The organism is Butyrivibrio sp. INlla16 (assembly GCF_900104155.1).
Taxonomy (GTDB): Bacteria; Bacillota; Clostridia; order Lachnospirales; family Lachnospiraceae; genus Butyrivibrio.
On record NZ_FMYB01000022.1, the window covers coordinates 1 to 57,671 of the forward strand.

The following is a 57,671-nucleotide window of genomic DNA, read 5'->3' on the forward strand; positions in this document are numbered from 1 at the left end:
TCTTGAAAGTGTTCCTTATGATCTTTTCAATTCCAAGTGCTGAAATGAATTCCTTGATCATCAAAAGACCGCCGTCGGATGAGAGCTCGCCTCCGCTAAAACTGAGCTTAAACTGTTTGTTGCATAAGAGCTGGATTTCCTTTAAACTATGCATAGAGCTTCTCCTTTGTTGCTTTATGTGTGGTTGTCAGCCTACATAAATTGTAGCAAATCAGGAGCTCTATTAATATAGTTTTGCTTCACTTTTTTGGTGAGAAGAATAAGTTTTTTAGTACCAGTAAACATGCGGCATTGGAGCGATTTTAATCTATTGCCGTGAATAATTCAGGATTAACTAAATCAGATATAAAATATCACAGATTAGTTAGCATCTGTTGTCTCATCTGCGGCATCAGTTGAAGTTTCAGTTTCATCTACGGTTTCAGTTCCGTCTGTGGTCTCTGCTGTAGCTTCTGTTCCATCAACTGTCTCTGCTGCAGGTACTACATCCTCTGAAATCTCTGTTGCAGCTGCATCTGCTGCAGGATGTTTAGCAGCATAAACTCTCCATCCTACCAGAGAGCATACTGCAAGCAGAAGTACCAAACTTACACACTTTGCAATCTTTACATTTCTCTTATGCTTTGCGATTCTTGCCTTTCTCCCCTTCTTCTCGATTTTGTAAGCATCAACTTTTTCCTGACTCATTTTTGTTTCCTCCCAATTGATAATTGATGTAGTGTAGGCAAGCCCTGTGTATGATTATAACTTGCCCATATATTCTTGATGCTAGCACACAATTGTGTCTTAATTTTGAACCATGAAGATTTTGTTGTGATTAGCATCTTATATACTTAGCATTTCCGCATTATGTCCATATGATTTATTTATTCATCTTCTGTGAAAACCTCTTTTTTAATTCTTCCACAGATTATTTTTCTGTCCAAATCTGTGTTATGGGCTTCTACTCTTTTTTCACAGATATCTTTCCTTTATCCACCCAGTTTTGTGCCAAATATTTCTGTGTTCCTTACACAATACTAATTTTCACAGATAAATTTAACTATAAAAATTCAAAATCATCTATGATATTACACATATTATTTTTTTCACAGATTTGACCAATTTTTTTATCTGTGTTCTATCACAAAATTTCTATTACGCAGATTAATCCAATTTACGCATCTGTGTTCTTGCAGAAAACTCCCATTCCACAGAAAAGCGCTATGTGATCGTAAGTCTATTTTGTGTTTTTCCGCTAATAGACTTACCAATTCTGCTCTACATAGCTCCGGCCATAATTCAATTCTTAATTTCTTCGCGAATTGACTTACGACAAACCTATACAGCCCTCCCGCGAAAGATGATAGCCCCGTAGCCCGCATAGATAGTCAAAGATAGGAACCTCTCACAACCAAAAATCAGGCGGAGAAAGCCCCCTAATGCTTTCTCCGCCTATAAATAATGCTATATCCATGCAATATCTACTCCATCACACTTCTTCCACATAATTAACATACTCCAGTTCCTGGAGTCTTCTGATGATTTCCCTGTGGGAGCGTCTTCTGGAGCTGTCGATATCGATCAGAAGTGCAACATCAGAGGATTGAAGTGTCTTCTCCTTGCTCTTGGTCATACTGCTGATTGAGAGATCCTCTTCAGACAGATACTTGGAGAGCTTAGTGACTGAGCCTTTATTCACTTCAATATACATGCTCATGTACTTACTATATTCTTCAACAACATTGCTGAGATTCATAAGCACTACGTTTGCGATCATGACCAGCACAAAGCAAGTGATGCCGATAACGATATATCCTGCGCCAATAGCCATTCCCATGCAGGAAGTAACCCACAGAGAAGCAGCTGTGGTAAGTCCCTTTATCTGTTTCTTACCTGTGACGAGGATAGTACCTGCGCCGAGGAAACCGATACCGCTTACTACGCCGGCGGGAATTCGGCTGACATCAGCCCCAAGCCCCGGCAACATTGCAAGATATATATTCAGGGATGTCGCAACCGCTGAGCCAAGACTCACAAGAGCGAACGTCTTGATACCTGCAGTATGGCGCTTTACCACACGCTCCCAGCCGATGAGGCAACCGAAAAGAGTTGCTATCACAAGTCTAAGTGCGACCGCAAGATCGGCACTGCTTTCAAAAAATTCGAGCGTTCCCATTCAGCGCCCTCCTTTTCTTCGTGTTCTTTTTAAAGCGCATATAATGTATTTTCTTCAAAGTTCAGATAAACCTTGTCACCTACGCCGTAAATCTTCTTGTTCTTCGGGTTGTACTCCTGGATTTTAACAAGTTCATCACCAATCTTGATATGATAATCCTGATAAGCACCCATAAAGCATGAATACTCAACTTCGCCCATTATTGAACCGTTGTCGCCAAGGGTTGCTCCCTCGGGACGAAGAACGATGCTGCACTCAGCTCCGTTTCCAAGACTTCCTGTTGAGCACTTAACCTCTTCACCATTTATTTCGACAATATCCTGTGACTTGACAATAGCCTTAAGGAAGTTTGCTTCGCCAATGAAATCTGCGACAAACTTGTTGTTCGGATAGTAGTAAGCTTCCTGAGGTGTGGAAATCTGCTCCACAAGACCACCCTTCATGATGATGACCTTATCGGAGATAGCCATAGCCTCACTCTGATCATGAGTTACATAAATAGCTGTGATTCCTGCTTCCTGCTGGATTCTTCTGATCTCTGTTCTCATGGAAACACGAAGCTTTGCATCAAGGTTTGACAAAGGCTCATCGAAAAGGAGCACGCCGGGCTCAATTACAAGCGCTCTAGCAAGAGCAACTCTCTGCTGCTGTCCACCTGAAAGCTGGTTAGTCATTCTGTTTTCCATGCCCTCAAGTCCTACGAGTCCGAGAATGTCAGTAACCTTTTTCCTGATAGTCTCCTTATCCATCTTACGAAGCTTAAGTCCGTATGCAACATTATCAAAAATGTTGTAGTGAGGAAGAAGCGCATAGCTCTGGAAAACCATAGCCGTATCACGCTTGTTGGGAGTGAGCGCATTTATCGGCTCATTTCCAAGGTAAATCTCTCCCTCGTCCGGGCTCTCAAAGCCGGCGATCATACGAAGAGTTGTTGTTTTTCCGCATCCTGAAGGTCCAAGAAGTGTTACGAAACTTCCGGGTTCGATCTCGATATTTGCATCCTTAACTGCATAGAAATCTTTACCGGTCTTGGGATCCTTGTAAATCTTTGAAATATGTTCAAGGCGTACGCCCTTTTTCTCTTTTGACATAATTTTTCTCCTCCGTCAATCTGTAGTCTTAACCTGGCGACTTGTTCCGAAATGTTTAATCACAAGGTTCATAACAAGAACCGCACTGTAGGTGATAAGGATCAGGATTGATGCAAAAGCGCAGGCAATTCCGTAGGATCCCTTCTCTGCGAACTCGTTGATCTGAACCGTAATAAGAAGATACGAAGGTGTAACCAAAAGGATGATTGCACTGATCGCTGTGATACTTCTTACGAAGGATGTTACAAATCCCGAAAGGAAGCTGTCCTTGATAAGCGGAAGTGTAACTGTCATAAACACTTTGAAGCTGTCGGCACCCATATCATAAGCGGATTCCTCAATGCTCTTATCAATCTGTCTGAGGGCGGAGATACCGCTTCTGGTTCCTGTAGGAAGGCTTCGAACGATAAATACGATTACGAGAATCGCACCTGTTCCGTACAGTCCCTGAAGGATTCCTGTTCCGAAGATACCGCCTGAAAATCCTCTGATATATCCGATACCGAGTACAGTTCCGGGAACTGCCATAGCCAACATTGAAACCGCCTCGATAAAGCCCTTTGCCTTGAACTTTCTCTTAACAACAAGATAAGAGATGATCATGGACAGAAGTGCCGTGATAGGCGCCGATATGAAGGAAAGAATGAAGCTGTCCTTAAATGCTTTTAGTCCCTTGTACTTTGTGAACACCTGGCCGAACCACTTGAAGGTCAGATGAAAATCGTATCCCCAGGTCTTGAACATAGCGCCAAAGGGAACGCAGATATACATGATTATTACGAAAATCGCGAGCGCTGAGCACAGGATTGTAAGAGGGATTGTAACGCTCTTATCTGTGATGAGCATACGCTCTCTGGACGCTTTTCCTGAAAGAGTAGCTGTGCTCTTGGCTTCGAGATAATACTTCTGGATGATAAACATCACGAGTGTGATTGCAAGAAGTACAACCGCCATGGCAGCCGCGCCTTGCTTATCATACGCACCTGTGATCTGAAGGTAAATTGTTGTCGCAAGTGTATCGTAGGAACCACCGATAATCATGGGGTTAGCGAAATCTGCGATAGACTCGATGAAGGTTACAAGGAAGGCATTTCCAAGTCCCGGAAGAATAAGCGGGAAAGTAACCGTCATGAATACCTTGAAACGGGAAGCGCCCATGTCTCTGGCAGCCTCCTCAAGTGAAGGATCGATATTTTTCAAAAGTCCCTTGAGCATCATGTAGCACACAGGGAAAAATGTAAGTGTCTGGACTATGGCGATGCCCCAGAATCCATACACGCTGTTGTCATAGATATGTAAGATAAAACGTGTAATGATACCTGCTTTTCCGAAAAGCATGATCATCGAAAGTGAAAGCACGAACGGCGGTGAAACCACCGGAAGCATGGAAACGACTTTGAAAAGGCCTTCCATGAATTTTGTTCTGAGTTTTACATAAACCTCAACATAAGCAAATAAAAGGCCTATGAGAGCTGACGCGATACCTACCAAAAATCCAACCTTAAGTGTGTTGGTAATCGCGCGTCTGAAATTTGAGAGTCCCATAACTCTCTTAAATGTATCAAGCGTTAACCCCGATTCAGATACAAAGCTGTCAACAAGCAGTATAGCCAGCGGGTAAAGAATAAATACTGTAAGAAAAACCACCAAAAGAATAATGGTAGAAACCATGATGGGATCCGCCATGAGCTTTTTCCTGTCAAGGCTGGCACTTTGACTCTTTGCCATTTTTCAACTCCTCCTCTAAAAATTTAGGGCGGATGAAATACACATCCGCCCATAATAGTTATATTATTCGGTCTGGAAACGATCGTCTGCTGCGCTTCCGAGTGCGGTCATAACTTCCTCAATGTAAGTTTCTGTATTCTCTTTTGCATCTTCGAAGTCATAATCCATAACGTTCTCGGGATCAAGTCCAAACTCTGCTGCTACTTCGGGCTGCTTTGCATTGTCGATAACAAGGAACTGGTAAGAACCGTTCTGTGCTGCAAGCTCAACGCAATCAGGGCTGAGTGCATACTCGATCCAAAGCTTAGCTGCATTGGGATGTGCGCATCCCTTGAAAATAGCTGTTGCACCAATCTCGAAGGATGTTCCTGTTGAAGGAATTACGAGGTCAATATTGCCATAACCGTTGTCAACAATCTGTGTGATACCATCGTGAAGGAAACCGATACCTACGATACACTCACCTGTTCCAACGTTCTTGGAAGGGCCTGAACCTGACTTTGTGTAAACTTCGATGTTCTTATCGAGGTCAACGAGGTACTGGATACCTTCATCATGTCCGTACTTCTGGATCATTGTGTTGATAACAAGCTTAGCTGTTCCTGCTGTGTTGTAGTTTGAAAGCCATACAAGTCCCTTGTACTTCTCATCAAGAAGATCCTGCCAGTCCTTAGGCTCGTCGATGCCCATTCTCTCGAGCTCGTCTCTGTTTACCATGAAACCAAGGATTCCCTTGTAGATTCCATACCAGTAACCATCCTTGTCGCGATACTTATCACCGATAAGATGAGAAGCATTCTGTGCTTCATATGCCTCAAGAAGTCCCTCGCCTGCTGCTACGTTATAGGGATCGGTTGTGCCGCCGAACCAAACGTCACCTGAAGGATTTCCGTTCTCTTCTTCGATCTTACTCTGAACTTCACCGGTAGAAAGGCGCTGATACTGAACTTTTATGCCATACATTTTTTCGAAGTTCTCACAAGCTGCTGCAAGGTACTCTTCCTCGCATGAACCGTAAACGATGAGCTCTCCCTCAGCCTTAGCTGCTTCAATAAGAGCATCCATTCCGCCGGCCTCTGTAGCCTCACCTGCATCCTCAGTTGCCTCTGCAGCTTCTGTTGTCTCCTCTGCTGCGGGCTCTTCTGTAGCTGTCTCAGCCGGTGCAGCCTCCTCAGTCTTTGTCTCAGCAGCGGGTGCCTCTGTAGATCCTCCGTTAGATCCGCCACAGCCAACTACGCTGAGTGTCATAAGTCCTGCTAAAACCAATGCTAACTTTTTTCTCATTTTCCTCTCCTTTCAAAATGTTAAATACATTTGATAAGAAGATGATACCGAAGGAAATCGTTTTTCTATACCTAAAATTCTGTTTAATTATCCAATATTTTGAACTTCACTTCACAAAGTCAGACGGAGAACTTCCGGCATACTTTTTAAAGACGGTGCTGAAGTACTTGTAATCGCTGAAGCCGGTAAGTTCCGAGACTTCATACACTTTGTAGGTGCCGGTTTCGAGGAGCTTTACTGCCTGGCTTACGCGGTAGCGGTTTAGGAAATCAAGATAGGTCTGGCCGGTAGCCTCTTTGAATTTGCGCGAAAGATAGCTTGAAGACACTCCCAGTTCCTCTGAAAACATGTCCAGACTGATCTTCTCAGAATAGCGCTCACGCGTCCTCTCAATTATCTGCTGAATATAGTCATTATCCTTGTCCGACTTGATGAAGGCCACATCGAGGTCATCTCCGGATTTCTTTCTCTCCGAAAGCTGCTTTATCTGCTTATCCTTCTCGATCTCGGAAGTTACCTTCGCAACATTTTTCCTCAGTTCTTCCTCATCCACGGGCTTCATCAGATACGCTGATACTCCAAGGTCAATCGCCTGCTTTGCGTATTCAAAATCGGCATAGCTGGTCATTATGATAGCCTTGAAGTCAGAGATTTCCTGCCCTTTTCTGATCATCTCAATGCCGTCCATAACAGGCATCATTATGTCTGCAAGAACTATATCCGGTGAAAGTTCCTCAATCTTCTCAAGGCCTTCCTTGCCGTTAGCGGCTTCGCCTGCTATGGTGCAGCCCATGCCTGTCCAATCCATGGTGTAGGCTATGCCCTTTCTTATGATATCTTCGTCTTCTACAATAAGTACTCTGTACATTCTTACCCTCATCCGGCGCTGCGCGCCACCTGTCTCCGCTCCGCGCAAAGCCGACGTCCCCCGGACGTCGTGCGCCCCTCGGGAGAAGTCATTAACTATGCTTCGGAATAATCATCCTCACGCACGTGCCTTCGCCCTTCTTACTTGTAACATCCAGGCCGTAGTTGCCCTTATAAAGCAGCCTGATCCTGCGGTGAATATTATACAGCCCATAATGGTTGGTGCGGTTTTCATCTTCTTTAAGATAATTCTGGATCACCCACAGCTGCTCCTCATCAATTCCTGCGCCATCGTCTTCGCAGATAAAGACAAGCTCATCCTGCATCTGATAGCCGCGAATATTCACCGTCAGTTTTTCACGGTCACCGAAGCCATACTTGATAGCATTTTCAAGAAGAGGCTGCAGCATCAGCTTCGGAATGAGGCAGTCCATGATGTCCTCACTGACCTCGATATTATAGGCAAAACGCTTGTTGAAACGTATCTGCAATATATTCAGGTAAAACTGCAGATTATCAAGATCCTCCCTGACCGTAACTTCCTCTCGCATATCACGGATACAATATCGCAAAATTCCCGACAAAGACACAATCATCTTATCAGCTGCCGTGGGATCGATCTTAGCCATGAATCTTATATTATCAAGAGTATTGAATAAAAAGTGCGGATTAAACTGGCTCTCCAGCTGTTTAACCTGCGCGAAAGCCGCATTTTGTGCTAGTTCGTTGTTCCTCTCTATCTGCTCGCGAAGGCCCTTAAGCATGTCGTTGAAGTCGTTACCGATGGTCATGAACTCCTTGCTGCTGCCTATCCTGAGGCTCACATCAAGATTGCCGTTCTGAACCTCTTCAAGGGCGTTCTCAATTTTCCTGATATCCCTGGTGTATTCCTCTGAGCTCTTTGCCGTACTTCTGACTGTAACAAACGCAATTGCCAGAAATACTATCGCCAGAATCACGATAAGGACGATAATCAGTTGAACGCTCCAGCCCATGTCGGTTATGGTATAGACACCAAATCCCTTGTCGGTTACCGACTTATGCACATAGAACAGTCCGCCGTCGGCCATGATAAATCCTGTGTTTTGTGCGATCCTCGAATCTATCTGTCCGTAGCTGTCTCGGAGTTTATTCGTGTTTGCCGCGTAAATCCACCCGTTTTTATCTGTAATGATCACATATCTGCTTTGAATCTCCGACGCCACGCTGAGCACATCCGAGGGCACGATATAGACGATCATGAACCTGAGTTTCTCGCCGCGATACACGCCTTTTCCTATGCACAGCTTCTTATCGTACAGAATCGACGCGGTCTTGCCCCTCGCCTTCTTCAAAGCCTTCAGTATGCCCCAGTTTGAGCTTGTTCCATCTGTCAAAAACTGCGGAACACTGCTCTTACTTTTAAACAGCACCTTCTGATCCTTTGAGAGGATAATCAGATCTCCGATATCCTCAAATTCCGATGTTCTGTCATACAGAATTCCGAAAACATCATTCCTCGAAACGGTCAGATGATTATTCTCAAGAGATTCTCCAACATCATCCATCATCTGATAATAGATGTTGGTCATCCTTGTGAGCTTTTCATTGACAGCCTCATTTTCTCCACGATTTGAGATTGCCATAATCAAGGCAAAGGAAAATACAAAGAGAATCAAAGCCATTACGGAAACAAGCGCTACGGGCACAACCGAAAATCTGATGAAGGTTTTTCTTATGTTTTCCTGAAAAGATGCGGGAGCCTTATTCATCGCTATCCTCCCCGAAAAGTGCAAGGAATTTGGAATTCCATTCATCCTTTTTGCTGATTACTTCATCTCTGTCGACATCGATTGCGGTAATCTCATTATCGGGGATAACAAGCTCCGATGCAGATACATCGCGTCTAACAGAGCGTCTTCCGAGGTTACCCGCCATAAATTCCTGGGTTCCCGCACTTGTCATGAAGTCTACAAACTTCTCCGCTTTCAAAATGTGCGCAGAATCCTTGCTGATATAGATTCCGTCAGGCGTCGAAACGACACCCTCCTCCATGTAGATTATCCTTATATGCTTCCCTTTTCCGAGCATAGTAACCGCAGCTTCCTCAAAAGTGAGCCCCGCTACATATTTTCCTGCCGCAACACCCTCGTAGACTTCAGAAGAACTTCCAAGCAAAATACCATTTAGCTGATCGATGAATTTTTCCACATAATCCCAGCCGGCTTCCGGATTACCATCCCCCATCGCATAGAGAATGTTAACCAGGTGTTCGAAGGCAGAAGATGACTTACCGGGATTCGCATAAGCGATCTTACCCTTGAGATTCTCGGCAAGAAGGTCCTCATAGCCCTCAATCTGCGTGTTTCCTATAATATCTTCGTTCACGATGATCACACTGGGAACGTTGGAAAAACAGGTGATCCTCCCGTCAATATCCTTGAAATCATCCTTGAACATAGCCCTGTTCACGGTTTTGTACGGGTAAAAGAACTCACTGTACGCACCGACGGACAAAAGTGATCCTCCCCACAAAACATCGATATTTTCATCATCCACCATGCTTCGAATAGCCTCGGAAGTACCACAGCTGCGAAGGTCCACCTCTATCCCCGTCTCATTTTCAAACTCCTGAATAAGAGGAATCATGAAATCCGTCGGATGCGGTGAAACAACAACGAGCTTATCGCTGCTTTCTGTATTCTTTTTATTCAGATTAAGCAAAATTCCGCCCAAAAGAGCCACTACGAGCAGAACTGCAATTATCGCCCAAATCGGCAAGCCTTCACGCTGTTTCATACAACCATTATCCTTTGTTCTAAAACAATTAAAACTAATAGTTTTGGAAATATAATACACTGATTATATCATGTGGAAAATTATTTTCGGGAGCGCGCAATTTGATCGCGGCGGGGGTTGCAAAAATGCCTCAGAAGTCATTAAAATATAAAAGTTGTTAAATAATTTAAGGAGAAAAAAACATGACCATAGATGCATATATTAATCCGAATTTTACTTTGATAAAAAAGCTCATATTCTTTCTTTTGGCACTGGTGGGAATAATTATCTGTGACTTCCTGATCCTCGGCGGAACGGAAATAGTCACATCCAGCAGGGACCGCGAGGAGCGAAAAACCCTAATCAGCGAGCGTTTTCACAACTCGGTTCAGCTCCTGTACGAGATGATCATCTCCGCGACCTCAGTCATGTCCTTTGCCTGCGCCTATGTGGTCCTAAACCACGTATACAGCCTGATTCAGGGTACCTCACAGACAGGATTCCTCGGACAGTTCATGTATATCTGGGAAAACTGGAAAGATTTCGTACTTCTGCTTCTTATCTGCTTGTCCTGCGTTTTAAACACAATTTTGGATAAGCTCATCATCCCTTTAAAAAGGATTTCCAGAGATGACATCGCCTGTGTCAGAATGCTCGGCATGTTTTATGTGATAATTATCTTGATGTTTCTTAATGTCATCGGCGACGAAAGTGAGTACAGCCCTGTTATGATGTACTATCTCGGTCTTATGATAGGTCGTTTCGTGTACTTCGACGCTTCCTTCAAGGATTTCCTGCATGCCATGAGAAACATATTCATGAAGCTCCCGCTTCTGATGCTGGGACTTACGCTGTCGGGGCTCCTTTGTTTCTTTGGATTCGAGGCAGGTTACCTGCTTGAGCGCAATTACTACATAGTGGGAGCTTTTTACACCCATCTGTTCCTGCTTGCGGCTGTTTTCGTTTTCCATCACAGCCACATTCTGTATTTAGTTATAAAAAAACGCTAAAAAAATAAAAATCCAAATAAGTATTAGTACTATGCAGATTTTTATATGATAATATATTAAATGGAAAAATGATTTTTTCTGATTATCAGTGTAACTTTTGTGAGGGCATATGATAGCTGGCAAGAAGATAATAGCTCTTTGCACATATAGAATATACGACTCTCAGGTCTTCAGTTTTACAGCAGAACTCAATGAGCTCTTGAAGGCAGCTGACAGCCGTCTGTTTATCTATGCCATGAATGCCGAAATAGGCAATGTCGGCAATACCCATCTCGCAGAAGCATCTGTTTTTGACCTTATTCCTTATGACAAAGTCGATGCCATTATTATCATGGATGAAAAGATCAAATGTCGTGAGCTCGTCGAACGAATCATCGACAAGGCTAACAGTCATGAGATTCCCGCCATCATCGTTGACGGCGAATATGATAATGTTTCCCATGTAAAATTTGATTATGCCAAGGGTTTTGAAGCCATAGTAAGGCACATAATTGAGTTCCACAAGCCTAAACATCCTCATTTTATGGCCGGAAAACCGGACAGCGAATTCTCAAATGAGAGGCTTGAAGTTTTCAAAAAAGTCATTGAGGAAAATGGTTTCACCTTTGATAACAGCATGGTAAGCTACGGGGATTTCTGGTCGATTCCTTCAAGAGCTGCTGCCAAGGAGCTGCTTAAAAGGGATGTCATTCCGGACGCTGTTATCTGTGCCAACGATATCATGGCGATAAATGTCTGTGATGTCTTTAGTTCTCACGGAATTAATACTCCCGATCAGGTTCTGATATCCGGATTTGACGGACTGGATGAGGCCTTTTTATCCTCTCCCGGAATCACGACCGCTATCTGTGACAGTGCAACTCTTGCAAATACCGTCATGAAAGTTATAAACGGCGTTCTTCGCGGCGAAAAAAACATTACCGAGTGGATCACTCCCAGCTTCATGGCAAATGAGTCCTGCGGTTGTCCTCGCTGCCAGATTAACTGGATGTCCACTGTTCAGGGCTTTAACAACAGATTTTACCATCATCAGGATGATGTATATATCATGCAGGATCTCACTTCCAATATCATGGCAAGTGACAAGATGGCCGACTGCATTTGGCACCTTTCCAATTCAGTTGCGAACTCCATCACCAAGAATATGTGTCTTATTGTGGAAGACGCCTGCTTTAACATCGAAAACAATTATTTCCTCGAGGACATGGAAAAGACCACCAGGAGCGTCATATATAACTCCTACAGTGACACTGACGAGATTTTCCCGTACAACGAAGAGGATATCATCCCCAATCTCGAGGATATCATGGAGAGGGGCTATCCCATTATCTTCAATGTTCTTGAGTATATGGGAAAAGATATCGGTTTTGTATGCTATTCTTTCAGCCGGTACGACCTCATAGATTATTCAAGAACTCCGAGCCTTACAAACTGTCTCGGAATGGGCTTTGGTGGTTATGTAACCATCCGCTACCAGAAATATCTGCGCGATAAGATTCAGAGGATGTATCAAAATGATGCCCTCACCGGTCTCTACAACAGACTGGCATTTCTTTCAAAACTTGAAGAGCTCAAGGATGCGCCTCAGAATTCCGGCCAGAAGCTCACAATCATCATGACCGACTTAAACGGCCTGAAAGAGATAAATGACACACTCGGCCATGCAGCCGGCGACCGCGCGATAGCCACAGTTGCGAAGGTGCTTAAATCCGTATGTCCCAAAGGTTCTCTTTGCGTAAGGTTTGGCGGTGATGAGATGCTGGCCCTGGTGCCCGGCGAGTGCAACAGCTGCGACATTATAGCGAAAATGGAAGAAAATCTTACGAAAGAGAGTGAAAAGCTGGGCTACACCGTATCTTCAAGCTACGGAGCATACTCGACTATATTTGATGAGTTCCTCGACCTCGATAAGATCATTGCCATGGCCGATGAACAGATGTACAAGATGAAAAAAAGAAATAAACAGAATAAGAAAAATAACACTCCCGAGAATTGATCCATTCTCGGGAGTGTTTATTTGATGTTAAGTGCTCACAATATTATTTAACATTTATTACTATTGTTGATTTAACTCCATTGTAGGCAGTTACGGTTATTATGGCTCTTCCCTTTTTCCTGGCTTTTACAAGGCCTGTGGAAGTGACCTTTACTATTTTCTTGTTGTCGCTCTTAAACTTGTAGTTATTGCAGGCAGCTCCTGAGTTAACCTTAGGATTTAACTGGTATGTATTACCCTTTTTAATAGTCTTCTTTTTAGGAAGTTTTACCAGTTTTGGTGCTTTCTTGGACTTCACCTTAATTGAAGCTGTGCAGCCATCCTGCGTCGCGGTTACAACCACATTCGCTTTCTTCTTGCTCTTGAGCTTACCGGCCTTGGTTACCTTAACAGCTGATTTCTTACTGCTGGTAAAAGTGACCTCATTCTCTCCGCAATAGAATCTTGGCATTATCGCCTCGCCGATACCGAGAACATATTTGGGATCAAGATAAAATACTGCACTGGCGCCTTCCTGAACACTTATAGGCTCATCTGCATTGGTGATAACTTCATTGCCATCGGTACTGAATATTTTTGAATAATCCCGTACAAGAATACCGGTTTCCGTGGAATTATTAACCTTATTTGCATAAAAGGTGTTTATCTCTGATGCATTGGTTACATCGTAACCGTTCTTGCAGTTGTTGGCTGCATTGTTATTTATCTCTGAACCTCTCGCATAGCGTATGTAGACGCCTGCCTCAAAGCCCTCCAGAGTGTTGCCCGTTATATGATAACCTGATGTATAGTAAGTTCCGTTATCAATCTCTGTGGACCCATTGGTTAACATACCACCTACCCTTATTCCGTAAGGATATCCGGTATTGATAGCAGTGCCCATGGTAATTGTATTTCCTGTTATCTCAAGATTGGCATTGAAGTTTTCGTCTGATGAATTCTTGTCATCGGCCTCTGCAATAGCATAGCCCTCTACAACAGAATCAATTCCGCGGCCCACATTAGTTATCATATTGTTGTAAATCTTCGAATCAACGTAATGAGGACATCCAATAGCATGGTTGGTTATATTACTTATGAGATTGTCGTGTATTGTAATGTTTTTATGATGATGTCCTACGATTGAGTTGTGGCTTCCTATAGCTCTGTAGACATCATTGAAGGTACAATTTGAGACCTCTACATTCATGCAGCAATAATCATCAAAAGGTCCCATAAGTGTAGGATCAGAGTCCGATCCAAGTGATATCCAGTCCTCATGGGCAGCGTCGATGTTGACTGCTTCATCATTGGGACTTCCGGGATATGTATAATGCTCAAAGCTGCACCTATTTACCTTTACATCCTTTGCAGCCGCTATCTCTATGCTATGTCCTCTTGAATTGGGAAATGCTACATTTTCTATGGTAAGGCCTGTGATATGGGCAAATTTTACTGTTACAAAACCCTGGTCACTAAAAGAGAATGCATTCGCATCTATTGTTCCGTTGACAATCGCCATGTTTTTGAAGCCGCCATAGCCGCTCTTATCATCTGCGGCGCCCTTTGCACCAATGATCATACCCCAGCATCTTTCGTTCAGGATATAGCTTCCATTTAAATCAAAGGTGGTATTGCTGCCAAGTCTTAAAGCTTTCTCAGGCTTTACCAGTGTATATTTTCCGTTCTGAGGAAGTCTTACGCGGTACTTCTCATTAGCCGAAGCATTCTTAGCTGCATATGTAAATGCCTGCTGAACATAATCATCAAAATCGTTCATGAGAGCATCCGCATCATTCAATTCAATAATCTGCTCTGTTCCGTAGGCTTCAGGTTCAAATGTATAAGTTGCCGCCAGCACAAGGCTATATACTGAGAAGGAATCAGCATCAAAGCTGACACTCATGGTATGCTCCGCTTTAGAATGCGAGTTTAAAACCATTGGCATATCGACAAGATTCCCATCCTCATCGTGATAAACTTCAGTATCCGGACAATCACCAAAGGGATTATCCGCATTTTCTTCTTCATTCTCTGCCTTAACAGGAGAGCACTCCGAATCATCGTCAAAATGCATTACAGTGATATCTGAAACACCGCAGCCGTCAGCCTCTGCCACCATATCGCGTGACACATCAAAGGATACTTTTACATCACCGTCTTTGGGCTGAACTTCATTATTCTCTTCATCAAAAAAGCTTATATCAAAGGATGATGAATAAAAAAGGGAATCGTTGCACTTATCATTGATAGCCCCGCTTAGTTCTTTTTCCTCATCCTCGGACAGATGCCTGACCGTAACTGTAACTCCATCCGGCAGCACTCCCTTATCGGCATGAATTGTTATACCGAATCCGTCCACCTCATCCTCATAGTCAAATTCAGTGGTGTAGGTATGGGGATCCTCTTCCTTATTCTCTTCGGAAGTATCGGCATTCCCATCGGAAACCTCTAAATTCTCGTCTTCGCCGGCATCATCATTTACGGTTATATCTTCTGTTGTATCCTCTGTGGCATCCTCTGTATCATCCGCCAAGGTCTCCTTAGCTTCTGCGTCATCAGTATTTTCATCAGCATCCTTCTGCTCCGTCTCTAAACCGGAAGTACTCTGCTCTCCCTCCGCTTTATCTTCATTTTCTGATGCTGCGTTCCCATCTGTTACACTCTGAAGACCTTCCTCTGCCCTGACATTTGTTCCGGTAACTCCGAACTGTCCCATGGCCAAAGCAGCCGCCAGAATCAAGCTGATAAACCTTTTTTTCTTAATCACTCCTTATACCCCGCTCTTTTCATAATAAATTTATGGCCCCAGCCTTCCTCATCCGTGATGAACCCAGGCATAAACCTCTCATATGCGCGCTTGTAAGCGCTGTCCCTGTGGAGTCCGTTTATGTACTTCTCCTGTGCAGGGAAAAACTCGTTGCATCTTTTGATGATCTCTTCCATATCGCATGCAGAATACGGAATTACAGGATCATTGAATTCAATCTCCTTTATCCTCTTATCAAAAGGCGTATTCTCCGCATGATCAGCGTCATCATAGATACTCGCAACCCGGTTTTCTTTAAGAAAATCCACAAAATTCCTGAAATTCGCCTCATGGACGCTATTTATGGAATTAAAATCAGACTTATGAACGATATCAATAAGATCCGTGTCCGGCTTAAGATCATTCATCGAAATATGGGTAAGGTTATGGAAATCCACAAGTTCCTGCATCCTGCCATCTTTCATCAAAATCAGTGAAGGCGTCCCTCCCAGCATTGAAGCGATATTTCCGTGAAGACGGGGACCTACACTAAGGTCAGCCTTGCTATTGTGTTCAATCCATGTGGGAACATTAAGGAAGAATCTTGCTTTCCCGGCTCTGAATATCTTATCGCTGATGTTTATGGGATAAGGATAGCCCTTAGCTCTGTAGGGCATTCCATAGTAAAGCTCATTAAGCTCTCTTCTAAGCTGCGGAACAAATACGTAGTTGTCGAATGAATCCGTAATCTTACGCATAAATTCATGTATCTCAGCACTTGTAATCATGCTGTTAGTAACTATCAGCTTCGACTGCTTGCCAAAATCCTGCGGTACACTTCTTAATGGCAGCTGGGATCCGTGAAAATAGAGTGAAGGACAGCCTATTGCCCTTACTTCACTACCTGAAAAGCCAAGGTTCTTTAAGTATTTTTCAGTATTTTCTCCGCGCACACCAAAAATGGCAGATCTTTTCAGAACCGCCTTAGCAAATCTTTTAACCTCTTTGTCATAGGAATGAGCCTCGGTGACATCCTCTCCCATTGGAATCTTCATACCGGAACCGATTACGACAACCCTTATTTTCAGCTTTTCAACAAAATTAGTCAGTCGCTTTAGGCTGGGTACAAAGCTGCTTCTGAATGCATCAGCAAGAGGAATGATGTAAAGATCGTACTTTTCATTGATCTCATCAATCTCTCTGCTGCTTGTCTGCCCTCTCTCAGGTCTGTAATAGTCCAGATCTATCTCGGTGCCTTCAGTCATGAGGATTCGGAAAATACTGTACAGATACACCATGTTCCCGGCATTACCGCCGAAAGTATCCTCAAGTATCTCCTTAGTAGCGCTAAAATTATCAAATGGGGACATACCCCCTCTTATCAGAATTCTCACTATAATAATGTCCTCAACAATTTTTCTATACCAAACCATTGTACCAAAGTTTATAAGTAATAAAAAGTTCTCCTTAATCATCAGAAAAAATCGATGACCGGGGGCCATCGATTTTTCCAAAAATAAGCACATTAGGATTTATTGTGAATGTTTGCAGCTATTATTTATTCCCCTTAACTTTCTGAGACTTGCAGCCTACTACTGCAACTACTGCATTCTTACTGTGGTTGGTCACAGTGTTGTTTGTTACTGTAGCCTTCTTTATCTTAGCTCCGTTTGAGCCTACGAAAATCGCCTGCTTTCCGCCTTCAACAGTGTTGTTCTGGATAGTAACCGTCATCTTGTTACCACTTCCCTGGTTGAGAGCATGGATACCTGATGAATAGTTAGCCTTCTTAGCGGAAGCCTTACTTATGATAGTATTACCTGTAACCTTCAGTCCGATGATATTGTAAGCCATGAGGCCTTCTGCCTTGTTACCTGTAATTATGCAGTCTGATATTGTAATATTCTTGTGGTACTTGTTCTGATACTTACCTCTGTCCTTCTTGCCTGCACCCTTAGCATTCTTAACGTCTGCATTGATACCGATGCCTCTGTTTCCGGTTACTTCACATTTGATTATCTGTACATTCTGGCAGGTTGAGCCATCAAGGCCTTTTCCTTCAAGAACATCACCTGCGGTAGCGGGAGAAGCGAGGTCAATCTGAAGCTGTTCTTCCTTGCCGTTGCTGCTTCCAAGAGGAGTAATCTTGCAGTTTTCTATAAGAACATCTTTGCAGGCAACAATTTCCACGGAATGGCTTCCGGCATTTGCACACTCAATAGTCATATTCTTTAACGTGATGTTCTTTCCCTGGGCAATCTTAAATGCACTTGTGATTCCGCCCTTACTATCCACAGATTTCCAGGTTCCGCCATTAATAGTAAGTCCTGCAATAGCACCATAACCGCCCGTTTTTTTATTGTCATCGGCATTAGATATAGCGCCTTTTGTGATGTAAATGGTAGCACCTTCAGCATTGATTGTAATATTTCTTCCTTTAGGAATCTTTATTGAATAAGGCAATGTATACTCTTTGCCTGATTGGAAAGTGAGCTCATCATTAGTTTCAAGCAAAGCAGCTATATAGTTTCCAAAGTTTTCGTATTCATACTGCTTACCGTCTGCGCCTGTCCTGGAGGGCTTTTCATTATTGGGTATTACATCAACAGCCTTAGCAGACACTCCACCTGTTACAAAAAGCATAAATCCCATAGCCGCAGCAGCCATCATAAGCTTCATGCCATCTTTTGCAAATGTACCTCTCATATAGTATGACCTCCTTCATAATCTCATGATACTTTCTGAGTAGATTCTCATTAGTATTTTTTACTGTTCACAGTAATTCTCACACTGTTGCCAATCATATTTTAAGTATGTGTTTGCAATAATTATCAGCTATACTATTTACATTCTCACAGACAAAATGACATCCGTCAATCACTCTATACCCTATTTAATGCTCTTTTAATATTCTGTTTAAACTTAAATCATTTTTTGCTACAGATATGAAAAAGCTTTCCCAAAATCACTTTCAGGAAAGCTTTTTTATTTCACCCTTTTTCATCAATAAGAGTATTATTTATTCAATTCAATTTTTCAAATTTCTTGGTTACAAAACCGGGAAGATATTTCTTGTAGCGGTTCAGAACTCTGTTCTGAGTCCTTATCCTCTCCTTGAGCTCCTCAATATAGCCTTCTTCATAATCAAGGTATTCCTCGATTCTGCGGATTCGCTCAGCCTCATCACAGGTGAGAATCGGAGTAATGGGCTCATCCCAGGTAATCTGACTGATCTTTTCATCAAAAATGGTCTTCTCCGGAGAGTTATATCCCTTAAATACAGAATCAATGTTATTCTGCTCAAGGAAGTCCACATAATGTCTGAAGTTTGCTTCATGAACATCCTCAATGCTGTATAGATTGGTTCTGCCGACTATCTCCTCGAGGGTTGTATTATCATCGATAACATCCGGTGTTGCATGAGGAAGCTTATGGTAATCGATAAGCTCCTTCATTCTGCCGTCTTTAACAAGAAGCACCGAAGGAATTCCGCAGTTGATGGACGCTATGTTGCCATGCATTCTGGCTCCGACACTAAGGTCTCTGTCCTTAACATAATCGAACCAGCTGGGGACATTTACAAAGAATCTTGCCTTATCACTTGTGAAAACTTCATCCGTTGTGCGAATCGGATATGCCGTATCCTCCTTGCGGTAAATTGCTCCAAGATACATCTCACGAAGCTCTCTGACAAGCTGCGGAATGAACGTGGCATTGGGATACTCAGTCAGAATTCTTCTGAGGAATCTGTTAATGTTCTCCGTGCTGAGCATGCTGGCATTAACAATGATGCCGGAATCCTTATTAATCTCCTTGGTAAGTCTCTTGAGCTTTAAATTAGCACCATGCAGATAAAGTGAGGGACATCCGATTGGTGTAAACTGGGTGCCCTCCTTAAAGCCGAGTCTCTTTAAGTAAGAGCCTGTAATCTCTCCTCTGACACCAACCATGGATGAATGATCAAGAACAGCAGAAACAAAATCCTTAACAGCCTGATCGCAGGGATGTTCATCGTTAATGCTGTCACTTATTCCGATCTTCATACCAACGCCCACGATTACTACCGGGATCGTCATCTTGCGAATAGCTCTTGTAAGCGCATTAAGGCAATTGATAAACGAATCTCTGAAGGCATCTGCAAGAGGAATGATGTACATGGAATATTCTTCATTGATACGCTTAATATCCTCTTCCGTGCTGTGGCCGCGTTCTATTATATATCTGTCCACATCGATCTCAACATCTTCGCCTGTCATGATGGATCTGTAAACACCATAGAGATACACCATATTGCCCGCGTTGGTTCCAAAGCGGTTATTCAGAATGATGTCACTGACATCATATTTATCGAAGGGAGACATACCTCCCCTGACTAAGATTTTTTTCATAAAGTATTGCACCTCATCTATAAACCGGTGTTTTAATCTGACTCAGACCGGTCTGTTTAATAGTGATTATTTCTTTATCAAATTTTCCAGAATTTCTTTAACTCTTATGGATGTATTACCATCACAATTTGATATGTATCTCTCACAGAAACGCTCAAGGGCAGAATAATCGTAGTTATCAATATCATTGACCTTCTGCAAAAGTTCCGCGTTACTGCTGCAGGTTATTTCAGGTAAAAGATTGTCATAATCGAAATAGAACTCCTGCTCCCTGCCAAAAGTAATTCTGTCGGGAGTCCATATAAACAATGGCTTCTTGATGATTGCAGCTTCAAACATCTGACTGCAGTAATCACCAACCACTATGTCGGCAATGGCGATAGCCTCTGTATGGGTAATAGGTGCCACATTTTTCCAGTCAATCTTATCCATCCTGACTCCGCCTGCGGAATCGGGCATAGCATCGCCGTCAAGGCTGTCGGCCTCCTGCTGAGCTACGCGCTGTGCAAGAACGAATCTGGGATCAAAAGCGAATCCTTCCAAATACTCGGATATCTCAAGTCTTCTTCCGGGTTTACCGTCGCAGACCATTCCGACGCATACATACTCTCTGGCATAGGCCTCATGCATCATTGTCATGACTCTATTAAGATACCCGGCAGCGGATTCTCTGTCCTTACAAAGGAACAGCACTATTTTCTTGCCGGTAGAATAGGGGCAGATTGTCTCAAGACGCTTTCTGGCATTTGCCTTGAACTCCTCATCGAAGAGCATATCTGTTGTTATATTACCGATATTAACAACCTTTCCGTCCTCGGCAAGCTTATAATTCTTAGCGAAAAGCTCATTGTCTTTCTCTGCGCTTCCCATAACCGCATTATACTTTGAACGTATAGGGAAATACTTATTCTCCTCAACGTTGTATCCACTGATTATTTCCTTAGAGCTTATCCACTTGGGATATAAAGGAATAAGTTCAGGGCTGATCTGAATAAGCTTTGTCTCTTCACGAAGCTCGATCATTCTTAGGATATAAGGCTCTCCGGAGCAGAATATTACTTTTGCTCCGGCGAGCTTGCTTACAAAGCTCTCGATGTTTTTAGCGTTATACGTAACATCCTTTATGATTTCGTATTGACCTTCATTCTCCTTTAATACCTTTTCAAGAGAATAGAAAACATCCCAGTCGGAGGCCTCATCAGGCAGAAATGCTACGCGATTTTCAATAACAGGTTGCTTTGCAGCCTTCCTGTATGCCGAAGCTGCTTTATTCATGAGCTTTTTCATTCGATCAATGCGCTTTTTCTCATCCCTGAACAGAATTTTTGCATCCGGCAGATCACAGAAGTCTCCTTCAACAGGGGCAGGTCTTCTGAACTGCTCTATATCATCCCCAAAGAATTCCTTCATGATTCTCTCAGTAGCATGTCCGTCACAGGCACTCATGAATTTTTCCCTGAATGCATGAACTTTTTCCCTGTCAAAGCGCTCATCTATATGCTCAATATAATCAACCATCTCTGAATTGGTGTAGCAAATCGGTCCGGGTGTCAGCTCATCATAATTGTAGTAAAAGCCTCTCCAGTCAAAATAGTTGGCCAGATCATATGCAAAGAAGATCATGGGCTTCTCAAATATTGAGAACTCAAATATCAGAGAGGAATAGTCCGTAATACAGATGTCCGTTACGCATAAAAGCTCTGAAATGCTCATATCATCCGTAAGATCCACCGCAAATTTCCTGTAGTCCGTAGGAATTGTGGGACGGATTTTTACAAGAGGATGATGCTTATAAACAAGAACATACTCGTCCTTGAACTTCTCATAGAATTTACCGATTTCAAGCATATCCGGAGTTATAGCACTTCTGGGCATACCTCTGAAGGTAGGTGCATACAAAATCACCTTCTTGCCCTTTGCCTGAGGCAGAATATCATAGAAATGATCCCTTGCGGCGTTTATAAAGGATTCCTTATAAAATACGTCCGTTCTGCTTATTCCTATACCCTTTACGCACTGAGAGTTATATTCCATACCCATTGCTTCGATATAGGCCCATTCAACCTCCGGGCTGCTGACTGTAACAGTGTGATACTTCGGATGAAGCTTGTATGTAGCTCTGTCTTTCTCAGTACCTCCGAATATCTTCTTTATGGTACTGTTGCCAAACTTTTTGAAGGCGCCTGCTCCATGCCAGGTATTAAGGACTTTCGTGCCCTTTCTTACTTTGAAACTTCCCTGTGTATTGCTGCTATCATTGTAGATCAGATATTTTGCGGTTGCGGCATCCTTAACGAAATCAATCTGTCTCTTAAGCTCAGCCGGCTTAAGAACAAATCCTTCTCTAAAGAAATGGCAATGTATATCCATGTTGTAGTTGCAGACAAGCTCATTGAATATCTCCTGATATGTATCGGTGAGATTACCAAATCTGATTTCCATGAATATTACTTTGTTTTCCTGTATCGGCTTTAATGCATAGAGATGATATAAAAACGGAAACAGCCATTTTCTGGTAAGCCAAAGCTTTACAGCACCTGCTTTACTTCTGTTCTCCAGCATGGTGCTTCTGACAACATTCTTACCGCTAACCTTTTTATTATTAAAGAAACTCATATATATCCTCTTCCAATTATAATTCCCTGACTAATTCGAGCGTGATATCGCCGGTATCGGAAATATTGACTTTATAAAGACCGTTAGCCTCTATGTCACTATTAAACATCTCCCAGAAGGATTCATCCAAAAACTGATCATGGGAATGAATCCAAATGTAAGTATACCCACCCGTCTTTATCATATCCGGGAATTCTTCTATGGTAGTATCTGTTTTGCAATTGAAAGTATAACTTCCCTTTTTATTGAACTCCCAGGGCGAATTCAGATAATTGCTCACCTGCTTGTCCATATAATAAAGTGCAACACACAGCGGATATTCATTCATATTTTCAAGAGAATATGCATTACTGAGCATATAGACTCTGTCATCTTCACCTATTATAGTTTTTATTTCTTCAACCTGCTCTTTTGTCCTATTGATTTTTTCATAGGTAGGATTCTCCCAATAGTGCAGTGAAGATCCCTTGAATATGATGTCTTCATTAAAATTAGATATCATAAGGACTAAAACCGCAAGTCCCAGCAAAGAAGTATTAGAAAGACGCTTTGCTCTGCCCTCCGACTGATCTGCAAAACTTTTCTCACTGACAATCCTTCTAAGCAGGAATGCAGACATGATAACGTACTCAAAAACAACCACAATCGACAGATATCTATATCCCGTAGCGTTTCTTATGCTCTCTTCGTATGAAAAGACGGAAACATAGCTCACATATAATCCGGCAATATATAACAGCATATAAATCGGGAAAGCAATGGTCTGAGCAAGCAATCTTCTTTTTTCTGCTTCCTCTTTGCACCATGAAACCATCACTGCCATAATAATTGTTATCATTATGGTAGCCTGTGCTGCCCTGAATGGCATATTGGGATTACTGGTCAGCGACTTTTCAAATATTGTATAAGGCAGACACAATGCGGTAAGTCTTGCCTTTTTTGATGAAAACGTAAGCGCCTCCAGAACTCCGTGCAAGTTGGCAGGAATAAAGGATTCTCCCAAGAGAAACCAAACAGCAGCTACAAGCACAATACCAATTGCAATAATAGCAACACCCTGTTTCCATCTGCGCTTTAGTATCGCTCCGATGGAACTGCCGTTTTTCCTCTCAATACTGTCAATAACAATGAAGGCCAGAGTGAACAACCACATTAAAAGTCCGACTCCCCACTTGATTCTGGCCACAAACACAAGGAGCGGTATCATCAATAATCCGTTCCTGAATCTGATGATAAGCCCCAAAAGCTTATTACCGGATGCAGCGATTTTGTCTGTATCAGTTTTATCACCGCCTATTATATACCAAACCATGCAGGTTCCTGCAGCCCACATCGCGCAGGGAACATCCACATACAGACTTTTATAGGGCTGAACATAAAGACTAAAAAGTCCTGCATATACCAGCAAAACATATAATAATCCCTTATACCAGTCCTTCCATTTCAATCTAAGGAGGGGAAGCACTGCCGCTATAGCTGACAGCATGAATCCCGAAGAATACATATATCCTTCATTGTATCCTCCAAGGATCTGGAAAAATGCCGAAAACAAGCTTGTTTCCGGCGGAACAAGTGCTGAGCCGATGAAGTCTCCATCCACCGGAATAAAATTGTTCTCATACATGTACTTAACTTCTGCAGCCCACTGATGAAAATCATCATATGTCTGTATGAAATCTCCATGAAAAGCGACAATACCAGCCAGTGACAAACCTATAAAAGCAACAACTCCTACGGAAAAGAAACCTTTTCTGTCTCTGCCCTTCAATATAAATAACAATAATCCTATCAGTGACAGAGCAAAGTATATCTTAGCTCCGGCACTAATTCCGGCGGTCAGTCCAAAGACCTGCAAAACAACTATAAGCGTAATTGCCGAGTACGCAACACTTAGTTCTCCCTCTATGCGCAGGAGAGCATAGTATCCCATACCGCAGCAAAGCAGCATACATATCCCCGCTACCATCATAACCGTAGACAAATCAGTTCTCCTCCATAATTACCGTACTGCCCGTCTTACTTTCTATATGCTTCTATGCGATCACCAAAAAACATATCTATAATTCTCTCTGTAGCATGACCGTCACAGCCGCTCATGAATTTCTCTCTAAAGTCATGAACCGCCTTTTTATCGAATCTGTCCTCTACATTTTTAATATAGTCAATCATTTCCTCGTTGGTCCTGCAAACAGGTCCGGGAGTCATCTCATCATAATTATAATAGAATCCTCTCCAATCGCAGTAATTTTCGAGGTCATATGCAAAGAACACCATTGGTCTCTCAAAAATGGAATACTCATATATCAGTGATGAATAATCAGTAATACAGATATCTGAGACGCAAAGAAGATCCGAAATAGCCATGGTATCAGTGACATCCTTGGCAAATGCCTTAAATCTGTCATCCACTACCGGACGCTTTGCCTTTTTCACAAGAGGATGGTGCTTTATCAGCACCACATACTCATCCGAAAGCTCTTTATAGAAAAGCTCCAGATCAAGCTCATTTGGCGTCTCTGCCCTTTTCATTCTTCCTCTGAAGGTCGGAGCATAGAGTATTACTTTTTGGCCTGCTGCTTCGGGAAACTCACTTATAAGTTTATCCTTTGCACTATCGATGTACTCCTTACGGTAAAAGACGTCTGTCCTGCTAAGTCCAACGCCTTTTATGCTTTCAGAATCCTTTTCCTTGCCAAGGGCCTCAACATAGGCCCATTCAACCTCGGGACTTGATACAGTGAACAAATCATAGTGAGGATGAGCATTATATCTTAACTGTTCTTTCCTGCTGCCGCCAAAAATCTTATCAGCTGTGCTAAGGCCGAACTTTTTAAAGGCGCCTGCACCATGCCAGGTATTAAGTACTCTTGTACCTTTTCTGACCTTAAAAGCTCCCTGCGTATCACTTGCATCGTTATAAATAAGAAATGCAGCTGTTGCAGCATCCTTCACAAACGCTATCTGGCGTCTTATGGTCTCTTTATTGGAGACAAATCCCTGCAAAAGGAAATGGTAGTGGATATCCAGATTGTAGTCCTGTTCAAGAACCCGGATTATCTCTGTAAAATTATCCGTTACTTCTGAAAATCTGCCCTCCATAAAAAGTACTTTATCTTTTTTTATTGGCCTTAATGCATTTATGTGATACACCAGCGGAAATACAACTTTCCTTGTAATCCACCTGACCACATGTTTCTTTTTAAGCCTTTTCATCTGCTCTTCTCTTTTCCATCAGCCGTTTAGATAACTCTTCTTAAGGACCTCAGGGTGCTTTTCTCTAAGATACCCTATTGCTGTGTTAACAGCATCTTCATCAGGTGCATCCATAAGCATCTTCCTTAAAACGGAATCCTCATTTTCAGACTCTCTTTTCTTTCTGACCTTGAAATCAGCTGCAAGCTTCTCAATATCACTTCTGTTCTCAGGTAGTTTCCTGGTCACAAGGAACTCTTCATAAGCATCCATGTACAGTTCAACTTCATCGGTAAAAGCGATCTGTTTGCCGTGATCAAGCCACAGCATCTTATTGCACAGCTCTCTGACCTGAGTAGCGGAATGTGAAACCAGCATACCTGTTATTCCGCGGCCAAGGATTTCTTTCATCTTGTCGCCACTCTTTTTTCTGAATGCACCGTCTCCGACAGACAGTACCTCATCCAGTATGATTATGTCAGGATCTACAAGGCATGCGATAGAAAATGCAAGTCTCGATTTCATTCCACTTGAAAGCTGCTTAAACTCGTAATCCTGGAATTTCTCCAGTTCAGCGAACTTGATGATCTCATCGTATTTCTCATCAAGAAAGTCTCTGGTATATCCAAGCATGGCTCCGCGAAGGTAAGTGTTTTCCCTGACGGTCATATCCATGTCAAAGCCGCTTGCAAGCTCGAGAAGAGCCGCAATATTACCCTTTACCTTAACCTTGCCCTCAACAGGGAGAAGTATTCCGGAAATAGCCTTGAGAAGCGTACTTTTACCCGCGCCATTGGTTCCGACGATACCAAGCATATCTCCCTTTTCAAGAGAAAAAGTCACATTTCTGTCGGCCCAGAATTCCTTTATATGATAGTTGCCTCTAAGCTTTCTTACAACATACTCTTTAAGCCCTATCGCTTTGAGGTCACCTTTTATATATCTGATACTAACGTTATCACATTGAACAATTGCCATATTATTACCTTCTTAGCTTACATGTAGTACACGAACTCATGATTATAACGTTTATAGATCCACGCACCTATCGCCAGGTAGAAAAGCGCATAAAATGCACATAATAAGTGATACTGCGGCGACGGTATAATGCAATCTATACATATTGTCCTGAAGTACTTGATCATTACATACACCGGGTTAAGTAAAAACAGCGGCTGGAACTTCTCCGGGAAGCGACTAACCTGATAGAATATTGCAGATAAGTATGTAAGCAGTGTAAGGAATACTTCATACAAATACTGAATGTCACGGAAGAATACGAAAAGCGCCGACAGTATCATTCCGATTCCGACATTCATGATCGTCAAACAGATCACAGGATAAATAAGTAATAACATACGCGGGCCAAACTGTATCTTGTCAATTATACAGAACAGGAAAAATACCAGCATCGTCAGCATGAAATTTACCAGCGCAGATACATTCCTTGATAACAGGAAGAGATATTTGGGTACATTTATCTTCTGTATTATCTTGGAATTTTTCATCAAGCTTGCCATGCCATTCTTGGTTGCTTCCTTAAAGAATGACATTACTATGTTTCCGGCAAACAAATATGTTGTATAATGCGGAGCATTCCTTCCAAAGAATCTGGTAAACACCATCTTCATAACCAGGAGATGCAAAAGAGGTGAAAGGATACTCCATGCCATTCCCAGTACCGTTCTCTTATACTTCTGGTTGAAATCTCTCTTTACAAGCTCCTCAAAAAGAAACTTGTACTTACGCATATTTTTTGTTGTTCTTTTTATAGTTCCTTCAATCATTAAATCCTACCTTTTATAACCCGGCTTTAGTCTACCTTATATTCAAAAAAATCATCCAGCCTGTTCTTTTTATCAAACAGATGATTGTAGCTAAGCCACTGATACGTTTTTATTTGCTCATAGTATTTCGATGTATCATCGTCTACCGAATAATACTTCCCATCAGCATCCAGATATCCGTTAATATTTATTATCGGAACATCCTTCATAAGGTCAACTAAGAACTTATTATATCCGCTTTGCTTCATTCCCGCCACTTCCATTGTCAGCGACTGAAGATAGTTAGCGCTAATATCAGCATTACTGTAGCTTTCTTCATCTATATCATAGTTGGCCCATATAAAATAGGACGTATGATACAGGCTGAAGGATTCCTCATCAGTAAGCGTCTTTTTGCTCTTCCCGAGAATGGTATCATAAAACTCATTGCTTAATCCCGGTTCATGATCTCCGAAGAATACAATAACTGTCGGTTCATCAACATTCGAAAAATACCCGACCAGTTTTTCCAATGCTCTGTCGCTCTCATGAACAAGATTTATATAAGAGTTTATCTCCTGTGTGTCATATTTTTCATCTTCTATCCCAACGACATAATCTAGATTCTCAAACACATGATCGTAAGGACTGTGATTCTGCATGGTCACATTGAAAATATAAAAGGGTTCGTCACTCTCTTTGCGGGCATTCTCGTATTCCTCTATGATTCTGTCAAAATCAACCTCATCGCGAACGCGCCCGCCGATGGTCGGTACATCTTCCGCAAAATCGTTTATAGATATGTATCTATCAAATTGCAAATAATTATAAACGTTTTGACGATTGTATCCACTGGGATTAAAGGGATGCATCGCAAGAACCCTGCCATAGCTGTCCGCCTTCAGATTGGATGTAACGGAAGGCATAAAGCTCTTAATATATAGCTGAAAAGGTGTCGTTCCGGCAGGTAAAAACGCCTTTGAATCGCCTGTCAAGAATTCAAACTCCGAATTGGCTGTCTGCCCTCCGAACACGGATACATACAGCTGTCCCTTAATGGTGTTCTCTTCGAGGCTGTCATAAAAAGGCATCACCGGAATATCCGTATTAAGCTCTCCCAATTCCTGCAGATCGGCAAAGGCTTCATCCATAACAACAATTACATTTGGCCTTACATAACCATCATCACTTATAGAATCCGACTCATATGCGCTGCATCTGTCCTTAAGCTCGTCTATCGAATATCCGTCTGGCTTATCTATAACCATAATGCGAACACTTCTGGCCAGCGTGAGGATACCACCATATTTATTGTAGGATTTAATCGGCATAAAGGTGTTAATTGACACCCTGTTATTCTGAAGAAAATCCGTAAAAAACAAAACATAACAGCTTCCCGAAAAAACTACCAGATACAGTGCTGCTATCACTGCCCGTACTTTGAACTTAACCTCATCATTTTTCCGAAAGCAGAATATGCAAAAGCTGATACACGAAAGCAAAAAAATAAGCGCCATGAACTGCCTTATCCCTATAACGAACACATAACTGTCGATGACATTCATGGCTGTTCCTACAATCGCTATATCTCCGGCAAGAATAGGAATCTGCCTGTATAAAATTACCAGGTAATTCCCGACTCCGAACATTACGGACAAGAGACCTGTAATGCAAACAGACACCCCAAGGGATAATGTCAGCGCGTATATAAGAAGAAATATCAGCAGGTAAAGCGCATAATTACCAAGTAAATACTTGAATTTCACACTAAAAGTAAAATCTGTATCCATCGCTTTTTCAGTAATAAAAAAGCATATTGCCGGAAATACAAGCATTATGGGTACAAATAAATATTTGTTAACGACCTCCTTTACCCGGTCGCCCCAAAAGGGAATCGTCACTGAAAACGCGAAGAACAGCAGAGATAGCAACTGATATCTTTTTCCTGTCCAATCAGTAACTCTAAGTGCCAGTATTGCCGTTATAAGCACAACTATCAGCACATAAATATATTTGAAAATTCTGTCTTTATCATTTTTAATACTAATCATAGTTCTCTCATAGCTTTGACTAAGGCTTTATCTCTGATATGCCTTCATGTCATGAGTCTTCCTTTTATCCTCCGGTGGAAGACACATATAATCACCAAACAGATTCGTCAGGTATTCATGCCAATATGAGGTTGCCAAGAACTTATGTCCCTCAAATTCAACCTCAATGGATTTCTCATAGGCATCTCTTGGAATAGCCTCTTTAGTCCCGTAAAGACCCTCTGTCACAATTCCGACCCAGTCAGACTTTTCATATACATTCTTCCTTGCCATATCAACTATTTTATAGTTATATCTGTCGGTATTTATTATATGAGCTATTACGGACAGCACCGGTTTAACAAGCTTTTTTCCAAGGCTCTTACCCTCAAAGGGTCTTACATACTTCATCTGAACATATTTGCGATATTTTGTGACTGTGTCAAATAATTGTTTTGATTCTTCCTCTTTTTCGGGAATTCCGTCGACAGGAAGAAGATCTATCCAGAGATTGTCGTTTTCACTGTCCTTGAAAAAGTCATTGTGTACCACATATCTTTTATCAAGGACCTTAATGAATGGAAATCTTGATGTTCCGTTCTCAAAACAAACTATTCTCATCCATTCGGGCATATTCAGCTTTTCATCCCTTACAAGCCCTGCAAGTCTCATATATTCAGGTCTTGCCATGCAAATATCGATGTCATCATCCCAGGGAATAAAGCCCTTATGACGGATTGCCCCAAGTAGAGACCCCCCGCATAAATAGAATTTCAGATCATGTTCATTGCACAATTTCTGAAATTCCACCAATATATTAAATTCGACTGCTTTTATTTCTTCTAATGTTAATTTTTTCATTTTCTGTATTTTTCAATAGACGGCTCAAAAAATTCAGCTATTATTCTTTCTGTAGCATGTCCATCACATGCGCTCATGAATTTCTCCCTGAAGTTATGAACAATGCTTTTGTCAAAACGCTGATCTATATCGGCGATATATTCTATCATCTCTTCATTCGTTTTGCATATCGGTCCGGGCGTCATCTCTTCATAATCATAGAAAAAGCCTCTTTTATCGTAATATTCATCAAGATCATAGGCAAAAAACACCATGGGCTTCTCAAGTAATGAATACTCAAATATTACCGAAGAATAATCAGAGATCATTATATCCGATACAAAAATCAGATCTTCTACAGGAAGCGTATCTGTCACATCATATGCAAACTCAGAGCAGTCCTGCGGTATCTCTGGTCTGTTTTTCACAACCGGGTGATGCTTTATAAGAAGTATGTATTCATCACCGAGTGCCTCGTAAAACTTCTTAACATCAATCTTATCAGGTGCACTTGCTTTAGTAATACGTCCCCTGAAGGTCGGAGCATAGGATATGATCTTTTTACCCTTTGCCTCCGGAACCATATTATACAGATTCTCGAAAGCCTTCTTCTTGTGCTCTTCTTTATAAAACACATCCGTGCGGGATAGTCCCAATGGCCTTATGCAACCTGGATTCTTCTCTTTTCCCATAGCTTCCACAAAAGCCCATACGACCTCCGGAGAACTTACGGTTACAATATCATAATCAGCATGCTCTGGATAACGCTCAATGCTCTTTTCCAGGCTGCCTGATGACTTATCCTCTCTGCTGAGACCGAATCTTTTAAAGGCGCCTGCCCCATGCCATGTATTTAATATACGCTGTCCTTTTCTCTTCCTTATACAAGCCTGAATATCTCTTCCTTCACTATAGATAAGATACTTGGCTGTGGCAGCATCTCTCATGAAATCCATCATTTTAACATGTACTTCATCCCTGCTGAGTGTCCCTATATGCAGGTAATGACAATGTATGTCCAGATTGTATTTTCCCTTCAGTTCTTTGTAAATCAGCCTGAATGAATCAGACAACTCAGGATATCTGAGTTCAAGAAAAACCACTTTATTTTCCTTGAGAGGCGCAAGTGAATGGATATTAAAAAGTAATGGATACAGTACTTTTCTGGTATAGTATTTTCGAATTTTGCGATAGGTTTTTCCTGCCACTTAATTTCCTCATCAATAAATCTTTACATAAATCATATCGTTCTCAGTATATCAATAGTCCTCGTAAGGCCTCTCTTCATATCATAATCAGCTTTCCAACCAAGCGTTTTTAATTTGGCCGAATCAAGCATTGCCTTGGTAGCCTTAGAGTAGCCTGCTGCCTCAGTGGCATCCGGAATCTCAAAAATAACTTCTGTTCCTACATACTCAGCAATAGCCTTTGCCATGTCCTTAAGTGTAATGTCGGAATCAGGATCTGCGATGTTATAAGCTTCGCCGCTTTTGCCATAGAATAAGCAATACAAAACACCTGTTACGGCATCGGCAACATAGCTGTAGGAGTACAGCTGATTTCCCTCAGACTTGAGAACGATGTTTTCCTTATCAACACCTTTCTTAATGAACTGTGATATGGCTTTGGTGTCTGTCTTAAGCATTGATGGTCCATAGGTTCTTGAAAGTCTGGGAATAACTACATCCAGCTCTCTCTGCTTCATGTATGCCTGGCAAAGAGCCTCTCCTGCTCTCTTGCTCTCCGGATATCCTGCTCTCATAGTGTTGCAGTCGATGTATCCGAGGTAATCCTCTGCAAATCTCTCGGTATCTCCGCGATTTTCACCATAAACCTCAACCGAAGACGCAAAAATGAAGCGCTCAGCCTTTTTATCTGCCGCGAAATCAAGCATATTGCGAAGCCCGATGATGTTTGTGATTATTGTTCCGATAGGATCAGTTGAATACTGAAGCGGATGTGTGTTGCTTGCAAGATGCAGCACATAATCCGCATTCTGTGATAAAAGCTCCGGGCAAAGATCGTCATTTACGTCTTGCTCTATAGCCTTGAAAAGATCTGTGTCTCCCTGAAGGCCGAAGCGATCGTAGATTCTCTGCCTGCTTCTGCCCAGGGCTATTATTTTTGTGTTGCTGCCAAATTCTGCATTTCTGTAATTAAGTACATCAATCAGAAAACTCCCCACAAGGCCTGTCGCTCCTGAAAGGAGAACAGTTTTACCGGAAAGCTTTTTCCAAGGTAATTCAAGTGTTGCTGCGTGTTTGATGTCTTCTTTGTAAAGTTCGTTAATTAATAAGTTCATTTGTAACCTCAATATCCCCTCATCCGGCACTTCGTGCCACCTTCCCCCCTGGGGGAAGGCTGGATATTTTATCTTTCTTCCATCCCCCAAGGGGAAGGCAGGATTTATAATATTATTTAAGCCAGTTATCTCTGTCGGACTTAAGATATGCCTTGAACATCTCAAGGTCATCTTTGGTTGTGAGCTTGATGTTCTTGTCAGAACCTGCTGCAAAATACAGCTTCTCACCAAGGTCAACCATCATTGTGTTGGTATAGGCGCTTCCCTTAATTCCGATTCCCTTTTCAAATGCCTCATGGTATGCCCAGTCGAGCTTGCCAAACTTGTAAGCCTGAGGTGTGGAAACACGTCTAAGTGTCTCTCTCGGAATGTATTTTTTGGTAGTGCCCTCTTCCTCATCGTTCACAACAAAGATCTGCTCGTTATAAGGAAGAGAAGTAACCGCATTGCCATGCTTTGAGCACACAACTATGACATCCGAAAGAACCATCTCATCAACAAGAGGTCTGATTCCGTCATGAATAATGATGTTGTCGTCATCGTTTACTTTTCCTTCAAGATTGAACACACCGTTTCTGATGGATTCCTGTCCGCTCTCACCGCCGGGTACGATCCACTTAAGCTTGGTTATATTAAACTGCTTGGCATAAGCCCATACCATATCCTGCCATCCATCGATACAAACGAGTTCTATTGCATCAATCTGAGGGTGCTTCTGAAAGCCCTCGAGAGTATACATAAGAACCGGCTTATCATATACATTGATAAACTGCTTCGGAATGTCCTGCTGCATGCGATGTCCTGAACCGCCTGCGATAATAATTGCTATGTTTGCCATTTTCTATCTCTCCCTTTATTCTCCAAAATCAAGTTCTACCGCGGAATGTATTTCCCGGTCTTCAATCGACGGAATCTGCATATAGTTTGGTCCGTACAGGATCTCCATGTAACGCTCTGTTCCCTTGGGAATTCTTACTGAAATGCCCTCGAAAGCAGCATCTCTGGACTCGCACATGTCTTCCCGGTTGTACATCTCTCCGAAATAATGCTTCCTGCCGCTGGGGATGCATACGAACCTGGAATCATTCTCGCCACAATAAGAATACCAATAAAAAACACGCCCCGCAACTTTATCGAGGCTCTTCCAATTAAAGAGCCTGCCTATTCTCATCTTCTTTTTAAAAGCTGACCTTAACACTTCATTTACGGAAAGATACGGCTCAAGCGCCTCCCAATCCTCTGCAGTTTTCCTACAGGTCAGGATGTATCCCATCATGAGGCAAAAGGTTCCGTGTATCTTCCTCTTTAGCGCACTGTCATAGGTATTCTCAAGTACAAATATATCTATGAAAATACCGGTATCTTCCATTGTAAGCTCATTGAAAGCCTTATATACCGTGCCTTTTTTCTTTATCTGAACATGGCTCATGCCATAGCCTCTGCCAAATTCAGGTCCGCAGAGCACATATTTGTCGCCCAGTCTCCTGTCAAAGACTTCCTTTAGGTGCTCAAAATCCTTCCTGGGCATGTTAATATCTATATCATCATCCCACGGAATGAAGCCCTTATGCCTTATTGCTCCCAGAACAGAGCCTCCGCTTAGGGTATAGAAAATCTTTTCTTCCTCGAAGACTTCTATAAAATCCTTTAGCATATCAAGCAAAGTGCTCTGCAGCTTTTTCAATTGTTCTTCACTAAGTTCAAAGGTGCCCGGCGCGCCGCGAAATCCGGTTTTAAAAAAATGCCGCCTGTCCTGCGCACCTATGGCTTTGTTATCTCCCATTTCCCAGTTCCTTTTTTATATCATCCCACGAGACAACATCCGAATAGAATCCGTCAACTCCCATAGCTATGTAATTTTTCATGTCCTCAGGATCATTTATTGTATGAGTAAAAATGACTCCTCCGCTTTCATCTATTGCAGAAATAAGCTCATCATTAAGAAAGCTTTTCTTAACCGTCCACGCCACAAAATCATGTTTTGAAGCGTCATTCCTTATAGCCTCCGGCGTACGCTCCTCCTCGCTTGTCCGATAGAGCGTATAGATAATATATCTAAAACCGATTTTTTCCATGGTGACGGCCTCCTGCTCGTGATAAACCTGAATTATCATTCTGTCCATCAGTTCGGGATATTTCTCTGCAATAAATCGCGCCCCATCTATATTATAATCTTGCTTGATATCAGTAACTATGTAAATATTTGTATGATCTCTCATAAATGCCGAAAGCCGGTCAAGATCAAGAGGCGTAAACTCGCCCTCTACCTTGCAATTTAATGCCTGTTCAAGACTTACCGCGCCGGAGAGAGCCTCACCATTGTCATACAGCTGTTTCCAGCTGTGAGCGCATACCAGCTGCCCATCTGTTGTCATGAGAAAATCAAGCTCACAAAAGTTATTTCCCTTTTCATAACAGTTTTTCAGCGCTTCCAGACTGCTGGTGTAATTAACCTGCTCACCATCACCTTTTTGAATGAACCCGGCAGCATGAACTATATGTCCCTCAGCAAGCAGTTCATCACGAACGCGAGCAATCTCTGCCCTATTCTCTTCCGAAGAGACTTCTTTTCCGGGACCTGAAAAAGGCTTTGTCAGGGCAGAAAAAATAGTTGGCATACCGCCGGTAAAAAACGATATGCCAAAAATTAACATTAACGCTATGATTATGATAAATATTGCAGCTTTAACTGTCTTTTTCACTATACTTCTCTCTAGAACTAGAAACTGTGACCGTATTTTTTATGAAACAACTTTGCTGCAAGGAAAGCTCCGCCCTTTTTTAGCCAGTTGACCGTCTCAATATGTACGCAGGGAAGCTCCTGTATCTGATATCGCGGTATAACTCCCGACGTAATCTGGTAATCGAGCCACACGTTAAATATCAGTTCTGCGATTCTGCCGATATATCTTCCCTGATAGGCTCCGAGGTTTTCCTCCGGATATCTTTTCTCAACCTCGGGAAGAATGGTGAACAACCACTCACAGTATCTGTCCAGCACATCCTTGCGCATGATCATCATGTTAAACATATGCCCGGAGGTCTGTGTCATCACTCTCTCAAATGACTCCATATACTCCGGAAAGAGATCCTTTATCACCTTTCCCGTCTCATCCAGCTGCTCCACATAGTGTGTGTGCGCATAATGCGACTGAAGTGTCTCTATATAATATCTTCTTTTCTTCGGGACAATAATACAGCTCTTTTCCAGAAGCCTCTTAACTTCCTCGCCACCTATGATTCTGTTGAACGGATCATCCTCGCCTCTTGATTCCGGTGACGCAAAATATCTTCTGTAATGGACAAGCCCTATATAATCTGCCTTAAGATTCTTCCACGCCCAATAAAGTCCGGTCAGCTCACAATAACTGCTGTTTTTCGCGGAAATATTGTCGCCCGTGTTGTCCTTCATATACGGAGTATTAGCCGCCTTCTTCATGGCAGCGCCTACCTGTATAGGCAAGTAAACAGGATCGTCAGGCATTCTGTATTTTTTTGTCGTCGCGATTATAATCTTGATATCGGGCATTCGCCTGTACCTTTTCCTTCAATCAATATCTAAATGCTTATTTTACCGCACTTTGCCGTCTTTGTCCACGAGCACCCACCCCGGCCAATATTCATGCATCAGTTCCGGAGTCACTGGTTGGTTATTACGCATTACAAGAGTTCTTACAGGTATTTTGTCTTTTCTTCGGTTGAGTCTTGCTCCCCAGAAAGAAAATGTGGAATTAGCACAGATATTTCCCCTGCAGTGACTCATAAGCTGAATATCCAGAAGAGAATACTTCCCTGTGTTATGGTCTACTATCGTATATCTCCCGGGATCAGCATACTTCGCTCTCGCATATTCCGGATCATTCGTGAAAATATAGAAATGCGTGTCAGGATCAATTGCTTTAAAATATTCCATGGCGCTGTCATAGTACGCATCTGTAGCTATATTTCCAAAAAGCGCCGCATTCTCCGGATCAAGATAATCACCTCTTCTTATGTGAACACTTACGCTGGGAACCATCTCCATCTCATTCATAAGATTCATATTCTTAATATTGATCTCTTCATCCGAATGTGTGGGGAATACGAAAAGCTCCTGCAGCTCACCCATAATATCGTCATAGTATTTCTGGCAGGCAAAATACCCTTCGATATACTTATCCTTTAATTCGAAGATTTCCGGATGATACATGCAGCTTTCGGTAAATCGGCTTCCCATTCCGGGAACAAGCTTCTCCACCACCTTCCTTGCCACACTTCTGTCCGTAAATCTCGCCCGCTCACTTTCGCTGCATACAGGAAGTGGCAATCCGGTAAAATACTCAAGTTCCAGTTTTCTTTTTGCCAGAACCCCGCTCTGCTTATCCTCATCAAACCATTTTATATCGAGTTTTATATTCCTATCAGCACCGGCTTTGAGCAGCTTTCTATACATGGCGTATTGCTGCATCTGATTTCCAAGGCCGCCTGCTATCTGTATTATCAGCATTATCTGACAAGCTCCTTTATATAACGCACGTTATTAGCAGCTCTGCTGCTATACTCCGGCATTATTTCACTTAGTTTTCCTCTGATATTATCTTCGTTTTCGACTATGAATTTAAACGCCTCTACGAGATCCGTCTCCGTCTTCAGCTTCTGCACGGGTACCACATAGTTTTCTTCCGTCCCGAAGAGATCTCTTGCTATTCCCCTTGATTTTACCGAATATCCGAGCACCAGGGTTGGTACACAGGTAGAATAAGCGGCGATAGTGGAATGTGTCCTTGCACCTATAAAAAATCTGCAGGCGCTGATTATTCCCTTAAGTTTCTGAGCAGACGCATCCTCTGCAAGGATAACCCTTCCGGTATCTTTGAACTCCTCATAGAGCTCTTTAAGCGGTTTTCTGTCATCATTGCTGCTCCAAACCACATGAGGAATAAGAGCTACTTTTGCTCCGTCCATTTCAGATAACACATGTTTTATTAAATTTCTGTAGTTTTCCATGGTTATTCCGAGGCGGGATTCTTTCCCCTGAACCATCGGGCTGACATTGAGGCCTATCGTATTGCCTTCCTCAAAGCCTTCGGGAAGAGTTCCCTTTTCCACCGGAAGCATAAATGCAGGGTCCGGACAAAGCTTAACCTTTTCTTCAGGTATTCCGCCTTGTATCATCCCCTCGTAAGAAATTGATTCCCTTACTGTTATGAGATCAAATTTCATCAGGTCGTCCTTTAGCCCCAAAACTGTATCGGGTTCTATCGAACATCCCATGAGCACTGACTGCATTCCCTTTTCCAGGAAGGCTTCGTGTGCAAGCTTAAGATCATTAACCATCTCGGGGTAGCAGTAATTATCTCCTCCAATGGACACAGCTATAGGTCTTATATAATCTCCTGCTGTCTTAAGCACATTTTTAAACTGATAACGCCAAAAAGATACTGCATCACCCGTTATTTTTCTATAGACATAATACATAACATGAGGTATAAAATCCTCAGCTATATGTTTTTCCTCAATTATGCTGCACTCACCACCGGATACCCTTGCTCCGAGCCCGTAGCGCATGTCCTGCTCCCTGTTATTGGTAACAATAATAGGAGCTATCCCCTTTTTACCCTCATTTACCTTATTCAAAGCAAAAAGTGTGGCATCCGCTATGGCCTCGCAGCCGTGGTTGCCGCTTCCGGCGTGCATATAAAAAATCAGTTGTCTGTCCATCAGTCCCTCATCCGTATAATCAATTTTCTTCCCAAATGTCAGGATCCACACCGGTTACTGTTTTAAAGCCATAATAATTTGCTATAAGTTCATTAATCCAGTATCTGTCATCATCAATGTCACCGGCGACATCACTTTCGTAAGCAGCTGTATATTTGTTCTCAAACTGAGGATAAAGCATCGGAACCGTTACATTCTCTTCGCCCTTTGCTGCCATTTCCTCAAGGTATTCGTACCTTTCACGCTCCACTCTGTATATCCATACAAGCTTTGCGCCGCATTCTATATAGGTAAATACCATATAGACCAGCATCGCTCCCACAATTCCAAGTTTAAGGGTCTTAAAAATCACATATCTTGCCGACTCCGGGTCAGGCATGCCGGGATCAATATTCGCATAACCCTGAACCAGCGCAACCGTAAGGAATATTCCCGGAGCAAAGAAAACTCTCTCCTGCGGCGTTGCAGTGAGCACCAGGCAATAGGACGTTGCGAAGAATATGAATGTAAACAGAAACATCTCCTTCATATCCTCAAACTTTTTACCCTGAACCCACAGGAATATAAGAAGAATAACCAGTGCAATTAAAAGCAGCATGAATTCTTCCTTAAGAGTAGTTGTAATGTTAAGGAACCTTATAGGTATCGCCGAAAGTCCTTCGTGCTTTTCCTCCATATACTGCATCCTGATCCTGTTGCCGGGAGCAAACAGCATAAGGGCAAATCCTGTGATCGTACCGATAACTGCAGATATTGTCCATACGAAGACCTTCTTGTAATAGCATATGAGAATTATCATTAAAAGGAGGAGTCCTCCGCTCGTATTCTCATTGCACCATCCGGCAAATAATCCCAAAACAAAGAAACCTAAGGTTAATTTTAAACCGGTAGCATTCTCCCCCGACATACTTCTTCTGTAGGTCTTTCGAAATGCCGTTACCATAGCCATAACTATTGTTGTTGTAAAAAGATAGTTGCAGGCACCGTCTTCCCAAAGTACTGTCTGACCGAAAGACACGCCAAAAATCCAGACAAGAAGCACTCCAAGCAAATAATTTTTAACGTTATATCGTATCTTGCTGTCGATATTCAGATAAATCAACACAGTGAGCAATGTGAACACACCCGCAGCTATGATATTGAAGAATGTTCTGCCTCCAAGAGTATGCATATCGATAAACATAATGGCTCTCAGCATAAAATGTGCAACGCTTCGGCCAATCCAGGTCATATACTGGTTATATTCCTGCGCAAAAAGGTCGAAGAAACTCCCTGCCCTGCTAACCTCCCTGCTATATGGAAGGTCATCCATAAGCATCGGAGTCAGCGACTCATAGATAAAGATTGTCACAAAGCACAATATTACTGAGAATATAAACAGTCTTTTTCTGGTGTTTTCCTCTTTAATCATCTTTTCTTCCATTGTCCGTAAAGTTTCATATAAAGGTCAGGGCTTACCGAAAACAGAACTGTCTTGACCTTATAGCCTGATGAAAGTGCTCTGAAGGCTCCCGGAACCGCTTTCGCTGCAGTGATCATCCCTTTAGCCCTACCTATCACTTCCTCCCTCATGGCAAGAATCATAGCCCTATCACTATTTTCGCTCATATTGAGGATTTTAGCAAATTTTCCTACAACCAAAAGTGCAGCCATTATCTTGATCACGGAGAGCCTTCTGACAGACTCTAAGGACACACCGGGATTCATGCTCTCCATAAGCTTGTCAGCCCGCTCCCAGCAGGTAATCTGATCCAGATAGGAAGGCGTAAAACGCTTCAGCATAGCCCCGTCGTCGTTGTAATTATAGTGATATCCGCCGCCTTCAATAGCTCTGATACCGGGCCTGTCTCCGATACCTATCAGGAATTCCATAAGAAAGAGCATATCCTCTCCTATGGTAAGTCCCTCAGGGAATCGAATCTCACGTCCTCCCACTGTCAGAGCCTCTCTACTGAAAAGCTTGCCCCATACATGGGTATCTTCACATAAGAGGCCGTCCTCAAGATACCTTCGTCCGGTAATAATATCATCTGTTACCATTTTACCATCCATAATAACAAGAGATATTCTATCTTCGGATGCAGTATCATCGCCTCCTGTTACAGCCACCAGCAGATTATCAAAATATGTATCCTCCACGCTGTCATCAGCATCAACAAAAGCGATATACCTTCCGCAGGAATTCTCAAGTCCGATATTCCTAGCTTTTGATACACCGCCGTTTTTTACATGAATGGTTTTTATAAAATTATACTCTGATGAGAGTCTGTCACAGATCTCACCTGTTTTGTCAGTTGATCCGTCATCAACTATAACAACCTCAAAGAGGCTGCTGTCTGCATCATTTGCTATACCAAAAAAGGCTCTGACAGTATCTGATACCACCTGATTGCACACTGACTTCACACAGTTCTCTATAAGCTCCTGTGCATTATAAGCAGGTATAATGACGCTGATAAGTGGTCCGCCCCCGTTAGTACTCATAAGAATGCCCCCGCCGTTACTCTGTCAAAGCTCCTGATTATCACCCTTATCAGAAGAACCACCGGTGCAATCGGGTGTTTCATTCCAAAATAAAGAAGCTTATTGGATTTCTCCGATACAGTAACGGGTGTATTTTTTATAATGCCCCTGATGGGCTCTGTATCAAAAATTTCTCTTACGCGCCCGGTTACTCCGGGAATATCTGCCCTGAGCAAATTTTTCATAACAAAGAACAGGAGTCTCACATATTCTCTGTCCATCTGTTCTTTCCCGTTGGATACGCCCTTGTCCTTCATAATTCCGGAAAAGGTATCGTAATCCTGCCTGATATTATCAAGCAGCCGCTCGTCATACCCATGCGCCATAGAAGTACCGATTGTTCTATAGTGATAGAAGAATCCATCATGAATTACAAGTCTATCTACATCGAGAAGGCACGGAAGCATTATATTTACGTCTTCCGCCATACGGATATCATAATTTAAATATTTCATGTTATTTAAAATAAGATCCCTTGTTATAAGCTTCATGCATCTGGACATAATAACCGGTCTGTTCTCTTCTCCAAGAAGCTTTGTCCTTACTTCACGAAGCTCAGATCTAACATATACTCCAAAAGGCATTACATTGGATACTTTTCGCTTCTCATTTTTCTTCTCAATAACATAATTGCTGCTTATAATCTCGGTAGCACCACCACACGGCTCTGCAAACTCAAGAAGGCACTCAATCATATCCGTGTCTACCCAGTCATCTCCATCGATAAACATGACATAATGACCGGTGGCCTCTCTGACACCTGTGCTCCACGCAGACATCAGTCCGCCGTTTTCCTTATGAATAACGCGGATTCTCTCATCCCTCGCGGCATATTCGTCGCACATAACTTCACTTCCATCGGTAGCTCCGTCATCCACGAGGATTATCTCTATGTCGCTGTAGGTTTGGTTTATTACGCTCTCAATACAGTCCTTAAAGTATTCCTTTATGTTATATACCGTAATAATTACACTGACTAATTTTTCTGCCATATCATACTCGCTTTATTAATGTATAACAGCTTAGTGTGCACCTCTTCCAAAAAGTACAACTCCGACAGTTTTTATAAGAATCCGCATATCCAGTCCGAGTGACCAGTTATCGATATACTGAAGGTCAAGCTTTACAACATCATCGAAATCTTCTATGTCGCTTCGTCCACTAACCTGCCAAAGCCCTGTAAGTCCGGGCGTCATACTGATTCTTCTACGATAATACTGGTTGTACTGATTGAACTCATCTTCAGTCGGAGGTCTTGTTCCCACAAGGCTCATATCGCCCTTGAATATGTTCCAGAACTGCGGAAGCTCATCGATACTTGTCTTTCTGATAAAGGCACCCACCTTGGTAATTCTGGGGTCATCCTTCATCTTGAACATAAGACCGTTCATTTCATTCTGTGCTTCCAGCTTCTTCTTGACCTCCTCGGCATCTGTTCTCATGCTTCGGAATTTATAAATCTTGAATCTACGTCCGTTTCTACCGATTCTGATCTGTGAGAAGAAAATCGGGCCGGGATCATCAATGAAAATTGCAAGCGCAACAAAAGGTGTAACAACTGCAGTTATCAGAAGTCCCACAAAGGCTCCCACAATATCCATAAGGCGCTTGATCATGAGCGCTCTGTATCTCTCTGTTCCGTGAATATATGAAATAACTGAATAAGTTCCGATATTGCCAACCGAAGTACTTCCTGCGATATTGGGAAGTTCTACGCAGTAATGAACCGTAACACCCATATCTCCAAAGGCAGCTATAGTCTCATTGAGAGCCTTCTGGCTGATATTGGGGGTATAGATAAATATCTCATCTACCGCAAGAGAGGTTACTACATCAATGAGGTTCTCTCTGTTAGCGATAATCTTAACTCCTCTAATCTCATCGCCTTCCATATCCTCATCAAGGCAGACTGCACCTTCTATTGAATAGTTGAACTCAAGTCTGTGCTGAAGATGTCTGATGGTAGGCATCATTATCTCTTTTTCCGAAACAACAAGAAGCTTTATTGCCGCATCACCACTCTGCCAGTACTGTTTGAGGATAATCTTCACAATCTCATGAAGCGCAAGCATAAGTACCGAATTGATAATGATGAAATACAGCATAACAAGTCGGGAAAACGGCTGTGCCAGCTGGAGAGCATAGGCGATGGCAATTGTTCCGAGAATAAGAACAAACTCGGATTTAAATACCACTGTACCTTCTTTCCATACTGTACGCTTTAGAAAGCCCCTGCTGGAATCTATGGCAAAGGTATAGATTGTACATACCAGTACCATAACGATACATACATAGAAGTGCAGCGCCTTATCCTCCATGTCCCTGAAATTCAGGAAACGGATATAAGTAGCAAGCACAAAAGAAACAACTATGGATACAATATCAACTATCCATAGTATGTAATTGATCAGATACTTTGTTTTTCCCTGCACGATTTTCCTCCCATATATCGCCTAGAAGATATACACCGGCTATGGGAAGCAGATAATTCCTTCCTATAAACGAAGAAACAAAACCAGCTTCAACCAGAGTAAATAAGCTGACAGAGATTATCATTATCATCACCCCGTAATCCCTGTTTAGATATAAGCGATATATTAAATATAAAATAACAAGTAAGATCAGTATCGCCGGTATGATTCCATACCAGTAAAATAACCTTACCCACCCCATATCAAAAAAAGCATTACCGCTAAATTCGTCACCGAAAAGACTCCAGGTCTGAAGCGCCCCCTTGTGAGGCTTTGTGTCATAATACAATGACTGTATACGTCCTGTAAGAATCCGGTCAAGCTTATAGTAAAACGGATACTTCTTCTTTCTGGCATATTTGCTGATCGCTGCTGCCCAAACCGAAAAAGCCACGCAAGAACCGATAACCACTGCCCCTGACACATAGAGTATCTTTGTGTCCTTCAGTGGCCCAAACTGATAAACAATAAATGCCAGAACTATGGTAAAAACTGTAAGCGCCGTGCCCGTTCTTGATCCGGTAATAAAATACAAAAGCACATTAAGGACAAGCGCAATTGCCATTATAACATTTCTTTTAAACTTAGCAAATTCCCTTATCAGGTAAATCAAAAGAACAGTTATCGAAAAAACTACACTCTGCAGCGTATTTGGATGGCCGAAGCCAAAAGCATATCTAACCTCGGAGCCGGCATCACGCCCGAAATCCTGGGCTATTTTAACGTCTCCGGCAATGCCCAGAACCGATGCGGCTGCAATAATAAGACTTCCCACCACAGTCACCCCAAAGATATAGCGAAGCATAATTTTGAGGTCAGCATCCTTGCAGGCTATAACAAATAATGAAAATCGAAGAAGGTCATTATTCCCTGTAATTTTATAGCTCACAACACTTATTGCAGCCGTTATAGCGATAATAATCCATTGTTTAAAGGAATATTTCGTAAGAAGCACCGCTGCAACCGTCAGAACAAAGCTAACGCGAAAGATCATCTTCGGACTGGAAAGCGGCAGCGTGCTTCTCTCATAGATCATAAGAAGAAGCTCTATGGTCAGTGCCGCATATAAACATATATTACGTAGCTTTATGATAAACGATCTTTCCATCAAGACTGGTCTCCACGATCTTTTCATCGCTAACCTCATAGATCATGTCGCACTTTTCAATGGTGTTAAGTCTATGGGCGATTATTATCATTGTCTTCTTGCCGTGGAAGCTGTTAATAGCCTCCATAACTGCTGCCTCTGTCTCATTATCGAGAGCACTTGTAGCCTCGTCAAACACAAGGATCTCAGGATTGTGATACAGCGCTCTTGCGATACCTATACGCTGCCTCTGTCCGCCTGAAAGTCTCACACCTCTGTCACCTATCTTGGTATCAAGTCCCTCGGGCAGAGATTTAATAAACTCAGAAAGCTGTGCTTCCTCGCAGACCTTCCAGATTCTCTCCTCATCTATTTCCTCAGCATCAATACCGAAGGCAATGTTGTCTCTTATAGATTCATCAATAAGGTAAATACTCTGTGGAATATATCCTATCTGAGCAAGCCAAGACTCGTAATTACTGAAAATATTCTGTCCGTCACAGAGTATCTCACCCTTCTGTGCATGCAAAAGTCCGAGAAGTATATCCACAACAGTGGACTTTCCTGCTCCGGAGGAACCCATGATACCAACAGACTTTCCTTTAGGTATCACCATATCCGCTCCGGTGAAAATATTCTTGTCGGAATCGGGATAAGCAAAGGTAATTCCCTTAAGCTCAATCTTGTCATTAAGAGAAAGCGCAGGTCCTGCTATGGCGCTTCTCTCAGCAGCCATCTTCTTATCTGCCTTCATAGACTCGGTAAGATTATTAAACACAAAGTCCAGGGCAGGCATTTCATAAGCAATCTCTGTTACATAAGTATTTATGCGTGTAGCGCTGGGAATGAGTCTGACCGCAGCAACAGCAAATACGGTAAGATGAGCCGCCAAAACCTTTGTATCTCCACCGTTTGATATAAACCAGATCATAAATCCGAAAATCGAAACCATAAACACTGTCTCAATAAGGGATCTCGGCGTATTATTCAGAAATGTATATCTTATGTCCGTATCTGCACCGATCTTACCGGACTCATAATAATTTCTGATAAAGAAGTCCTCTCGGTTCAGCACCTTAACTTCCTTTAAGCCATAGATTGCCTGGATTCTCCACTTGGCAATTCTTGATGCAATAGTCTGATTTTTTCTTCCTATGTCATTCATCCTGGGCTTTAAGACTCTGGTAATGATCATAGTCATACCACCGAGCACTACGATGATAAGAAGTGCCATTTTCCAGTTTTTATAAATAAGGAAAACACCAAGGCATGTTGAAACAACAAGCTCGGTACAAAGATTGAGCAACGCCAGCATCAGTGAGAAGGTCTTGGGGATGTCTCCGTCAGTTATTCGAAATACAGTCGGAATATCAGCACCAAGATAATCCTCGTAGGGTCTGTTCAAAAACTCCCTCATTACGCGGGAAATCATGTCATTACGTGTCTTGGAGATGAAGCTGTTCTGAACGTATACCAATATCAGAAGATATATGTTTTTAACTATGTATATTGCAATCAGAAGTGCCAGTATCGCGCATATAAGCTTGGCGTTGGTATCAAGGCCAAGAAGCTGCGGCATCTTGTTAACGATTGGAATACCCTCAATCTTTTTATATACTTCCTCGGGATCAAAAATAACCTCCGCAACAGGAGCCAGCATTCCTACTCCGAGTGTCTCGAAAAGTCCGCCGATAATAATCATAATTCCCAGAACTACCAGCATTCTCTTCTGCTTTTTATCAAAAATGTAATTTATTTTGGAAAGGAGATTAAGACTCTCGACCTTATTCTCCTTCGGATTACTCAAACTCATAAACTATCCTTTATCGTCTATTCCTTCACCCTCAGATTTTTGTCATCCTGGAAGTATAAATATCATCCATGGGCTTGGTATTGAGCCACTTTGAGGGCACAATAACCGTCTTCTCCGGTGAATCGTTCATCCACGCACTCCACCAGCTGTAGCTTGAATTGGCAAGGATGTGATGCTTACACAGACTCATAAGCAAAAGGTCTGCAGCGTCGTCGTTTTCCTCTTTTGTGTCGACTATGCGGAACTTTTTGCCTGACACATTCTGCTCGCACCACTCTTTATCACTGGTAAATACAAAGAAAATAGCATCCGGATGCTCACTGACCATGCGATCAATGGCTCTCTTGTAATAGTCATTGTCACAGATTCCACCAAAGGTCTCCACTGTTCCGGGAAGCAGATAGTCTCCTCTTCTCACATGGATGCTGACAGACTCCGTCTCACGTATCTGTCTGTAAAGTTCCCAGCTGTCCGCCGAAGTAAACACATCATCGGGCTTAATCACAAATTCCCTGCGAAGCTGAGCGAGTACTTCTTTATCCGGGAAATATTTATCACTCTGAAAATATCCGTTGAGATATGCTGTCTCAAATTCAAATACCTTTGGATCAAAGAGACCTGTCTCTTCAATATATTCATGTGACTTTCTTCCAAAGAGTTTTCTTCTTATTCTGCTGAAAATATCAAGATGCGAATCCGTAATATCCACAACCTCTGCATCAGAAGCCTTTGTGTAAGTTATTCCGTACATTTTTTCAAGTACCGGATCTCTCTGGGGATCATCCCTGAACCCGTATACATCATCGATTTTGACTTCTTTCCCCAAAGCCTTCAGCTGAAGATAAAGGGCGTACTGAAACATCTGGTTACCCAGACCGCCCATCATTCTGATTATTATCATACTTCCCCCCGCGTCTTTTTATTATGTATTATTATCATCTAAGATAGAAATGATCGTAAGTCCAGCGATGCTCCAAAAACTTTTGCATGCGCTTTTTTTCCTTCGGGTCAGCAATCCTGCACCCATATATTTTGTCAAAGGAATCTTTGCATTTCTCGATTTCCGCTGTTATATCCGGAAGATACTTACTTTTATCACCAAGTTTGTCACGCTTGGCCTCAGAATAGTAATCGAGAAGCTGCTTATATTTCAGATAATCCTGTGACCAGGCCAGATCTTCCCTGCCTATGCTGCACAGATAGTTCCTCGCATCCCGTAGTGACGGAAGCCACTCCGAAAAAATGCAGAAAAATCCCGCCTGTGTTCTTAGACCTTCTTTTCTGTCTATTATATAATGATAAAGCGGCGTGTCAATGAACACAGCCTCTTCCACGTCTCCGAGAACCTGAAGTGTAAACAGTTTATCTTCGTAAAACATCACTCCCGGGAACCGTCTCTCTTCCAGAATGCTTCTGTGATAAAGCTTGTTCCATACCATACTTCTGACAGGAAGTTCATCTGATTCCTCAATAAGTCCTGTTATCAGTTCGTCCCTCGGAATTATCCTAAGTCTGTTTGCACGCATGTCCTCAGTAAGCTGATATCGTTTTACAGGATCCTCTTCCTTATTCTCATAATACTTACAGATAGCCAGCGGACACTGTGTCTCAAGGATTGCACTGACCATGTACTCATAAATGTATTTCTCAACATAATCATCGCCGTCAAGAAACGCAATGAAGTCTCCGAAAGCCATATCAAGCAGATAATTCCTTGCGGTTCCGGGGCCTTGATTGCTCTGATGCACCACCCTTATCCTGGAATCCTGCGTCTTATAATAGTCACAGATATTGCCGGTTCTGTCCCTGGATCCGTCATCCAGAATCAGAATATCCAGATTGGAATATGTCTGCGCAAGTACGGACTCTATGCATCTTGAAATATACTTCTCAACATCATAGCAGGATATGGCAACCGTAACGAGAGGCTGCCTCTCCGGTTCTATTCCCTTGTAATAAAAATGGCTGATATCCTTCATAACTGCTCCGTTATTTGATCAGTGAGTTGTAATCAAACTCACTCAACAGTACTCTCTCGGCTGCCACGTATTCTATGGCATTATCCTTCGTAATTCTGTCGGATACCGAGAACATGTCAGTGTTTTCATAGCCGTTCTCATATTTTATTATAGTATCCATCACCATACAATTCACATCATAATCGTAATGCGCCTGATCCCTGTATCTGTCAAGGTCAGCGGTGATGTCCGTATGAGTAGTAAAACTGTAAATATGTATGTTGTCACATTCGAGCATAAGCTCTATTGCTCTCTCTTTATATATTAACAGATTATCGAGCTCTCCATCCTCCTTAACTGCTCCCCAGTATGCCATCGAATAGGGCGGGAAGAAGTATAAAAAAGTAGTCTCGGGGTGCTTTCTTGCAAGCGCAACGACGTTCTGCTCTATATTTTCCTCGAGGATCTTCATATCCTCATCAGATGGAAGATAATACTTTTCGGGCTCCTTAAATTTCTTTCTCCCGAGGAGAACATGGTCTTTTCCGTAAATATTTTCCCCGTCGGTAAAACTGTATTCATCAAAATTTGTATATCCGGGATTTTTTCCCTGAAAATATCCAAGTATGGCAGGTATCGTATATCTTACGATAACATCTTTATTCAAAAGATATTTCACATCATCCCAGATAATATCATTGGTCAGCCAGTAGGGATATTCACCCATATCATCTCTTAGTTCATCCTTGTCTCTTACAAGAAGCGTGTAATCGAGAGGTCTTAAAACATAACGCGGGTTATGTCCGCTCTTATAGGCTACCTCGAGATTATCATTTATCTCCTTGTAAGTGGCTCCCGAAAAGGGCACCTTTATGGTCTTAAAGCCAAGCCCCTCTTCCAGCTGCGTTGCCTTGAAGTTCTCTGCCATTGAGGTCCCGGTTATTATGGCGTCGTAGTCGAAATGCTTTGTTATACCATCGTTTTGAGATCTCTCATCATAAAGCTTATAGAAGAATTTGGGATTCGGTGCTCTGTAATGAAAAAACGGGTCCACCAAAAACACCAGTCCCGCTATCAGGATCAGCGTAGTTACGGACAATATTAAGATGGAGAAAAACCATTTTTTGCTCTTCATAACAAAGTTCTGCCCCGATTAAAAGTTGAAATATAAAAATGTAGAGATTGAACTCATGGAAACTATGCAAGCCATGAGAATCACCCATGTAAATACGAGAGAAACCGCATCTGTCTTGTACTTTCTCTCATAATTGTTTTTGCAGCAAAGGCATATCAGAAGAGCCGCAATCATCGAAAGGCCGCATCCCGTAAGAAGTACCACGTTATCAGCATCAGGCAGATGAAGCGCAGACAATACATACCTGAATCTCGGGATTCTGAAGCCCTCGATAAGCTCAGATCTCACATCGAGATTGAGCACAAAGAGTCTCCTTAAAATCTGAAGCCACTGCTCTACGCTGTCAGCTCTGAAAAGAAGCCACAGCACATTTAATATACCAAATGTTATTATCCAGCTAACAACCTTTATGATGCCTGCAAAAACCTTACCCGCCGGAAGTTTAGCGGCATTATCGCAAACCGACTTGTATATTCCGTGCGTAAGCTTGTTGATGCACTGAAACAATCCGTGGAATACACCCCACAGAATAAATGTCCAGTTCGCACCGTGCCAGATTCCGCTCACCAGAAAGACAACAAGTGTATTTATATAAGTTCGAAGCTTCCCCTTCCGGTTACCACCGAGCGGAATATAAATATAATTCGTAAGGAATCTTGTAAGTGTCATGTGCCAGCGCTTCCAGAAACCTGCAATGGATATTGCCTTGTAGGGTGAATTGAAGTTCATCGGAATATCCAGATTGAACATCGCACCAAGTCCCGTTGCCATATCGCTGTAACCGCTGAAATCAAAGTAAATCTGGAAGGTGTAGGATAACATAACAATAATTATCTCGGGAATTGTCAAAGCACCCTCTCCCACCGGAATAAGAGCTGCCTGCAAAAAGCCAAAGTCCACAGCTTTTCCGAAGGTGTCCGCAATCAGCATCTTTTTGGCAAGTCCCCTTGAAAACAGCATAATTCCGCGGCATAAGTTTTCATAGTTAATCCTGTGCTTTTTTTCATCTCTGAACTGCGGAATGAGCTCGGAATGGAGTACTATAGGGCCTGCCACCAACTGAGGGAAATATGACACAAACAGCGCATATTCGAGAAACGAATATGCGCCGGTTTCACCCTTGTAGGAATCCACAATAAAGGATATCTGCTGAAAGGTAAAAAAGCTGATTCCAAGCGGCAATACTATATGCCTGAGATTAAAACCGGTTCCGAAAACGCTATTAACATTTTCGATAAAGAAATCGTAGTACTTAAAATAAAAAATCAGTCCTACATTAAAAAGAACGCCTGCTATCAAACATGGCCTTCTGTATTTACTCATGGCTCTGGACAGCAGATAGTTTACGACAATACTGCTGCAGATAATTGCAAGATAGTAGGGATTAAAATATCCGTAAAACCAAAGCGACATCAACAGAAGTGATGTCATCGCCATCTTTTTCTTCCCCATATCATGGAAAAGAAAATATAAAATAAGAGACAGCGGCAAAAAGCACAGTATGAAAATATATGAGTTAAACTGCATCCGCTATCTCCTTTAATATCAATATTTTTTATGAAAAAATCTCTTACATCAATTCTTCAAAATATTTACGCCACATCTCATTTATTACCTGCGGGTTGTACTTATCCCTGACTTCAAGGGCAGATGCCGCCATCTTTCTGGCAATCGTAGGATCCTCCATTATACGCTCCAACGCATGGAAAATATTCATCGCCATGTTTACATCGCTCTCCATGGGAATCAGTATCCCGTTCCTACCGTTAACTATGAGATCTGCCGGGCCTCCGCAGGGACAGTCCGTAGAAATACAGCAAAGTCCGAGGGCCATCGCCTCTATTAGTGCATTGGGCATACCCTCAGTTCTGGATGTCAGCACAAATATCTCTGCCTCCGCGATTCTGTCGGCAATCCTGTCAACACTACCCATGAAGGTAACCTTACCGGCAGCGCCTTTACCGGTCTCATCAAGAATTCCAAGGCTCCTGCAGAGTCTCTCCAATAAGTCTCTAGTAGGTCCATCACCGTAGAGAACCAGCCTGTAGTCCGGATATTTCTTTACAGCATAGGAAAAAGCATTTATAAGTATCTTCTGGTTCTTGTTTTCATCAAGTCTTCCTACTGATACTATTACCTTTTTACGCTCATCAAAGGGAACGATGTCATGTCCTATGAATTCTTCATTGACTGCATTTGGAAGGACTTTACATTTCGTCTTTATCAGTGAACCGAAATAATCCATTGCCCCGTTGGTCTGAACCACAACTCCCGCAGCCCCCGGAAACAAAGTCTTCATAGCAAGATTAAGGCCGGTCCCCGCATATTCCTCCGAAGGTGTTGCCCTCACCGAAACCACCACGGGTATATCAAGTCCCAGTGCCGACTGTATTGCCATAACATTGTTTTTTCCAAGAAATGACAGTATCAGATCAGGCTTTATTCTCTCCCAGGTATTTGTCAGCTTCTGAATTCTCCTATGAAAATTCTGCAGTCTGTTTCCCTGCTCGTAGGGCATCAGAGCGGTAAATACACGTCCGATTCCCATCGGAACTCCGCCCGTAAGGTCAACATACCTCTCCGTTTCATCGGGACTTAAAACCTTAACAGCATTCTTGTCATCCTCGTCCTCAAGAACTTTCCATCCGGCATCGGGGAGCTCGTACTCGTCATCGGACAGATAGGTGGTCGCAAGCGTAACCTTATAACCTATGCTGTAAAAATACTCGGCAAGGTTACACATAACGCGCTCGGCACCGCCCTTGTTCAGCGATCCTATATACATAGCAATATGCTTTTTTCTCAGCTTACCGCCACCTGTCATAAGTACCTCTCATACCACTTTTGGAAACTCAGAAAACTCCAGGAAAGTCTGGAGAAGTTGGCGCCCGTCGAAGCACCGCCGTCACCTTTTTCAAGATAATTTCTGATAAAAGAAGACGTGTATTCGGGATTAAATATCCCCTGTTTTTTAAGATAACTCTCGTTACTTAAATCAATGAGACTATCTCTCAAGGGGCCTCTAAGCCAGGCATCCATCGGAACTCCAAACCCCTTCTTAGGCCTGTCCAGCAGTTCCTTTGGAATATAGTCATAAGTAATATCTTTAAGGATATGCTTCTTATCTCCGTTCATATATTTAAAACCATGTGGTATGGAAAAACTGTATTCCATAACAGCTGTATCCATAATAGGACATCTGCACTCAAGCGAATATTTCATCGAAGCTCTGTCCATCTTCACAAGAATATCACTGGGAAGATAGGTGTCCATATCAAGAAGCATGCGCCTTACCTGCCAGTCATCCACCTCATAAGAGGACTCCACGGGATACTGACACGGAAAAAGTCCGCTCTCTCCGAATCTGCGGTTTACATACTGCTCATAGGTGAGCTTTTGATCCGGTTCCTCAATTCCCGTAACAAAGGCATGCGCCGCGGGAATATAAGCAGGAGATGATATCTGAGTCTTGGTCTCTGGATCACGGTTATTCGCAACCGCCTGCACTTTTATCGGAAGCTTAGTAAGAAGCTTATTCTTTCCTACCGGAATCTGCCCTACACCGCTCACAACTCCGCCCAAGAGATCAAGCTCCCTGGCCTTCGCCACATGCTCATATACATTATACCCGCAGAAAAACTCGTCTCCGCCGTCTCCTGACAAAGCAACGGTCACCTTCTCCCTGGCCAGCTTACACACAAGCATGGTCGGTATCTGTGACTCATCCGCAAAGGGCTCGTCATAGTAATCCGGAATGCTGTCCACAAGCTCGAGCATCTCTGCCTCATCTATATACAGCTCTGTGTGATCTGTTCCAAGATGCTCCGCCACCTTCTTTGCAAACTCGGCTTCGTTATACTCCGGAACATTAAAGCCGATACTGAAAGTCTTCACCGGTGAATCACTGTGTTCCTGAGCAAGCGCTGTTATAAGCGAAGAATCATAGCCACCTGATAAAAATGCTCCAAGGGGAACATCCGCTATCATTCGGTCAGCCACAGACTTTTGAAGGCGTTTTTTAAGTCCTGCCTTCGCCTCGCTATAATCTTCTATCATGGAAGCCGATCCCTTTTTATAGGCTTCCTTAATGCTCCAGTATCCGGTCTTTGTAACCTCACCGTTTTTGAAAACCAGCATCTGTCCGGGTTCAACCTGCCATACATTCTCAAAAATGCTCTCAGGGGCATTTATATATTGCTGATACAGATATCGCGGAATTATCGACTTTCTGATATCCCCCTTAAAGCCCGGGCACTTCATAACAGGCTTAAGCTCCGAGCCAAATACAATATTTCCGGCTTCATACCAGTAATACAAGGGCTTTTTACCGATTCTGTCCCTGATAAGAAGCAGCTCATCCGTCTCCCTGTCATAGAGAGCAATCGCAAACATACCATGTATATGCTGCGGCAAATCCTTGCCCCACTTAAGGTATCCTGCGAGAATAACCTCTGTATCACAGGTTGATTTAAAAGGATAGCCCTTAAGTTCTTCCTTCAGCTCCAGGAAATTGTAAATCTCCCCATTAAAAACAACTGATATTCTATCATTCGCAGAGGTCATCGGCTGATGTCCCAAGGGCGACAAATCGTTTATCGAGAGTCTTCTCTGGGCAAAGCCTATGGTGTAGCCATCTTTCCCTGGGTAGAGCTCCACGCCGTTATCATTGGGGCCTCTGTGAATCATGGTATCGTTCATGATACGCAGCTCATCTTCTGTTATTCTGTTTTTGGAAAAAAATCCGCATATTCCGCACATGAACCGGTACCTTATCAAAATCTTCCAGTTAAATAAAAGCTCTGTAAATGCTCTGCCTGAGTCCGTACATCAAAACCGGCCTCTCTGATCATAGCTGTCAAAGGCTCTGATGAGGCCTCTCTGTCCCCGATAGGAAGCGCATTTTCATCCTCTCCTTCGGAGTAATCCCTGAGCATAAGGTCATTTAGAATCTTCCTCGCCCACATAGCCGGAGGTTCCTCAATACTCATCCTGCTTGCAAGAGGAGTTATATCAACTTCAGGTGTTATTGAATCAGAGACAAGACACTGAAGTCCTGCTGCCTGTGCCTCAACAACAGTTCCCGGAAGTCCCTCGTACCTCGAAGGGAAGAGAAAATAATCCATCGCCTGATAGTACTCATTGGCATTGGACTTATTACCACAAAATATCACATGTTTTTCTATATGAAGATCTACCGCCAGCTGCTTCATGGTATCCATCAGGGAGCCCTCTCCCAGCATGAGAAGCCTTATCCTCATTCCATGGAGCATACTGAAGGAATTGGCATCATCATGGTTAAGGATTCGCAGAAATTCGGCAAATACCTTAAGCAAATACTCATGATTTTTGGCATAATGGAATCTCCCCACGTGCCCGATTATGATGGCATTAGAGAGTCCCAGCTCTTTTCTTATCTTATCTCTTACTTCCTGATTATAAACAAATCTCTTGAGATCAATAGCATTTGGAATAATCCTTACAAGGCCCTCATCAGTCATGGTATCGCCAAATACCGACCTTGCAGCGTTCTCCGTGCAGGCAAATCTCAGATCACAGGTATCCTCTTTTGCAAGAGGTGCCCTGATTATTTTTGTCACAACGCCCTTTAATCCGGGGTCAACACCGGCACTTCTCGCATGTGCTATGGTAGTTCCTATCCCACAGCTTTTGGCGATCGGGAGATAAATGGCAGCCGTACTTGTCATATGGCCCTGCACCATCTTCCATTCTCCCCTGTGCTGCATGAAGAACATCCTTATGGCATTCTTGTAATCCCTTGCATTTGTCCCATGAAATCTGGGAACCGCATAGATATTTCCGCCCAGTTTTTTTACAGTATCATCAAAATAATCCGGCTTTCTCACCAGCATAAGTTCATCTGATGTGGGGCACTTCTTCCCGGTGGAATCAGCATCCGCATGCACCAAAAAATCAAACTGTACACGCTCTCTGTCGATATGCCTGTACAGATCCATGATGCGGCTCTCCGCTCCGCCAAGTCCCAGTGTTCCAAAAACATGTAATATTCTTATCGGTTGCGCCATCTTTACCACCTTTTATGCACGGCGATATATTTAAAGCGTGCCATTAGATATTCTTTAATCCCCTGTAAATCAGAAGCCTCCGCAGGCTCCTCCAAAAGCCATTCATCCCAGCTCACTACTTTTCCGCTGGCAAATACCTTCTCATAGTAGGCAAAATCGTCACCATTTAAGGTATTGGTATGAATAACAAAGGTTGTGTATCCCTCGGATTCATCCTTAAGCACCGCATCCTTCCTAAATGAAATCGGATAGAAAGTCATATCGAATCTTCTGTATGCTCTCTTTCCGAAACCATCTGTTATTCTTCTGAATCCGTTTTCAGCAAGAGCAGTCATAGTATTCTTATCGTAGCTGTGGCTCGGTGCCATGAAAAAGTCGGTAGCTATACCATGTCCACCAAGGATACGCTTTCCCTCGGCTATCATACTTATCTGCTTCTCCAGATCAATGCCGGCAAACTCGGACTGCTTGTTAAGGGGCAGCATTCCACCCTTCTTGGTGGTATACACATGATGAAGCCCGTGCATGGCAATTATCCAGCCCTCGGACTGAAGATTCCTTACAAGATGCCAGAAAGGATAGTCCTCCTCGCGAATCTTATCATCAGGAAGTTCCTCTCTGCCCTTTGGCTTCTTATTATCCTCCTCAGGCTCATCGCGAAAGGCATCCAGCTTTGGATCCCGGTTTTCCGGAACAACGCCAATAAGAGGCTTGATATGATACTCATCAAGAAGCCTCTTAAAACGCCTAAATTTCCCCATATCCATACCCGGAGAAAAATCATCAAGTCTGATTACAATCTTCATACAATAACGCCGCCACGCTGCGGTGGCGGCATATCCCCCATTTGTTTTTGCTTATAACTGCCTCGTCATCAAAGTCTCCAATATGAGAACTCTGAAGGATCGAAGCTGTTCTTGTCATAGATACCCTTTATATCAAGGAATACTCTTCTCTTGTGCTCGGGATTGTACCACTTCTTGATATCCTCAGTGGTAATTCCGAGGAAGTCCTCATGAGCAACCGCAACGATAACCGCATCCATGTCCTTGAAATCGTCCATTGTATTGAAAGAGATTCCATAGAGACGCTTAGCCTCATCGCTGTCGGCCTGCGGATCTACCACGATAGGTGAGATTCCGTATTCCTGAAGTTCATTGTAAATATCGATAACCTTGGTATTACGTGTATCAGGACAGTTCTCCTTGAAGGTAAAGCCAAGAATACCTACTCTTGCATGTCTTACATTGAGATCCTGGGCAATAAGATTCTTAACACAGGACTCCGCAATATATTTTCCCATATCATCGTTGATACGGCGACCTGAAAGAATGATCTGGCTGTGATAGCCGAGCTCCTCAGCCTTATAGGTGAGGTAGTAAGGATCTACACCTATGCAGTGACCGCCTACGAGACCGGGCTTGAAGTTAAGGAAGTTCCACTTCGTACCTGCTGCCTCAAGAACGCTCTTGGTGTCGATTCCCATGCGATGGAAGATCATTGAAAGCTCGTTCATGAAAGCAATATTGATATCTCTCTGGCTGTTCTCGATAACCTTTGCAGCCTCTGCAACCTTAATGGTCTCTGCCTCGTGAACACCTGCGAGAGCCACAAGCTTATAAACGTTTGCAACCTCCTCGAGGGTCTCATTATCCATACCGGATACGATTTTCACTATAGTCTCAAGTCTGTGAACCTTGTCACCGGGATTGATACGCTCGGGTGAGTAACCAACCTTGAAATCGACGCCGCACTTAAGTCCTGACTCCTTCTCAAGAATCGGAACGCACACATCCTCTGTAACTCCGGGATAAACCGTTGACTCATATACAACGATTGAGCCCTTTGTCAGGTACTTTCCAAGTGTTCTGCTGGCACTCTCAACGGGTGTAAGATCAGGTGTGTGATCATCATTAACCGGTGTCGGAACCGCTACGATGTGAAATCTGCACTCGCGAAGCTTCTCGGGATCGGCAGTAAAGTCAACCTCTGTCTTCTTAATCGCATCGTCCCCGACCTCTCTGGTGGGATCGATTCCCTTTTTGTAAAGTGCTACCTTTTCAGCATTGAAATCGTAGCCTACAACCTTTATCTTCTTAGCGAATGCTACCGCAATGGGCATTCCTACATAACCAAGTCCTACAAGTGAAAGCTTCTCCTCGCCTGCAAGGAGTTTTTCATACAAAC

General features: G+C 42.7%; 44 protein-coding genes (1 of these 44 running past the window's edge). 2 read left to right on the top strand and 42 right to left on the bottom strand.

The window, feature by feature from the left end; translation table 11 throughout:
• Positions 1-360: 360 nt before the first annotated feature.
• The 8 genes from BLR42_RS11480 to BLR42_RS11515 all read right to left on the bottom strand — a co-directional run bounded on the left by BLR42_RS11480 (position 361) and on the right by BLR42_RS11515 (position 9,906).
• Entirely contained in the window at positions 361-687 is a 327-nt protein-coding gene (locus BLR42_RS11480) for a hypothetical protein (RefSeq protein ID WP_091869190.1), read from the bottom strand.
• Between the two features lie 784 nt (positions 688-1,471).
• The gene (locus BLR42_RS11485; RefSeq protein WP_091869192.1) at positions 1,472-2,158 is read right to left on the bottom strand and encodes an MgtC/SapB family protein; all 687 of its coding nucleotides are present in this window, start codon (positions 2,156-2,158) and stop codon (positions 1,472-1,474) included.
• A gap of 29 nt (positions 2,159-2,187) precedes the next feature.
• The gene (locus BLR42_RS11490; protein WP_022762315.1) at positions 2,188-3,249 is read right to left on the bottom strand and encodes an ABC transporter ATP-binding protein; all 1,062 of its coding nucleotides are present in this window, start codon (positions 3,247-3,249) and stop codon (positions 2,188-2,190) included.
• 15 nt (positions 3,250-3,264) lie between these two features.
• Positions 3,265-4,977 (bottom strand): ABC transporter permease, encoded by a 1,713-nt coding sequence (locus tag BLR42_RS11495; RefSeq protein ID WP_022762314.1) that lies wholly within the window; start codon positions 4,975-4,977, stop codon positions 3,265-3,267.
• Positions 4,978-5,040: 63 nt separating this feature from the next.
• A complete protein-coding gene (locus tag BLR42_RS11500) occupies positions 5,041-6,261 on the bottom strand; it encodes an ABC transporter substrate-binding protein (protein ID WP_091869194.1) in 1,221 nt (406 codons plus the stop codon).
• 106 nt (positions 6,262-6,367) lie between these two features.
• Positions 6,368-7,129, bottom strand: a complete 762-nt coding sequence (locus tag BLR42_RS11505) for a response regulator transcription factor (RefSeq protein ID WP_022762312.1) — start codon at positions 7,127-7,129, stop codon at positions 6,368-6,370.
• A gap of 91 nt (positions 7,130-7,220) precedes the next feature.
• Positions 7,221-8,879: a sensor histidine kinase gene (locus tag BLR42_RS11510; protein ID WP_170832744.1), complete on the bottom strand. Its 1,659-nt coding sequence runs from the start codon at positions 8,877-8,879 to the stop codon at positions 7,221-7,223.
• Positions 8,872-9,906 (bottom strand): extracellular solute-binding protein, encoded by a 1,035-nt coding sequence (locus tag BLR42_RS11515; RefSeq protein ID WP_022762310.1) that lies wholly within the window; start codon positions 9,904-9,906, stop codon positions 8,872-8,874. The genes BLR42_RS11510 and BLR42_RS11515 overlap by 8 nt, the downstream gene beginning before the upstream one ends.
• Positions 9,907-10,088: 182 nt before the next feature.
• On the opposite strand from BLR42_RS11515, the gene BLR42_RS11520 reads away from it, so the two are divergent.
• Together BLR42_RS11520 and BLR42_RS11525 are read left to right on the top strand one after the other, a co-directional pair.
• Positions 10,089-10,895: a hypothetical protein gene (locus BLR42_RS11520; RefSeq protein ID WP_091869198.1), complete on the top strand. Its 807-nt coding sequence runs from the start codon at positions 10,089-10,091 to the stop codon at positions 10,893-10,895.
• 109 nt (positions 10,896-11,004) lie between these two features.
• Entirely contained in the window at positions 11,005-12,891 is a 1,887-nt protein-coding gene (locus tag BLR42_RS11525; RefSeq protein WP_091869200.1) for a diguanylate cyclase, read from the top strand.
• A gap of 43 nt (positions 12,892-12,934) precedes the next feature.
• Here BLR42_RS11525 and BLR42_RS11530 read toward each other — a convergent pair whose 3' ends face one another.
• From BLR42_RS11530 to BLR42_RS11695, 34 genes are all read right to left on the bottom strand, one after another.
• Positions 12,935-15,640 carry an Ig-like domain-containing protein gene (locus BLR42_RS11530; protein ID WP_091869202.1) on the bottom strand — a complete coding sequence of 902 codons (2,706 nt, stop codon included), beginning with the start codon at positions 15,638-15,640 and terminating at the stop codon, positions 12,935-12,937.
• Positions 15,637-16,989: a polysaccharide pyruvyl transferase family protein gene (locus BLR42_RS11535; RefSeq protein WP_207648538.1), complete on the bottom strand. Its 1,353-nt coding sequence runs from the start codon at positions 16,987-16,989 to the stop codon at positions 15,637-15,639. Before BLR42_RS11535 ends, BLR42_RS11530 begins: the two co-directional genes overlap by 4 nt.
• Before the next feature lie 184 nt (positions 16,990-17,173).
• Positions 17,174-18,325 carry a right-handed parallel beta-helix repeat-containing protein gene (locus BLR42_RS11540; RefSeq protein ID WP_091869206.1) on the bottom strand — a complete coding sequence of 384 codons (1,152 nt, stop codon included), beginning with the start codon at positions 18,323-18,325 and terminating at the stop codon, positions 17,174-17,176.
• Positions 18,326-18,642: 317 nt separating this feature from the next.
• Positions 18,643-20,007 carry a polysaccharide pyruvyl transferase family protein gene (locus BLR42_RS11545; RefSeq protein WP_091869208.1) on the bottom strand — a complete coding sequence of 455 codons (1,365 nt, stop codon included), beginning with the start codon at positions 20,005-20,007 and terminating at the stop codon, positions 18,643-18,645.
• Between the two features lie 66 nt (positions 20,008-20,073).
• Complete coding sequence (locus tag BLR42_RS11550) at positions 20,074-22,623, bottom strand: CDP-glycerol glycerophosphotransferase family protein (RefSeq protein WP_091869210.1); 2,550 nt, start codon at positions 22,621-22,623, stop codon at positions 20,074-20,076.
• Between the two features lie 16 nt (positions 22,624-22,639).
• The gene (locus BLR42_RS11555; protein ID WP_139165147.1) at positions 22,640-24,604 is read right to left on the bottom strand and encodes a hypothetical protein; all 1,965 of its coding nucleotides are present in this window, start codon (positions 24,602-24,604) and stop codon (positions 22,640-22,642) included.
• A 35-nt stretch (positions 24,605-24,639) separates the two neighbouring features.
• Positions 24,640-25,836, bottom strand: coding sequence for a CDP-glycerol glycerophosphotransferase family protein (locus BLR42_RS11560; protein WP_091869215.1), 1,197 nt, complete (start codon positions 25,834-25,836; stop codon positions 24,640-24,642).
• A gap of 18 nt (positions 25,837-25,854) precedes the next feature.
• The gene (locus BLR42_RS11565) at positions 25,855-26,793 is read right to left on the bottom strand and encodes an ABC transporter ATP-binding protein (protein ID WP_091869217.1); all 939 of its coding nucleotides are present in this window, start codon (positions 26,791-26,793) and stop codon (positions 25,855-25,857) included.
• A 17-nt stretch (positions 26,794-26,810) separates the two neighbouring features.
• Positions 26,811-27,602 (bottom strand): ABC transporter permease, encoded by a 792-nt coding sequence (locus tag BLR42_RS11570; protein WP_022762299.1) that lies wholly within the window; start codon positions 27,600-27,602, stop codon positions 26,811-26,813.
• A 26-nt stretch (positions 27,603-27,628) separates the two neighbouring features.
• Positions 27,629-29,632, bottom strand: coding sequence for an LTA synthase family protein (locus BLR42_RS11575; protein ID WP_091869219.1), 2,004 nt, complete (start codon positions 29,630-29,632; stop codon positions 27,629-27,631).
• Between the two features lie 27 nt (positions 29,633-29,659).
• Positions 29,660-30,472 (bottom strand): LicD family protein, encoded by an 813-nt coding sequence (locus tag BLR42_RS11580; protein WP_022762297.1) that lies wholly within the window; start codon positions 30,470-30,472, stop codon positions 29,660-29,662.
• Positions 30,469-31,659, bottom strand: coding sequence for a CDP-glycerol glycerophosphotransferase family protein (locus tag BLR42_RS11585; protein WP_091869222.1), 1,191 nt, complete (start codon positions 31,657-31,659; stop codon positions 30,469-30,471). The genes BLR42_RS11580 and BLR42_RS11585 overlap by 4 nt, the downstream gene beginning before the upstream one ends.
• A 32-nt stretch (positions 31,660-31,691) precedes the next feature.
• Positions 31,692-32,753 (bottom strand): NAD-dependent epimerase/dehydratase family protein, encoded by a 1,062-nt coding sequence (locus BLR42_RS11590; protein WP_091869224.1) that lies wholly within the window; start codon positions 32,751-32,753, stop codon positions 31,692-31,694.
• 112 nt (positions 32,754-32,865) lie between these two features.
• A complete protein-coding gene (locus BLR42_RS11595; RefSeq protein WP_022762294.1) occupies positions 32,866-33,591 on the bottom strand; it encodes an IspD/TarI family cytidylyltransferase in 726 nt (241 codons plus the stop codon).
• 15 nt (positions 33,592-33,606) lie between these two features.
• Positions 33,607-34,536 carry a LicD family protein gene (locus BLR42_RS11600; RefSeq protein ID WP_091869226.1) on the bottom strand — a complete coding sequence of 310 codons (930 nt, stop codon included), beginning with the start codon at positions 34,534-34,536 and terminating at the stop codon, positions 33,607-33,609.
• Positions 34,526-35,455: a glycerophosphodiester phosphodiesterase family protein gene (locus BLR42_RS11605; protein WP_091869228.1), complete on the bottom strand. Its 930-nt coding sequence runs from the start codon at positions 35,453-35,455 to the stop codon at positions 34,526-34,528. Before BLR42_RS11605 ends, BLR42_RS11600 begins: the two co-directional genes overlap by 11 nt.
• Before the next feature lie 17 nt (positions 35,456-35,472).
• A complete protein-coding gene (locus tag BLR42_RS11610; RefSeq protein WP_091869229.1) occupies positions 35,473-36,282 on the bottom strand; it encodes a DUF4422 domain-containing protein in 810 nt (269 codons plus the stop codon).
• Positions 36,283-36,324: 42 nt separating this feature from the next.
• Positions 36,325-37,239 (bottom strand): alpha-1,2-fucosyltransferase, encoded by a 915-nt coding sequence (locus BLR42_RS11615; protein ID WP_091869231.1) that lies wholly within the window; start codon positions 37,237-37,239, stop codon positions 36,325-36,327.
• Entirely contained in the window at positions 37,239-38,453 is a 1,215-nt protein-coding gene (locus BLR42_RS11620) for a polysaccharide pyruvyl transferase family protein (protein ID WP_091869233.1), read from the bottom strand. Before BLR42_RS11620 ends, BLR42_RS11615 begins: the two co-directional genes overlap by 1 nt.
• Positions 38,454-38,472: 19 nt before the next feature.
• A complete protein-coding gene (locus tag BLR42_RS11625) occupies positions 38,473-39,864 on the bottom strand; it encodes a DUF3329 domain-containing protein (RefSeq protein ID WP_139165148.1) in 1,392 nt (463 codons plus the stop codon).
• Positions 39,861-40,937, bottom strand: a complete 1,077-nt coding sequence (locus tag BLR42_RS11630) for a glycosyltransferase family 2 protein (protein ID WP_091869237.1) — start codon at positions 40,935-40,937, stop codon at positions 39,861-39,863. Before BLR42_RS11630 ends, BLR42_RS11625 begins: the two co-directional genes overlap by 4 nt.
• Complete coding sequence (locus BLR42_RS11635) at positions 40,934-41,968, bottom strand: glycosyltransferase family 2 protein (protein WP_091869239.1); 1,035 nt, start codon at positions 41,966-41,968, stop codon at positions 40,934-40,936. The genes BLR42_RS11630 and BLR42_RS11635 overlap by 4 nt, the downstream gene beginning before the upstream one ends.
• 30 nt (positions 41,969-41,998) lie before the next feature.
• Positions 41,999-43,408 (bottom strand): sugar transferase, encoded by a 1,410-nt coding sequence (locus BLR42_RS11640; protein WP_091869241.1) that lies wholly within the window; start codon positions 43,406-43,408, stop codon positions 41,999-42,001.
• Positions 43,359-44,555, bottom strand: a complete 1,197-nt coding sequence (locus BLR42_RS11645; protein WP_091869243.1) for a hypothetical protein — start codon at positions 44,553-44,555, stop codon at positions 43,359-43,361. Before BLR42_RS11645 ends, BLR42_RS11640 begins: the two co-directional genes overlap by 50 nt.
• A complete protein-coding gene (locus BLR42_RS11650; RefSeq protein WP_091869245.1) occupies positions 44,524-46,347 on the bottom strand; it encodes an ABC transporter ATP-binding protein in 1,824 nt (607 codons plus the stop codon). Before BLR42_RS11650 ends, BLR42_RS11645 begins: the two co-directional genes overlap by 32 nt.
• Positions 46,348-46,378: 31 nt before the next feature.
• On the bottom strand, positions 46,379-47,248 hold the full coding sequence (locus BLR42_RS11655) for an alpha-1,2-fucosyltransferase (protein ID WP_022762282.1): 870 nt from the start codon (positions 47,246-47,248) through the stop codon (positions 46,379-46,381).
• A 34-nt stretch (positions 47,249-47,282) separates the two neighbouring features.
• Positions 47,283-48,326 carry a glycosyltransferase family 2 protein gene (locus BLR42_RS11660; protein ID WP_091822652.1) on the bottom strand — a complete coding sequence of 348 codons (1,044 nt, stop codon included), beginning with the start codon at positions 48,324-48,326 and terminating at the stop codon, positions 47,283-47,285.
• Between the two features lie 10 nt (positions 48,327-48,336).
• On the bottom strand, positions 48,337-49,440 hold the full coding sequence (locus tag BLR42_RS11665; RefSeq protein ID WP_091869247.1) for a hypothetical protein: 1,104 nt from the start codon (positions 49,438-49,440) through the stop codon (positions 48,337-48,339).
• Between the two features lie 18 nt (positions 49,441-49,458).
• Positions 49,459-50,967, bottom strand: a complete 1,509-nt coding sequence (locus tag BLR42_RS11670; protein ID WP_091869249.1) for an MBOAT family O-acyltransferase — start codon at positions 50,965-50,967, stop codon at positions 49,459-49,461.
• 43 nt (positions 50,968-51,010) lie between these two features.
• Entirely contained in the window at positions 51,011-52,264 is a 1,254-nt protein-coding gene (locus tag BLR42_RS11675; protein ID WP_091869251.1) for a glycosyltransferase, read from the bottom strand.
• A complete protein-coding gene (asnB, locus tag BLR42_RS11680) occupies positions 52,261-54,198 on the bottom strand; it encodes an asparagine synthase (glutamine-hydrolyzing) (RefSeq protein ID WP_091869253.1) in 1,938 nt (645 codons plus the stop codon). The genes BLR42_RS11675 and asnB overlap by 4 nt, the downstream gene beginning before the upstream one ends.
• Before the next feature lie 14 nt (positions 54,199-54,212).
• Positions 54,213-55,484 carry a glycosyltransferase family 1 protein gene (locus BLR42_RS11685; RefSeq protein ID WP_091869255.1) on the bottom strand — a complete coding sequence of 424 codons (1,272 nt, stop codon included), beginning with the start codon at positions 55,482-55,484 and terminating at the stop codon, positions 54,213-54,215.
• A 2-nt stretch (positions 55,485-55,486) separates the two neighbouring features.
• Complete coding sequence (locus BLR42_RS11690; RefSeq protein WP_091869257.1) at positions 55,487-56,290, bottom strand: DUF2334 domain-containing protein; 804 nt, start codon at positions 56,288-56,290, stop codon at positions 55,487-55,489.
• A gap of 68 nt (positions 56,291-56,358) precedes the next feature.
• A protein-coding gene (locus BLR42_RS11695) for a nucleotide sugar dehydrogenase (protein ID WP_091869259.1) crosses the window boundary here: on the bottom strand, positions 56,359-57,671 show its 3' portion. It continues 4 nt past the right edge of the window; only the last 1,313 of its 1,317 coding nucleotides appear in the window; the start codon falls outside the window, past its right edge; it ends in the stop codon at positions 56,359-56,361.

Coding starts and splice junctions, on each gene's coding strand:
- BLR42_RS11480 (WP_091869190.1), bottom strand. CDS start 687: ATGAGTCAGGAAAAAGTTGATGCTTACAAAATCGAGAAGAAGGGGAGA.
- BLR42_RS11485 (WP_091869192.1), bottom strand. CDS start 2,158: ATGGGAACGCTCGAATTTTTTGAAAGCAGTGCCGATCTTGCGGTCGCA.
- BLR42_RS11490 (WP_022762315.1), bottom strand. CDS start 3,249: ATGTCAAAAGAGAAAAAGGGCGTACGCCTTGAACATATTTCAAAGATT.
- BLR42_RS11495 (WP_022762314.1), bottom strand. CDS start 4,977: ATGGCAAAGAGTCAAAGTGCCAGCCTTGACAGGAAAAAGCTCATGGCG.
- BLR42_RS11500 (WP_091869194.1), bottom strand. CDS start 6,261: ATGAGAAAAAAGTTAGCATTGGTTTTAGCAGGACTTATGACACTCAGC.
- BLR42_RS11505 (WP_022762312.1), bottom strand. CDS start 7,129: ATGTACAGAGTACTTATTGTAGAAGACGAAGATATCATAAGAAAGGGC.
- BLR42_RS11510 (WP_170832744.1), bottom strand. CDS start 8,879: ATGAATAAGGCTCCCGCATCTTTTCAGGAAAACATAAGAAAAACCTTC.
- BLR42_RS11515 (WP_022762310.1), bottom strand. CDS start 9,906: ATGAAACAGCGTGAAGGCTTGCCGATTTGGGCGATAATTGCAGTTCTG.
- BLR42_RS11520 (WP_091869198.1), top strand. CDS start 10,089: ATGACCATAGATGCATATATTAATCCGAATTTTACTTTGATAAAAAAG.
- BLR42_RS11525 (WP_091869200.1), top strand. CDS start 11,005: ATGATAGCTGGCAAGAAGATAATAGCTCTTTGCACATATAGAATATAC.
- BLR42_RS11535 (WP_207648538.1), bottom strand. CDS start 16,989: ATGTCCCCATTTGATAATTTTAGCGCTACTAAGGAGATACTTGAGGAT.
- BLR42_RS11540 (WP_091869206.1), bottom strand. CDS start 18,325: ATGAGAGGTACATTTGCAAAAGATGGCATGAAGCTTATGATGGCTGCT.
- BLR42_RS11545 (WP_091869208.1), bottom strand. CDS start 20,007: ATGAAAAAAATCTTAGTCAGGGGAGGTATGTCTCCCTTCGATAAATAT.
- BLR42_RS11550 (WP_091869210.1), bottom strand. CDS start 22,623: ATGAGTTTCTTTAATAATAAAAAGGTTAGCGGTAAGAATGTTGTCAGA.
- BLR42_RS11560 (WP_091869215.1), bottom strand. CDS start 25,836: ATGAAAAGGCTTAAAAAGAAACATGTGGTCAGGTGGATTACAAGGAAA.
- BLR42_RS11565 (WP_091869217.1), bottom strand. CDS start 26,793: ATGGCAATTGTTCAATGTGATAACGTTAGTATCAGATATATAAAAGGT.
- BLR42_RS11570 (WP_022762299.1), bottom strand. CDS start 27,602: ATGATTGAAGGAACTATAAAAAGAACAACAAAAAATATGCGTAAGTAC.
- BLR42_RS11575 (WP_091869219.1), bottom strand. CDS start 29,632: ATGATTAGTATTAAAAATGATAAAGACAGAATTTTCAAATATATTTAT.
- BLR42_RS11580 (WP_022762297.1), bottom strand. CDS start 30,472: ATGAAAAAATTAACATTAGAAGAAATAAAAGCAGTCGAATTTAATATA.
- BLR42_RS11590 (WP_091869224.1), bottom strand. CDS start 32,753: ATGAACTTATTAATTAACGAACTTTACAAAGAAGACATCAAACACGCA.
- BLR42_RS11595 (WP_022762294.1), bottom strand. CDS start 33,591: ATGGCAAACATAGCAATTATTATCGCAGGCGGTTCAGGACATCGCATG.
- BLR42_RS11600 (WP_091869226.1), bottom strand. CDS start 34,536: ATGGGAGATAACAAAGCCATAGGTGCGCAGGACAGGCGGCATTTTTTT.
- BLR42_RS11610 (WP_091869229.1), bottom strand. CDS start 36,282: ATGCCCGATATCAAGATTATAATCGCGACGACAAAAAAATACAGAATG.
- BLR42_RS11615 (WP_091869231.1), bottom strand. CDS start 37,239: ATGCTGATAATACAGATAGCAGGCGGCCTTGGAAATCAGATGCAGCAA.
- BLR42_RS11620 (WP_091869233.1), bottom strand. CDS start 38,453: ATGGACAGACAACTGATTTTTTATATGCACGCCGGAAGCGGCAACCAC.
- BLR42_RS11625 (WP_139165148.1), bottom strand. CDS start 39,864: ATGATTAAAGAGGAAAACACCAGAAAAAGACTGTTTATATTCTCAGTA.
- BLR42_RS11630 (WP_091869237.1), bottom strand. CDS start 40,937: ATGAGTACTAACGGGGGCGGACCACTTATCAGCGTCATTATACCTGCT.
- BLR42_RS11635 (WP_091869239.1), bottom strand. CDS start 41,968: ATGGCAGAAAAATTAGTCAGTGTAATTATTACGGTATATAACATAAAG.
- BLR42_RS11645 (WP_091869243.1), bottom strand. CDS start 44,555: ATGGAAAGATCGTTTATCATAAAGCTACGTAATATATGTTTATATGCG.
- BLR42_RS11650 (WP_091869245.1), bottom strand. CDS start 46,347: ATGAGTTTGAGTAATCCGAAGGAGAATAAGGTCGAGAGTCTTAATCTC.
- BLR42_RS11655 (WP_022762282.1), bottom strand. CDS start 47,248: ATGATAATAATCAGAATGATGGGCGGTCTGGGTAACCAGATGTTTCAG.
- BLR42_RS11660 (WP_091822652.1), bottom strand. CDS start 48,326: ATGAAGGATATCAGCCATTTTTATTACAAGGGAATAGAACCGGAGAGG.
- BLR42_RS11665 (WP_091869247.1), bottom strand. CDS start 49,440: ATGAAGAGCAAAAAATGGTTTTTCTCCATCTTAATATTGTCCGTAACT.
- BLR42_RS11670 (WP_091869249.1), bottom strand. CDS start 50,967: ATGCAGTTTAACTCATATATTTTCATACTGTGCTTTTTGCCGCTGTCT.
- BLR42_RS11675 (WP_091869251.1), bottom strand. CDS start 52,264: ATGACAGGTGGCGGTAAGCTGAGAAAAAAGCATATTGCTATGTATATA.
- asnB (WP_091869253.1), bottom strand. CDS start 54,198: ATGTGCGGAATATGCGGATTTTTTTCCAAAAACAGAATAACAGAAGAT.
- BLR42_RS11685 (WP_091869255.1), bottom strand. CDS start 55,484: ATGGCGCAACCGATAAGAATATTACATGTTTTTGGAACACTGGGACTT.
- BLR42_RS11690 (WP_091869257.1), bottom strand. CDS start 56,290: ATGAAGATTGTAATCAGACTTGATGATTTTTCTCCGGGTATGGATATG.